This is a genomic window from Undibacterium sp. Di24W, from assembly GCF_049340325.1.
GTDB lineage: Bacteria > Pseudomonadota > Gammaproteobacteria > Burkholderiales > Burkholderiaceae_D > Undibacterium.
In genome coordinates this window covers 57,672-115,342 of sequence record NZ_JBMPOP010000005.1, presented here as the reverse complement: position 1 = coordinate 115,342, position 57,671 = coordinate 57,672, and the positions used below count along the sequence as shown (strand labels likewise).

53 protein-coding genes (2 of these 53 cut by a window edge) are annotated in these 57,671 nt (G+C 47.0%); 15 read left to right on the top strand and 38 right to left on the bottom strand.

Translation table 11 applies throughout. From position 1 onward, the window contains the following. From ACO0KZ_RS12045 to ACO0KZ_RS12035, 3 genes are all read left to right on the top strand, one after another. Nucleotides 1-767, top strand: the 3' portion of a protein-coding gene (locus ACO0KZ_RS12045) for an SDR family NAD(P)-dependent oxidoreductase (RefSeq protein WP_422995449.1). It extends 76 nt beyond the left edge of the window; the window shows 767 of its 843 coding nt (coding positions 77-843); the start codon falls outside the window, past its left edge; the stop codon is at nucleotides 765-767. A gap of 435 nt (nucleotides 768-1,202) precedes the next feature. Continuing rightward, nucleotides 1,203-1,484, top strand: a complete 282-nt coding sequence (locus ACO0KZ_RS12040; protein WP_422995447.1) for a hypothetical protein — start codon at nucleotides 1,203-1,205, stop codon at nucleotides 1,482-1,484. Between the two features lie 215 nt (nucleotides 1,485-1,699). Beyond that, nucleotides 1,700-2,323, top strand: a complete 624-nt coding sequence (locus ACO0KZ_RS12035) for a flavin reductase family protein (protein WP_422995445.1) — start codon at nucleotides 1,700-1,702, stop codon at nucleotides 2,321-2,323. A gap of 52 nt (nucleotides 2,324-2,375) precedes the next feature. On the opposite strand, the gene ACO0KZ_RS12030 is transcribed toward ACO0KZ_RS12035, so the two are convergent. The 24 genes from ACO0KZ_RS12030 to ACO0KZ_RS11915 all read right to left on the bottom strand — a co-directional run bounded on the left by ACO0KZ_RS12030 (nucleotide 2,376) and on the right by ACO0KZ_RS11915 (nucleotide 28,285). Next, nucleotides 2,376-4,505, bottom strand: a complete 2,130-nt coding sequence (locus ACO0KZ_RS12030) for a putative bifunctional diguanylate cyclase/phosphodiesterase (RefSeq protein WP_422995443.1) — start codon at nucleotides 4,503-4,505, stop codon at nucleotides 2,376-2,378. A gap of 391 nt (nucleotides 4,506-4,896) precedes the next feature. Further along, a complete protein-coding gene (locus ACO0KZ_RS12025; protein WP_422995441.1) occupies nucleotides 4,897-6,429 on the bottom strand; it encodes an adenosine deaminase in 1,533 nt (510 codons plus the stop codon). Between the two features lie 54 nt (nucleotides 6,430-6,483). Then, nucleotides 6,484-7,557 (bottom strand): S1/P1 nuclease, encoded by a 1,074-nt coding sequence (locus ACO0KZ_RS12020; RefSeq protein ID WP_422995439.1) that lies wholly within the window; start codon nucleotides 7,555-7,557, stop codon nucleotides 6,484-6,486. A gap of 18 nt (nucleotides 7,558-7,575) precedes the next feature. Continuing rightward, nucleotides 7,576-9,303 (bottom strand): bifunctional metallophosphatase/5'-nucleotidase, encoded by a 1,728-nt coding sequence (locus tag ACO0KZ_RS12015; RefSeq protein ID WP_422995437.1) that lies wholly within the window; start codon nucleotides 9,301-9,303, stop codon nucleotides 7,576-7,578. Nucleotides 9,304-9,486: 183 nt separating this feature from the next. After that, the gene (locus ACO0KZ_RS12010) at nucleotides 9,487-12,906 is read right to left on the bottom strand and encodes a carboxypeptidase regulatory-like domain-containing protein (protein WP_422995435.1); all 3,420 of its coding nucleotides are present in this window, start codon (nucleotides 12,904-12,906) and stop codon (nucleotides 9,487-9,489) included. A gap of 179 nt (nucleotides 12,907-13,085) precedes the next feature. Then, on the bottom strand, nucleotides 13,086-13,928 hold the full coding sequence (locus ACO0KZ_RS12005; RefSeq protein ID WP_422995433.1) for an isopenicillin N synthase family dioxygenase: 843 nt from the start codon (nucleotides 13,926-13,928) through the stop codon (nucleotides 13,086-13,088). Between the two features lie 48 nt (nucleotides 13,929-13,976). Next, nucleotides 13,977-14,972, bottom strand: a complete 996-nt coding sequence (locus ACO0KZ_RS12000; protein ID WP_422995431.1) for a nucleoside hydrolase — start codon at nucleotides 14,970-14,972, stop codon at nucleotides 13,977-13,979. A 97-nt stretch (nucleotides 14,973-15,069) separates the two neighbouring features. Beyond that, complete coding sequence (locus ACO0KZ_RS11995) at nucleotides 15,070-16,038, bottom strand: ABC transporter permease (RefSeq protein ID WP_422995429.1); 969 nt, start codon at nucleotides 16,036-16,038, stop codon at nucleotides 15,070-15,072. Continuing rightward, on the bottom strand, nucleotides 16,031-17,137 hold the full coding sequence (locus ACO0KZ_RS11990) for an ABC transporter permease (protein WP_422995427.1): 1,107 nt from the start codon (nucleotides 17,135-17,137) through the stop codon (nucleotides 16,031-16,033). The genes ACO0KZ_RS11995 and ACO0KZ_RS11990 overlap by 8 nt, the downstream gene beginning before the upstream one ends. After that, nucleotides 17,134-18,654 (bottom strand): ABC transporter ATP-binding protein, encoded by a 1,521-nt coding sequence (locus ACO0KZ_RS11985; protein ID WP_422995425.1) that lies wholly within the window; start codon nucleotides 18,652-18,654, stop codon nucleotides 17,134-17,136. The genes ACO0KZ_RS11990 and ACO0KZ_RS11985 overlap by 4 nt, the downstream gene beginning before the upstream one ends. A 134-nt stretch (nucleotides 18,655-18,788) precedes the next feature. Next, complete coding sequence (locus ACO0KZ_RS11980; protein ID WP_422995423.1) at nucleotides 18,789-19,784, bottom strand: BMP family lipoprotein; 996 nt, start codon at nucleotides 19,782-19,784, stop codon at nucleotides 18,789-18,791. Nucleotides 19,785-19,901: 117 nt separating this feature from the next. After that, a complete protein-coding gene (rbsK, locus tag ACO0KZ_RS11975; protein ID WP_422995421.1) occupies nucleotides 19,902-20,822 on the bottom strand; it encodes a ribokinase in 921 nt (306 codons plus the stop codon). A gap of 61 nt (nucleotides 20,823-20,883) precedes the next feature. Next, a complete protein-coding gene (locus tag ACO0KZ_RS11970; RefSeq protein ID WP_422995419.1) occupies nucleotides 20,884-21,504 on the bottom strand; it encodes a uridine kinase family protein in 621 nt (206 codons plus the stop codon). A 789-nt stretch (nucleotides 21,505-22,293) separates the two neighbouring features. Further along, nucleotides 22,294-22,494: a response regulator gene (locus ACO0KZ_RS11965; RefSeq protein ID WP_422996037.1), complete on the bottom strand. Its 201-nt coding sequence runs from the start codon at nucleotides 22,492-22,494 to the stop codon at nucleotides 22,294-22,296. A gap of 232 nt (nucleotides 22,495-22,726) precedes the next feature. After that, nucleotides 22,727-23,191 carry a pyridoxamine 5'-phosphate oxidase family protein gene (locus tag ACO0KZ_RS11960; RefSeq protein WP_422996035.1) on the bottom strand — a complete coding sequence of 155 codons (465 nt, stop codon included), beginning with the start codon at nucleotides 23,189-23,191 and terminating at the stop codon, nucleotides 22,727-22,729. 6 nt (nucleotides 23,192-23,197) lie between these two features. After that, nucleotides 23,198-23,338, bottom strand: coding sequence for a hypothetical protein (locus ACO0KZ_RS11955; protein WP_422995417.1), 141 nt, complete (start codon nucleotides 23,336-23,338; stop codon nucleotides 23,198-23,200). Between the two features lie 92 nt (nucleotides 23,339-23,430). After that, on the bottom strand, nucleotides 23,431-23,784 hold the full coding sequence (locus ACO0KZ_RS11950) for a CZB domain-containing protein (RefSeq protein WP_422995415.1): 354 nt from the start codon (nucleotides 23,782-23,784) through the stop codon (nucleotides 23,431-23,433). Between the two features lie 97 nt (nucleotides 23,785-23,881). Further along, entirely contained in the window at nucleotides 23,882-24,427 is a 546-nt protein-coding gene (locus tag ACO0KZ_RS11945) for a carboxymuconolactone decarboxylase family protein (protein ID WP_422995413.1), read from the bottom strand. A gap of 468 nt (nucleotides 24,428-24,895) precedes the next feature. Then, the gene (locus tag ACO0KZ_RS11940) at nucleotides 24,896-25,480 is read right to left on the bottom strand and encodes a class I SAM-dependent methyltransferase (protein WP_422995411.1); all 585 of its coding nucleotides are present in this window, start codon (nucleotides 25,478-25,480) and stop codon (nucleotides 24,896-24,898) included. 46 nt (nucleotides 25,481-25,526) lie between these two features. Further along, a complete protein-coding gene (locus tag ACO0KZ_RS11935; protein ID WP_422995409.1) occupies nucleotides 25,527-25,856 on the bottom strand; it encodes a hypothetical protein in 330 nt (109 codons plus the stop codon). Between the two features lie 140 nt (nucleotides 25,857-25,996). Further along, nucleotides 25,997-26,434: a hypothetical protein gene (locus tag ACO0KZ_RS11930; RefSeq protein WP_422995407.1), complete on the bottom strand. Its 438-nt coding sequence runs from the start codon at nucleotides 26,432-26,434 to the stop codon at nucleotides 25,997-25,999. A 231-nt stretch (nucleotides 26,435-26,665) separates the two neighbouring features. Beyond that, nucleotides 26,666-27,043, bottom strand: a complete 378-nt coding sequence (locus ACO0KZ_RS11925; RefSeq protein ID WP_422995405.1) for a DUF4288 domain-containing protein — start codon at nucleotides 27,041-27,043, stop codon at nucleotides 26,666-26,668. Between the two features lie 177 nt (nucleotides 27,044-27,220). Then, nucleotides 27,221-27,823, bottom strand: coding sequence for a hypothetical protein (locus tag ACO0KZ_RS11920; RefSeq protein WP_422995403.1), 603 nt, complete (start codon nucleotides 27,821-27,823; stop codon nucleotides 27,221-27,223). A gap of 30 nt (nucleotides 27,824-27,853) precedes the next feature. Beyond that, nucleotides 27,854-28,285, bottom strand: a complete 432-nt coding sequence (locus tag ACO0KZ_RS11915; RefSeq protein WP_422995401.1) for a PilZ domain-containing protein — start codon at nucleotides 28,283-28,285, stop codon at nucleotides 27,854-27,856. A 967-nt stretch (nucleotides 28,286-29,252) separates the two neighbouring features. Here ACO0KZ_RS11915 and ACO0KZ_RS11910 point away from each other — a divergent pair. Next, nucleotides 29,253-32,039 (top strand): TonB-dependent receptor plug domain-containing protein, encoded by a 2,787-nt coding sequence (locus ACO0KZ_RS11910; protein WP_422995399.1) that lies wholly within the window; start codon nucleotides 29,253-29,255, stop codon nucleotides 32,037-32,039. Nucleotides 32,040-32,153: 114 nt separating this feature from the next. After that, nucleotides 32,154-33,092, top strand: coding sequence for a citrulline utilization hydrolase CtlX (gene ctlX, locus ACO0KZ_RS11905; protein WP_422995397.1), 939 nt, complete (start codon nucleotides 32,154-32,156; stop codon nucleotides 33,090-33,092). Here the strand turns inward: ctlX and ACO0KZ_RS11900 are convergent. The 11 genes from ACO0KZ_RS11900 to ACO0KZ_RS11850 form a co-directional block, all read right to left on the bottom strand. Then, complete coding sequence (locus tag ACO0KZ_RS11900) at nucleotides 33,089-33,997, bottom strand: MurR/RpiR family transcriptional regulator (protein WP_422995393.1); 909 nt, start codon at nucleotides 33,995-33,997, stop codon at nucleotides 33,089-33,091. The two genes, ctlX and ACO0KZ_RS11900, sit on opposite strands and share 4 nt — an antisense overlap. 143 nt (nucleotides 33,998-34,140) lie before the next feature. After that, nucleotides 34,141-36,165: a cyanophycinase gene (locus ACO0KZ_RS11895; RefSeq protein WP_422995391.1), complete on the bottom strand. Its 2,025-nt coding sequence runs from the start codon at nucleotides 36,163-36,165 to the stop codon at nucleotides 34,141-34,143. 28 nt (nucleotides 36,166-36,193) lie between these two features. Beyond that, complete coding sequence (locus ACO0KZ_RS11890) at nucleotides 36,194-37,141, bottom strand: isoaspartyl peptidase/L-asparaginase family protein (RefSeq protein ID WP_422995389.1); 948 nt, start codon at nucleotides 37,139-37,141, stop codon at nucleotides 36,194-36,196. A 59-nt stretch (nucleotides 37,142-37,200) separates the two neighbouring features. Further along, a complete protein-coding gene (gene nhaC / locus ACO0KZ_RS11885; RefSeq protein ID WP_422995387.1) occupies nucleotides 37,201-38,661 on the bottom strand; it encodes a Na+/H+ antiporter NhaC in 1,461 nt (486 codons plus the stop codon). Between the two features lie 446 nt (nucleotides 38,662-39,107). Then, nucleotides 39,108-39,317: a hypothetical protein gene (locus ACO0KZ_RS11880; RefSeq protein ID WP_422995385.1), complete on the bottom strand. Its 210-nt coding sequence runs from the start codon at nucleotides 39,315-39,317 to the stop codon at nucleotides 39,108-39,110. Nucleotides 39,318-39,437: 120 nt separating this feature from the next. Further along, nucleotides 39,438-40,040, bottom strand: a complete 603-nt coding sequence (locus ACO0KZ_RS11875) for a hypothetical protein (protein WP_422995383.1) — start codon at nucleotides 40,038-40,040, stop codon at nucleotides 39,438-39,440. Between the two features lie 64 nt (nucleotides 40,041-40,104). After that, a complete protein-coding gene (locus ACO0KZ_RS11870; RefSeq protein WP_422995381.1) occupies nucleotides 40,105-40,590 on the bottom strand; it encodes a hypothetical protein in 486 nt (161 codons plus the stop codon). Between the two features lie 664 nt (nucleotides 40,591-41,254). Further along, nucleotides 41,255-41,932 carry a peroxiredoxin-like family protein gene (locus ACO0KZ_RS11865; protein WP_422995379.1) on the bottom strand — a complete coding sequence of 226 codons (678 nt, stop codon included), beginning with the start codon at nucleotides 41,930-41,932 and terminating at the stop codon, nucleotides 41,255-41,257. 41 nt (nucleotides 41,933-41,973) lie between these two features. Beyond that, nucleotides 41,974-42,912 carry a DMT family transporter gene (locus ACO0KZ_RS11860; protein ID WP_422995377.1) on the bottom strand — a complete coding sequence of 313 codons (939 nt, stop codon included), beginning with the start codon at nucleotides 42,910-42,912 and terminating at the stop codon, nucleotides 41,974-41,976. A 47-nt stretch (nucleotides 42,913-42,959) separates the two neighbouring features. Then, a complete protein-coding gene (locus tag ACO0KZ_RS11855; RefSeq protein WP_422995375.1) occupies nucleotides 42,960-43,496 on the bottom strand; it encodes a carboxymuconolactone decarboxylase family protein in 537 nt (178 codons plus the stop codon). Between the two features lie 53 nt (nucleotides 43,497-43,549). Then, nucleotides 43,550-44,299: an SDR family NAD(P)-dependent oxidoreductase gene (locus ACO0KZ_RS11850; protein WP_422995373.1), complete on the bottom strand. Its 750-nt coding sequence runs from the start codon at nucleotides 44,297-44,299 to the stop codon at nucleotides 43,550-43,552. Nucleotides 44,300-44,416: 117 nt separating this feature from the next. Between ACO0KZ_RS11850 and ACO0KZ_RS11845 the strand changes: the two genes are divergently transcribed. From ACO0KZ_RS11845 to ACO0KZ_RS11830, 4 genes are all read left to right on the top strand, one after another. Further along, on the top strand, nucleotides 44,417-45,343 hold the full coding sequence (locus ACO0KZ_RS11845) for a LysR substrate-binding domain-containing protein (RefSeq protein WP_422995371.1): 927 nt from the start codon (nucleotides 44,417-44,419) through the stop codon (nucleotides 45,341-45,343). Between the two features lie 75 nt (nucleotides 45,344-45,418). Continuing rightward, nucleotides 45,419-45,970, top strand: coding sequence for a chlorite dismutase family protein (locus ACO0KZ_RS11840; RefSeq protein WP_422995369.1), 552 nt, complete (start codon nucleotides 45,419-45,421; stop codon nucleotides 45,968-45,970). A 632-nt stretch (nucleotides 45,971-46,602) separates the two neighbouring features. Beyond that, entirely contained in the window at nucleotides 46,603-47,007 is a 405-nt protein-coding gene (locus tag ACO0KZ_RS11835; RefSeq protein ID WP_422995367.1) for a thioredoxin family protein, read from the top strand. Between the two features lie 4 nt (nucleotides 47,008-47,011). Further along, entirely contained in the window at nucleotides 47,012-47,716 is a 705-nt protein-coding gene (locus ACO0KZ_RS11830) for a cytochrome c biogenesis CcdA family protein (RefSeq protein WP_422995365.1), read from the top strand. Nucleotides 47,717-47,801: 85 nt separating this feature from the next. Here ACO0KZ_RS11830 and ACO0KZ_RS11825 read toward each other — a convergent pair whose 3' ends face one another. Then, nucleotides 47,802-48,632, bottom strand: a complete 831-nt coding sequence (locus ACO0KZ_RS11825; protein ID WP_422995363.1) for a cupin domain-containing protein — start codon at nucleotides 48,630-48,632, stop codon at nucleotides 47,802-47,804. 112 nt (nucleotides 48,633-48,744) lie between these two features. On the opposite strand from ACO0KZ_RS11825, the gene ACO0KZ_RS11820 reads away from it, so the two are divergent. The 3 genes from ACO0KZ_RS11820 to ACO0KZ_RS11810 all read left to right on the top strand — a co-directional run bounded on the left by ACO0KZ_RS11820 (nucleotide 48,745) and on the right by ACO0KZ_RS11810 (nucleotide 50,493). After that, nucleotides 48,745-49,290, top strand: coding sequence for a carboxymuconolactone decarboxylase family protein (locus ACO0KZ_RS11820; RefSeq protein ID WP_422995361.1), 546 nt, complete (start codon nucleotides 48,745-48,747; stop codon nucleotides 49,288-49,290). 51 nt (nucleotides 49,291-49,341) lie between these two features. Continuing rightward, complete coding sequence (locus ACO0KZ_RS11815) at nucleotides 49,342-49,803, top strand: YHS domain-containing (seleno)protein (protein WP_422995360.1); 462 nt, start codon at nucleotides 49,342-49,344, stop codon at nucleotides 49,801-49,803. Nucleotides 49,804-49,881: 78 nt separating this feature from the next. Next, nucleotides 49,882-50,493, top strand: coding sequence for a uracil-DNA glycosylase family protein (locus ACO0KZ_RS11810; protein ID WP_422995359.1), 612 nt, complete (start codon nucleotides 49,882-49,884; stop codon nucleotides 50,491-50,493). Nucleotides 50,494-51,216: 723 nt separating this feature from the next. On the opposite strand, the gene glmS is transcribed toward ACO0KZ_RS11810, so the two are convergent. Further along, on the bottom strand, nucleotides 51,217-53,046 hold the full coding sequence (gene glmS, locus ACO0KZ_RS11805) for a glutamine--fructose-6-phosphate transaminase (isomerizing) (RefSeq protein WP_422996033.1): 1,830 nt from the start codon (nucleotides 53,044-53,046) through the stop codon (nucleotides 51,217-51,219). A 202-nt stretch (nucleotides 53,047-53,248) separates the two neighbouring features. Between glmS and ACO0KZ_RS11800 the strand changes: the two genes are divergently transcribed. Next, nucleotides 53,249-53,719, top strand: a complete 471-nt coding sequence (locus ACO0KZ_RS11800) for an Lrp/AsnC family transcriptional regulator (protein ID WP_422995358.1) — start codon at nucleotides 53,249-53,251, stop codon at nucleotides 53,717-53,719. A 915-nt stretch (nucleotides 53,720-54,634) separates the two neighbouring features. On the opposite strand, the gene glmU is transcribed toward ACO0KZ_RS11800, so the two are convergent. Continuing rightward, complete coding sequence (gene glmU, locus ACO0KZ_RS11795; RefSeq protein WP_422995357.1) at nucleotides 54,635-56,002, bottom strand: bifunctional UDP-N-acetylglucosamine diphosphorylase/glucosamine-1-phosphate N-acetyltransferase GlmU; 1,368 nt, start codon at nucleotides 56,000-56,002, stop codon at nucleotides 54,635-54,637. Nucleotides 56,003-56,115: 113 nt separating this feature from the next. Here glmU and ACO0KZ_RS11790 point away from each other — a divergent pair, with 113 nt between their 5' ends. Together ACO0KZ_RS11790 and ACO0KZ_RS11785 are read left to right on the top strand one after the other, a co-directional pair. Further along, a complete protein-coding gene (locus ACO0KZ_RS11790; RefSeq protein WP_422995356.1) occupies nucleotides 56,116-56,796 on the top strand; it encodes a DUF4272 domain-containing protein in 681 nt (226 codons plus the stop codon). 169 nt (nucleotides 56,797-56,965) lie between these two features. Next, nucleotides 56,966-57,671: the 5' portion of a dipeptidase gene (locus tag ACO0KZ_RS11785; RefSeq protein WP_422995355.1), read on the top strand. Its footprint extends 632 nt past the window's final position; only the first 706 of its 1,338 coding nucleotides appear in the window; it begins with the start codon at nucleotides 56,966-56,968; the stop codon falls past the right edge of the window.

Here is a 57,671-nt window from a genome sequence, read left to right as displayed (position 1 = left end):
CCGCAGCAGAAGGAATGAAGCTGGTCCTGGCCGACATCAGTGCCGAGGTGTTGGACCAAACCGTGACGGAACTTCACGACGCTGGTTGTGAGGTGATAGGCGTCGTTACCGATGTCGCTCAAGAAAGTGCAATTCTGGCCTTGGCGGAGCGTGCATTTACCCAGTTTGGCAATGTGCATTTATTGGTAAATAACGCCGGCGTCGCCTTTACCAAATCCGCCTGGGAGACAACTGCCAAAGACTGGGAATGGATTATGGGGATCAACCTATATGGTGTGACCCACGCGCTGCGTGCTTTCATACCGCGCATGCTGGCAAATGGCGAGGAAGCTCACATCGTCAACACCGCGTCAATGGCAGGTCTGGTATCAGAACCGGCGTTGGCTGCTTACAACGTGAGCAAATTTGGCGTGGTGACATTAAGCGAAGGCTTGTATCACGACTTGACTTTACGCAAATCAAAAATCGGCGTCTCTGTGCTCTGTCCAAGCTGGGTGAAGACCCGAATTATCGATGCAGAACGCCATCGTGATGCGGAAGATCGCAGCAAGCCAGAGCAACTAGAAAAAGTCAGCCTGAAAACGGGTGCGGCGATAAGCAAAGCAGTCGAAGCTGGCATCGCACCAAAGCAGGTGGCAGATGCCGTCATGGCGGCGATTAAAAACAACACTTTTTATATTTTGACGCACCCTGAATCAAAAGCTGCAGTGCATATTCGTACCGAGGATATTTTGCAAGGGCGGCCACCTAGTCTGCTGCCGATCTAGGCCATTCTGCAAGAAGTTAGCCAATAAACGCGGATCTTAGCGAGCTTGATCCGTGGTTTTTTGCACATATCAAAATCATGTGACAATTTTTCACAATTGATATTTCCGAAAACTTCTAGAATAGTGTATATGTAATCACTATTATCTAATCCAGATAAAGATGGCTAGATAAGGTGATTGCAGATCTGAAAACAAATTACCCGTTATCGGATCAACCAAAATTAATAATTTACCTTGCATTATTAGCGTTACTTGAATACATTGAAGTAAGAACAATCACAAGTCGTAAATTCACAATGAGTGCTTTAGGGCGCTTTGTATATTGTCCTCAAGTGTAATGTACAGTCATAGATTCAAGCTTAGATTCAAGTTTTAAATCTGATCAAAAATCAACATTTTTTGTTTAACCCATTTAAATAGGATAAAACATATTCCATGGCTAACATCCTCGACATCCCAAGCTCAGAAGAGTTTCAATACGACCCTAATACGCTGCTTGATACCCTGATCAAAACCTTGGGTATTAAGAACGATGCGGCGCTGTCTCGTGCGTTAGAAGTAGCACCGCCAGTGATTAGCAAAATCCGTCACAAAATCTTGCCGGTCGGTCCCTCATTGCTGATACGTATGCATGAAGAATCTGGCATTAGCATTAAAGAGATCCGCAGTTTAATGGGTGATCGCCGATCCAAATTCCGCATGCCGGATCAAATATAAGAGATTTAGGATCACCCTCTTCAAAAAAAGCGTCAGATTAAAATTTAATCTGACGCTTTTTTTAACTTGGGTTCTAATCAAGTCTGCGTGAATTCCTAATATTCAGAGATGTGGCGTGGCACATCACGGCGCCACAGCATAACCGCGATCTAGCCTGATACAATTTATCGTTTCGGACAAGCCACATAACGATAATTCTCTCGCTAAGATCCCCAATGACACAAAACACAAACTACTTTTACGAACCACGTGCTGGGCATGGCCTGCCTCATGATCCATTCAATGCCATCATAGGACCGCGCCCCATCGGCTGGATTTCCAGCCAAAGCGCAGAGGGTTTGATCAATCTTGCCCCCTATAGCTTCTTCAATGCGTTTAATTACACACCACCCATCATTGGCTTTGCCAGTTTAGGGGCTAAAGACAGCTTACGAAACATTCAGGAAACGGGCGAGTTTGTTTGGAATCTGGTGACCAGACCACTTGCACAGGCGATGAATCAAACTAGCGCCACAGTCGCAGCAGACATCAATGAATTCAAGTTGGCTGGCTTACACGCTGCGCCGTCACGCCTCATCAAGGTACCACGGGTACTAGAAAGCCCTGTCAGCTTTGAATGCAAACTGACTCAGATCATTCAACTGCAACAAGCCGATGGCGGAAAATTGGCATCCTGGTTAGTCCTCGGTGAAGTGATCGGCGTCCACATCGCACAGAACTCGCTCACAGATGGCGTCTACGACACGGCGGCGGCTCAGCACGTCTTACGGGGCGGCGGTGCAGCGGATTATTTCATGATCGATGCGACGCAAAAATTTTGCATGCAGCGTCCTGCTTGAGCTGTGCCTGAAATCAAGATGGGTCTCGACCAGAAAAAAGCAAGCGCAAGCACTACAGCAGATTGAGTATGGGAGCTGACTCGCTATCAGAGGTAAACAACGCTGCTGACTCATGTAAAGACAATTCAAGAAACCGCGGTACAGCATCTACCGTCAATGGTTTAGCAAACAAATACCCTTGCAATAAGTGGCAACCCAGTCTTTGTAATTGCTGGCATTGCTCTTCCGTCTCCACACCTTCCGCGACCACTTCCAAACCCAGATTCTGGGCTAAACCGATTGCGGTAGCGCAGATTTCCCAACCTTTGCCGCCTTTGCCCATATCCCAAACAAAGCCACGATCCAGTTTGAATGCTTGCACGGGTAAGACACGTAGATACGCCAACGACGAATAGCCTGTACCAAAGTCATCAATTGATAACCGCACGCCTAGCTGGCGCAAAGCGCCCAAGCGTTCTATCGAGCGCTCAGGATCTTGCATTAATACCGATTCGGTAATTTCCAGTTCGATATCACTTCCCGATAACTGATAGCGTTGCAAGGAGGCGGATACGGTTTCTTCTAAATCAGAGACCAATAGCTGTTGTGCCGAGAGGTTAATCGCCACTCTAAGTTCAGCGAACCCCATGGATCGCCAGTGTGCCAACTGTTCGCAGGCTTGATCAATCACCCAGGCACCAATGTTGGCAATAATCCCCATGGTTTCTGCTAACTGAATGAAACGATCAGGCATGACCAAACCATAGACAGGATGCTGCCAACGAATCAATGCCTCCAGACACACTGTCTTGCCATTCGATGCCAACACCTGAGGTTGATAGCAGAGAAAAAATTGTTTCTTGTCCAGCGCCTCTTTTAAGGCGCTTTCAAAATCAATTCTTTGCTGGATATTCTCTTTTAGAGAGGGATGAAAAAATCTTAGCTTACCCGTGCCGCAACTCTTTGCATCATGCAACGCCAGCTCCGCTGCTGCCAAAATATCTTCATCAGCCCCCAGATTATCGGGGAACACCGCAACCCCGGTATTAGACGTAATACTCAGCAAACTATCTTCAATATAAAACGGCGACGCCAAAGCACCTGAGACTTTTTCATACACCAGTGTTACGCAACGCTCGGTCTTTAATCCAGTTGCACCGACCACAAACCGACCGCTTCCAAGTCGTGCAATCAGGTCACTGTCCCTGACACTGTCTTTTATTCGTTGTGACACTTCGACCAATAGCTGATCCCCTGCTTTATAGCCACGAGTACCGTTAATAATGCTCAACTGATCAACATCAAAAATAAAAACACCTAATTTAGATTGATTTGTACGATTTAATTCAAGCATGGCCTGCAAGCCAATTAGCGCACCAGCACGATTCGGCAATCCGGTCAGCACATCATTGTTTAAGACATGTTCTATCCTCTGATTGGCGATTTTTCTACCTTCTATCTCGTGCTGCAATTCACTGTAAAGCTCAAGTTCTTCTATCCTTCGGTTAGACACATCCTTACCGACCAGCGCAGAAAATGAAAACGCTAAAATTAAGAAACTAAACCCACCGAGGTAGGGTATTTTCAGCACTCCGCTATCAGACAAGCTAGCTAAAACACCTGCCACCAGCAACAAAGATAAAGCCAGACGGATCAAGCGACTGGTCGACTTTTCTCCCAATCGTGTAATTTTGAACGAGAAGAACATCGTGTAAATGATCAAGCCTAATGCTAACAATCGTGTGATTCGGAATGCCAAGCTTGGCTCACCAGATAGCACCCAAATTTGCTCGCCCCAAGGCAGTACCGTCAACGCATCCGGATATATTTGCACGAAACGAAAGCCAAACGGACTTAGGTAGTTATCCAAAAGTACTATGCTTGATAGAGCGCCCACCACATAGGAGGCGCGGAAAGAGCTAGGCTTGAGCTCCAAGCAAGCAACCAGATACCAGATGAGTGGAATCAATAAGACAGAAAAGAAATTGACCCACTTATGGGCGGACAAGGCAGCTTGCAAGCTGGTTGCAGAATATTGGGCACCACATGCCAGTTGAAATAGCGCGAAAAATAAGCACAGTGCAGAAAACGCCCAACAAGCTTTGCCATAAGCACTACTACGTGCTGTGACAGCCGCCTGAAACGAGCCTAAGGCAAACACTCCCACGGATATAAAATACAGTGTTGCGACGGGAGCGTTCATTTTTTCCTTATACTTTGTTAATCAAAATTACCCAAAAACTCGTGCAAGCTCCAGTCTCAGTAGGCAATATAAAAAGCATAAGACGCGCAACGCGGCACTAAGTGGTATACGACCAGTCGAAGCTCAATGATATAGTCTAAAGCCCTTAAAAAAGATGCTTTAAAGCATTTAATTATACGTCTATACTTAATTGATAACAACTTGCGCTAGTCTATAAGATTGACCACAGCAAACCTAGATAAGTTCAAAGGCCGATAGACATAAAAAAAACCACTCACATTCGAATGCACGAATGGAGTGGTCTTATTGATTAGTTTTTGTTGAATACTACTTGTTGCCCCATCTTTTTGTTAGGTTGAGCAAACTTAAGTCATCCTGCTAGTCACCGTGTTTAAAACTTCGATTTCGCAGACAGCGCCAATTTAGCAGCAGCCGCTTCAAATTTAACAAAGCGCTGATCCAATTGACGTAATTGAATCACTTTATCAGACGGACTCAAAAAGGAATAGCGGATGCTGTTGTACACCGTCTTCTTTAGTGTGTCGTAGGATGGCGTATAGCGGCTGGCAAACAAGAAATATTCACGACTTAAGTTACTACGAGACACACCTGCGTCGTCACTACTAATCACAATAGGTGTCTCATGACGTAAATACATAGCAACCGGATGTGCTTGCTGTTTCAAGCCCAAAATAAAATCATTACTAGTCAGATTGATTTCGACTGCGACATTACGCTTTTTGAGTTCGGCTAGTAATTGATCTGGATTCGTCTCATGCATAATATCAACACCATGACCAATACGTTCCGCACCTGCGATCTGTATCGCGCTGCGCATATGGTGTTGTAGATGCTCAGGTGGCACGATGCCAAGTACCAGCTCACCTGCATGTAAAGACAAACGCACTTTGGGGAAACGTTGCTTTAAAAAAGCAAACATCTGCATGTGCAAATTATAATCACGCACCGCCACCAAGGCGTGTTCAGCACCGACGATGTTTACACCAACGATGAGCGGATTGTTTTGACTAGCTGCAAAAGCGGCAAATAGGCTTGAGAAAACTTTAGAGGGCGCACTATTGCGCGACACATAAGTCTGAATCCGCAAAGTAAAGTCGGCATCATCTATGCCTGCGGCATCATTAATAGTCTCTTGTACATAGTCGGCAATCTTCTTTTGCGCGCCAGCATCTTGCGCTAAGAAATCTGCCAATTTACCAAAGGCTTCAAGCATCTCTGCTTTACTGCTATTCGCTTGCAAAGCATCGATCTTGGCAGAAAATTCTGGGTGGTCGGTAATCGGCGCACTCTTAAGCATCGTCTCCAAATATTGCTGGTTCTCTGCTTTAGCTTGCTGCTTCAAGATAGTCAAACCTTGATTCGTCGAATACTTTGAAATAGGCGAAAAGTAGCCGAAAGTATTAAAGAAATGTTGATCCGGCGCGACTTGTGGATGGACATGATTATCAAAATCCACAACGGACCAAGTTGAAATCAACTCGCGATAGAAGGCATTGTCTTTGCGGATAGCATCGGCCATGAGACAAGTTTTGTTCGTTTCTGTGATGTAGGCTTTGCGTGTTTCGATACGAAATTTTTCTTGCTTGTTGGCCAGATCACTTTCGCGATAAACACAGAATCCTTGCTGGCCTATCCAGTCCAAGTAGGTTTCCGCATACACCGAACCCGTATAGTGATGATGAATATCGCCGCCCTTAGGCAGCATCGTCATCAGCATGTTCAATTCCGCCAAGCGCACTTGTGCACCCGGTGTACCCGCAATCAACTGCGCGTAATATTGACGCGTGCTTTGCAGATTTTGTTTGGTCTTAGCATCATCTTTTGCATCATCTTTTGCATAGGCAGTCGCCATCGGCAGCGCGAAGGCGCTAATACAAAATGCTGCAATAATTTTCTTCATCATTTGCTTTTCCCTATTCTGGTTTTGAGCTGAATCCTGAGCTGAATCCCGAACAAATCAAGGCCAAATTTTCTGTAGTAATGCCGCTAGACGATAGCCAGCGACTTTGAGCTGTTTCTGTGTAATTTCGGTGCTGCTGTCTATGTAGTTAGCTGGCAAGCTGGTATACCATGAAGAAAATTCCACACCACGACGGCTGGTGATTTTAATCCGTTCTGTCGCCACGATATCGGCGTAAGCAATTTTTGCATAGCCCAAACCTTCATTCGCCCATTGTTCTGGCCAGGTAATTGGATCGCCATTGTTGGCTGCAGCAACAGCAGAATTCGCCATCAATTTTTCGGTCAGTTCCTGCACTGAACGCGCGCCCAGATTACGCATCACATTTTCTACGACGGTGACGTCCCAGTATAAATGCAAAGGTTTGCCAACACGTTTTGGTTTTTCCGCATCGGCCATTGCGCTCTCTGCTTTAGCCGCCGCCTGTTCGCGTTTGTAGGCTTCCTGATCACGCATAGTCCAGGTTTTGATATCTTCTAACAACAGATTATTGCCACCTTGCAGATCAAAAATAGTCACTCCGTCGACCTGTTGTTTGCTCAGTGGCGTAACGAATTGATTCTCGCTATTGATATACGCTGCACCTACATGCAAAGGCTGATGAATATCGCCGACCAAATGAGCGATCATCAACAGCGCCTGACGTGGTGAAAATCGATGAGGATTAGTAGTCTCATTATCATTCCCTTGTAACACCGCGATCGCTTGTTTCAAGGTTTGGACGATATCGTGATCTGTGGTACCCACACCGCCTGCCACATAGGTTTTATTTTGTACTGGCGTGTTGGTGTAATGGTAGGCCGCGTGTGCTGGATTTTGAATCCCGAATGCCACCATTTCTGAAGTTTGCGGGCCGCAAAATGTACCCTTAGCACAATCAGCCCAAATTGAAATCGATTGTAAGCTTTCACCTGGCTGCAATAAGGCTTGCACTTTTGCACCCGCATTGGTGCCCTTTAACAAACGATCAGCAATTGCACCAACAGTTTTATGACCTTCGTCGCCCGAGGCCATGACATTGACTGAAGCAAGTGCGCCGCATAATACAAGGAGTAATTTAATTTTTTTCATTTTATTTGGCTTTCAAATTCAATTAATTCGTTTAACCCGACCAGCAGCGCTCTCACTACCAACAGGAGAACCAGCCTGATCGCGTGCTTTGACGTAGGCCAAGAACACATCAAGATCCTTTATGCCAGTATCGACTTTATTCGTGCCTTGCGCAAATATCGGCAAACGATCACCACCGCCAGCAATAAAATTGTTCGCAGCGATGCGATATTCTTTGTTGTCAACAAGCGCCACACCGTTCAATTTCACACTCTCAGCCAAGACTCGTTGTCCCTGAGGACGCTTTCTGTCCCATACATACGTAAATCCTTCGGACACTTGCAAGACGTTTCTACCGTCTACGGACTCATCATCAAGCCACACTTGCTGCTCCAGTAAAGTTCGGATTTGTGCGCCGGTCAAGGTCATCGACACCAAGGTATTTCCAAATGGAAGTACAGTGGATATCTGTCCATAATTGCTGACACGATTACTGACCGTTTCCAGATTCGCGCGTATCCCTTTATTGTTCATAAACACGATCTGCACGCCTAAACTTTTTACGGCTTCAAGCTGTGCATCAGCGACAACATTACCTAGAGGTGATTCACCTGCTTCATTGAGTTTCCGGCTCAATACGGGTACAGCCAGACGGGCAACAGGCTGAGTAATAATCGCATGACTGCCTTCTCTGGCCTTAGTCATTAGCGCGCTCAATTCCTCAGGCACAGGTGCAGTGGGCATTTCCATCACGATGTTACGCGCTTCGATGTTGGTCACTTGATGGCTTTTACCGTCTAGTGTTAATGCGATACGTGTCAACAAATGTCCATAGTTCTGCGCCTGCGTCACCGTTCTGTCACCCACTTTACAAATAAATCCTGTATGGCTATGCCCACTGACGATCAACTTAATCGCGGGATCGAGGCGATTCACAATGTCGACAATCGGCCCTTTCAATTGTGAGCAGGCTGGTTGATCGAAGGCTTCCGTCGTAGTACCGCCTTCATGGATTAGAACGACAAACGCCTTCACGCCTTGTTCCTTCAAGGCAGGGATGCTGCGATTGATCGCTTCTGCTTCATCGATAAAATGCACACCCTTTACGTTTTCGCTAGCGACCATCATCGGCGTTTCACGCAAGACAGCACCGATAAAGCCTATCTTCACGCCCTTCACTTGCTCAATATGATAAGCAGGAAACATGGGCTTATTGCTGGCCGTATCAATCACATTCGCGGCGATATAGGAAAATTTCGCGCCGGTAAATTCGCCATTAAATTTGCAGGCTTTCTCCGGACGTGGTGAATCACAGCCGCCGTTGATCTGACGCTTCAATTCTTGCAAACCACCATCGAACTCGTGGTTACCCAATGCACTAACACGCAAGCCCATTTGACTCAAAGCATCTATGGTTGGTTCATCAGCAAACAGTGATGATATGCCCGGGCTAGCGCCAATTAAGTCACCACCGCCAACGAACAACAGATCTTTATCTTCTTTACGCCAGGCTTGCAAATTAGCACCCAGCACTTCTATACCGCCACCGAGCACCGTCTGCGCAGTCGGCTCTTTGGCGCGAGTAAAGCTAAATTTTTCTTTGTCGATGTGGCCGTGAAAATCGTTGATTGCCACTATATTCACGACGATAGGCTGCACCTGTGGCGTGGCACATGCTAGCAGGCCACAAGTAAGCGTTAGGCTAAGGACGGTTCGAGCAAACGGGAACCAGGTGTAATTCGGTAATTGCATAGTTTTGCGTATCACAGACGCTCTTTATTCATTGGTTGGTGGTAAAAATCTGCCAAGAAATTGGCAGACTTAAAGCGTCTATCATCATATCACCACCGATGATGGCGCTACTATATCCAGTTAGGAAGCTTAAATCATTGCTCCCAATAAAAAACGGTCGGTGTTACCACCAACCGTTTTTTTTGAGTTCATCAGTGATTAGAACTCATAACGCAAAGTAGCTTGGATGGCCCACTGAGATTCGCCTTTGACTTGACGAGTGTCGTAGCCTTCCACCGATGGACGGACGTTATAAATATACTTACCATTTGGATCTAAACCGGCAAAATCGACAAAACTACGAGCTTGTCCACCACCACTTTGGAAACCAATTTCGTTAATGCGACCCCATTTTTTATTTAACAAATTACCGAAGTTAAACAAATCTAAAATCAAGACCGCTTTGTTTTGCTTGTAGAGTCCAGGCAGCTCTTGTGTGAAACGCATATCGATACTATTGGTCCATGGAGCAAAACTAGCATTACGCTTCACCACGCCACCAGCAGCGCCTAACAATTCTTGATTATCTTTCACAACATCCCAGAAACGGGTTTCATTGGTTTTATCCGTCGCTGTATCACCACGGAACACCACGTCACCCGAACCAAAAGCTCTTGGAATATACATTAAGTCATTGCCAAAAACACCGTCACCATTCATATCATTATTGACTGTCCAGCTGTATGGCTTACCGCTACGACCTTCATAAAATACGCCGAAGGTACTCTTCAGATTATCAAACAAGGCTTTTTGGAAAGTCATACTGAGATTGATACGATCTTTCACCAAGTAAGCCGAGTTCGAAGCGACTTTCTCATTTGGATTTAGAATCGAACGTGCTGCCCAGTTAGAGTTAGAAACGGATGACGTCAAACCGTTCACTTCAGTCGCCTCAGTGTAGGTATAAGCAGCATTCCAACCAAAACCGCTTGAAATAGGCTTAGACAAAGACAAAGTCACTAAATTACCGCCACCTTTCTTTGTTTTTGCCGCCATCAAGACATTGTTGTAATTAGGATTACTCAAGGCCTTGGCACGGAAACCAGTACAATTACCAGTAGTTACTGTACCGCCTATTGCAGTCCAACAAGCTGGGTTATAGCCCTGCGGCGTGTAAAACAATTGACGACCATCGGTACCCGTCTGAGTTGGCGTACCCAAGTTTAAGTTTTCGTAGTAAATACCTTGCTTGTTGGTAGTGTTTAAATACTCTGCACCGAACACCAAGCCAAACCATGGTAATTGATGATCAAATGCTAAATTACCCTTCCATACCGCTGGTTGCCCCAAACCTGGTTGCAAGAAATCGACGTTGGCAGCAGGAGTTGAACCTGGGAAGTTAGTTGGTTGCTTGGTTGGATCCATGCTAAACGTACCGTCGACAGTTGGACATGCCGCGAAACCGGATGTGCCACAACCTATCACTCTCGTTGCCACACCTGTATTAGAGAATGGATTGGCTAACCAGACATTGGCGGCCGCGCCTTGGAATAAGCCCAGACCACCGCGCACTTGCGTCAAGCGTGCGCTTTCGAGTGAGTAGTTAAAACCAAAACGTGGCTGAAACAAATTTTGACCATCAATAGTTTGCGTATTATCCAAACCGAATCCGCCAGACTGACGAACATTCGTCGCTGCAACGCCAGCCACCATAGGCGCTGCTGCCGCGACATTCCTTAATGGTCGCTCACTAATTGCTGGCGCATCTAAACGCACGCCATACATGATCGACAGATTACGATTAACCTTCCAAGTATCTTGAACGAATGCACCTGCATTCTTCAAGGTAAATGTCGCAATCGCATTACTTAAAGAACCACCGTCAACTGGCACTTGAACCAGATAACTATTTGGTCGACCACGGCTAAAGTTTTCTAGCACGGCTGCCTCAACTTGGGCTGCGGTAGCAGTACTGCAGTTGATCGCGCCAAAACTGTAGTAAGTCGTGGAGGTAATATTGGTGCAATTGAAGTTGTACGTGCCGTTAACATTCTGCAAAAACGCGTTATAGACTTTATTGCTACTGTAGTCGCCACCAAACTTCACTTCATGGTCGCCGATATTCCAGTTAGCACCGAAATATAAATCGGCGGTTTTGGTACGCAAGACGTTATTTTGGCGGCTAGCTTCTGTACCAAAACTCAAAGTTCGAGTGCCTGAGCTAATCGTACTTGGGGAACCCGCTGGTAAAGCACCTGAAAAACTCAGACCAATGGATGGCAAAGTCGCGTTGTTTTTAGGGATGCTATCAGTATCGCGTGAAGACACTTTGAATTCAGTTGAAAAGTTTGGAGTCCAGTCAGAGAACACTTGCGCGACCATCGACTCAACATTCTTATTTTGACTCCACCAATAAGAACTCAAAGACAAACCGTTTGTGGAGAATCCTGCAAATGTTGGTTCTTTCTGCTCAGTTTTTGAATAGCGGAAATTGGCACGGTGATCATCATTGATATTCCAGTCTATCTTGATCAACTTATCTTTCACCACCAGTTCGGTACCTTCAGGAATATCGGAAGTACCAATATCTGCACCGTATTTACTTTTCGCTATACTCTGTGCGCTAGAAATGGCAGATGGTGTAATGCCAACATTAGTTTGTGCACTACCGATTGGGCCAAAGGATGGCGCTGTGCGAGTACTATTTAATTGCTCAAGACTAGCGAAGAAAAATAATTTGTCTTGAATGATAGGGCCACCAAAGGTAAGTCCTTTGGTTTGTTCCTTAAATTTTGGCGCATCAATGTAAGTATCGTTAGATGCGTTATAACGCTGACCCACTAACTTGGAGTCACGGAAAACGTAGTAAACACTACCTTTAAAATTATTCGTGCCCGATTTGGTGACCGCATTGATATTGGCACCGGTATAGCCCTTTTGTGTCACGTCATAGTTAGAGACGTTAATTTGCACGGATTGAACTGCATCAATTGAAATCGGCTGTTTTGCAGTCGGCAAACCATTGCCTTCTAAACCAAACGTATCACTGATACTAACGCCATCGATAGTGATCGAGTTGTAGCGTGAGTTTTGACCACCGGCTGAAATTTCACCACGCTCTTTATCGGTTTGTGAAATACGTGCATCAGTACGCGCATAATCAGCCAAGTTACGCTGAATCGAGCCTAAAGCAGCCAATTCGCGCGCGCCGATATTCGTGCCTGTACCCATCGTACCTTTATTAAACTTTTCGGAATTACCGCTACTTGCATTAATTTGCACGACTTGTACCGCACTACCGATAACAGCATCGATATTCGAGGTTTCAGCCAATTGGATGAACACATTTTCACGCTTTTCGGTGATCCCATCTTGTGTAATTGTGATGGTGTAAGGACCGCCAACACGCAGACCGCGTGTCAAGTAACGCCCTTGAGCATCCGTCACCGTATTACTAACTGAACCAGACTCAGTATGGACAATCGTCACTTTCGCACCAACCACTGGCTTACCGATATTGCTAGTCACTACACCACCAATACCGGAGGTCGTGTTTTGCGCCATTGCAGGTACGGAAGATAGTGCGACAGCCAGACTAAAGGCAAGTTTCGTCAAGCGAAACTTTTGTTGCTTGTTCATAGGTAGTACTCCCAAGGAAAATAAACAGTTTTAATATAAAAAATTTTGTCGCAAGTATCGATATTTTTGCGAAAAGCCTTGCATTTGAACGCAGTTTTATTTCAAGACTATGACAGTCGGATTTTTTTTTAGAGGAAACTTTCGAATACGATCAGAATGTGGTTTTCCACGCATAAAGTTTAAACTTTAGAATGCAATTCTCGTAAGCGTTCAGTTAAATACGAACCGGCGGTATGGCGTTCTGATAAGACCACATCAGGACGTGGATGCAAAAACAACGGCAAGGAAACGCGCGACTTTTTTGCCTCTGCGCCAGTTGGATTTAGCACGCGGTGAATAGTCGATGGGTAGTAGCCAGCAGATGCTTCTTGCAACATGTCACCAATATTAACGATCAACATACCAAAGTCACACGGCACATCATGCCATTGTCCATCCTTGCCTACCACTTGCAAACCCGCCGCGGTGGCCGCTGGCAAGATAGTCAATAGATTAATATCGCCATGCGCCGCCGCACGCACCGCCCCAGGCTCTTCATCACCCTGCAGTGGCGGGTAGTGCAGCACGCGTAATAAAGTTTGTTCACTACCGGTGATCATTTGCGACAAAGGCATGGAATACTTCGCTTTGACATCGGCTGGCGTATAGGTTTCAACCCATTGCAGCAAGGTCGCAGCGAGTGTCGCCCCCTCAGCGTAATATTGGCGCGCAGCGTCCGAGACTTCGGTCGGATAACGTCCCCAAGGGTAAATGTGATAAAACTCTTTCAGATCACGCTTGGTATTTCCCTTCGCAGTCTCAGAGACCGCGGGCGAAAAATAACCATCATATTTTTGCGGATCAAAAGCGTAATTGTGTTTCGCTTCGCTCTGAAAAAACTGATACCACTCGGCATACACTGTGTTTAATAATTGTTGCGATAAAGGGTGATTGGTGAGCACACCAAAGCCCGTATTATGCAAACTTTCTGCAAAATCTTTGGCCGCTGTTGGGCTGGTAAAATCGACAGGTGTAATTAACATCGCGAACTCCTTGTACTCTCTAAAACCGCATTAATACAAAACCGAAAATCACAATACCAGTGGCGCACGCAACCAGTTCACTTCCAACGTGCCTTCAATCAGCGCGAGGCATTGCGCCGTATCGACTTGCAAGCACACACGAGTCTCGGGACGACTAAGTTCCCAACCGGGTTGGGCATAAGTCAAAGTGCCACCCAGTCTATCCATCATGGTTTGTCCATTGCCCATGCCGTCGAGTTGCACACGCACTCGACCATCTTGGGTCTGGAACAGCTCTGGCGCGACTAGATAGACAAAAGCGAGAATGTCATGACCGTAACAAGCGTGGCCTAATTCAGGACGCGCCTTGAGGTGGAAATCGCAGTAAAAATTCACTGCATGCTGCAAGGTAGTCATCGCCAAATGCTGCTGATGATGCTGCGCCAATTGAGCAAAATAACTGGACGGCATGACCACACGATGAGTGACATCCAAACCCACCATGGTCAAATTCCAACCCGCCGTAAACACCAAGTCAGCCGAGTGTGGATCATTCCAAACATTCGCCTCTGCCACTGGCGAAACATTCCCTGGCTCGACCACAGTACCAGCCATCAAAATCACTTGTTTAATCAACTTAGGCAACTGTGGTTCTAGCTTTAATGCCAAACCTAAATTAATAAAAGGACCCACCGCCACGATCGTGATTTCACCTGGAAATTGACGAGCCATGTTAACGATGAATTCGGCAGCAGATGCCGCTTCAGGTTTTCCGGAAACTGCAACGCGTGAAGGCAAATTGCCCAAACCATCATCGCCGTGTATAAAGCCTGGCGGCTTACCTGGCGCTTTCATTAAAGGCAATGCACCGCCCTCCGCCACGGGAATTTCATAACCCGCGATACGCGTCAAATACAGTGCATTCGCAGTCGCTTGCGGCACCGTAACGTTACCGAACGTGGTCGTGATACCGACAATATCGATCTCAGAATGGGCCAGCGCGAAGTACAAAGCCATCGCGTCATCAACGCCTGGGTCAGTATCGAAAATTACTTTATGTGACATAGTGGTCTCGCTGAATTAATTTCGCTGAATTGATTTCGCAGATTTATTCTCGTTAACAGATCTCTATATGGAAATCTCATTATTGGAAACTTCGTCGCTAACGCGACTTTACAAACGGTACGCCCAGCGCTTTCGGCCCTACCGACTTCGCCATCACGCCAGCCAACACGACAACCGTTACCACGAATGGCAACATCTGGATCAAGGAACCAGGAATTTGACCAACGACAGGGAAAGCCACGCCTTCCATCTGGATTTGCAAAGCGGCAAAGAAGCCAAACATCAAACAACCCAAAGCCGTTTGTAATGGTCGCCAATTACCAAACACCATCGCAGTCAATGCCAGGAAACCGTTACCGGCAGACATATCACGCAAGAAGAATCCACTCTGTACGATCGCTAAATAGGCACCAGAAAACGAGCATAAAACGCCTCCAAATAGCAGTGCCAAATAGCGAGTTTGCGCAACATTAATACCCGCCGCATCGGCAGCATGCGGGTTCTCCCCTACGGCACGCAGACGTAAACCAAAACGGCTGTGATAGATGAACCAATGCAAAAAAGGAATCAAGGCAAAAGCCAGATACACCAAGACGGTATGACCACCTAAGAATTTGCCGAGCAACCAATTCAACGCAGGTATGGTGGACCACCAATCTGCAAAAGGAAAATTCCATACCGGGAAGCGCGCTGCACCCAAATCAGGACTACGGCCGCCGAGCTGAAAAAAGTATTGCGCCAAGACGAAAGTTAAACCGGACATCGCAATATTAATCGCAATCCCAAACACCAATTGATTCCCTTTTTGGTTGATCGCCACATAGCCTTGCAAGAGCGCTATGCAGCAAGACACCAAAATGCCTGCCGCCACACCAAGGTAAGGATTTTGAGTGGCAAAAGTGCATGCAGCCGCGACGAAAGCCGATGCCAGCATTTTGCCCTCCAGCGCCAGATCGATGATGCCGCTACGCTCGGCAAATACACCCGCAAATGCCGCAAACAATAAGACGGGCGCACTGCGAATAGTCGCGACTAAAATACTAGAGACATGGAAATCTTCAAACATGGCTTGCTCCCTTAGCCTTCAATGTGCGTGACAAGTTCAGTACACGTGACAAAGCAGGTGCATACATATTTTCCATTGCACCACAGAATAAAATTATCAAGCCTTGAATAAAAACGAAAGTCTCAGGCGGGATATTGGATTTCTCCAAAGACAAATCAGAACCCCCTTGTATCAAGATACCGAACAACAATGCCGACATAAAAATACCGATAGGATGCTGACGCCCCATCAACGCCACGGCAATGCCGATAAAACCTGCACCGCTAGTGAAATTCAAACTCAGATAATGCATAGAACCAGCCAGCATATTCATCGCGGCGACACCCGCAAATGCGCCAGACACCAGCATCGTAACAATGATGACCGTCGAAATAGAAATACCTGCATACAGCGCCGCGTGTGAGCTCTTACCCGCGGCACGCAATGCATATCCCCAGCGCGTGCGCCAGACCAATACGCCATAAGCAACTAAACACAACAGAGCGACGATGAACGTCAGATTCAAAGGAGTATCGCCAAATCCCGGTATCCAAGAGTTCAGCCGTGGCAACCAACCCGCTTCCGCGAACACGCGACTGGCTGGATTTTGTTCACCCGCAGGGATCATGTAGGTAATAATGATAAAGTTCATCAACGATGCGGCGATAAAATTAAACATGATGGTGGTGACCACTACATGACTGCCGCGTTTAGCTTGCAGATAACCGGGTAAGAAAGCCCAGGCAGCACCAAACAAAGCCGCAGCGCTTAATGCCAGTGGTATTAATATCCATGCTGGTAAGCTAGCATCGAATTGCAGCATCACCAAAGTTAATCCTAAGCCACCCAAATACATCTGGCCATCACTACCGATATTAAACAAACCCGCCTGCATCGCGATCGACACTGACAAACCAGTAAAGATAAACGTCGTCGCGTAAAATAAGGTGTAGCCAAAGCCTTCAATATTGCCCAAAGAACTTTTAAGCAAAATACCTAAGGCTTCGAGAGGGCTTTCGCCGAGTAAGTAAATCACGCCCGCAGCGACCAGCATCGCGGAAAGTAAATTGAACAAAGGCAGCGCGATATTGGTCGCCCAGCGAGGTAATTCTGAATTCATTTATGCAATCCACCCATCAATAAACCGATGCGCGTAGTGTCGTAATCAGCGATATTCAACTCGCCTGTAATACGTCCACCTGACATCACTAAAACACGATCAGCCAGTGCGCGGATTTCTTCCAACTCGGCTGAAACTAAGAGGATAGCCACACCTGAATCGCGCAAGGCGAGCAATTCAGTATGGATGCGTTGTATGGTGCCGATATCGACACCGCGAGTCGGTTGCCCGACCAACATCAATTTAGGTTGTGCAGCAATTTCCCGTGCCAAGACAATTTTTTGCTGATTGCCACCAGACAGTTGTGACAACCGCAGATGTGAGTCCAAAGGGCGCACTTCAAACTGACGCAACAGAGCATCACTGGCAGCGACGCATTTTTTCTTATCCAGATAAATCTGCTCGGTCTGCTGCCCAAGCAGAATGTTTTCCCATACAGAGAAATCCTTAATTACGCCATCGCGCAAGCGATCTTCTGGCACATGTGACACACCCAATTTTCGTAGCTTCGCAGCCAGCGTCGTATCTTTCTTGTGATAGTTGGGCTGATAGCCATTGATATGCACGGAGCCAGCAATTTTATCGCCGTTCACATTGCGCATGCCCGCCAGTATTTCCAATAACTCCGATTGACCATTCCCAGAGACACCTGCAATCGCAACGATTTCTCCGGATCTTACGGAAAAATTCAAACTGCTCAACAAATGCACGCCCAGCGCGTTCTGCAAACACAAATCTTCAACTTGCAGTACGGCGTCACCCTGTGCCAATGGCTTACGTGGCAACTCAGTAGCAACGCTGCGCCCCACCATTTTGTACGCAAGGTCTTCTTGATTGGTATTCGCTGTCTGTAATGCAGCGACCACAGCGCCTGCACGCATCACCGTCACTTCATCGGTAATCGCCAAAATTTCAGCGAGTTTGTGGGTGATCAGGATGATGGTTTTACCCTGCTGTTTAAACAGGCGTAGGATCACAAACAAGGCTTCAGTTTCTTGAGGCGTCAAGACCGCTGTCGGCTCGTCCAGAATCAAAATATTTGCATCGCGATATAGCTGTTTTAGAATCTCTACGCGCTGTTGCTCGCCAACTGACAGTGTATTGATACGTGCATCAAGTTTAATCGCAAGGCCATAATCCTCACATAATTTGACCAACTCTGCGGCGATTTTGCTACGGTGCGAACGCAGACGAAATCCACCTTCCATACCCAGCATAATATTGTCCAACACCGTCATATCTTCGACCAACATGAAGTGTTGATGCACCATGCCTATGCCGAGTTGTATGGCCCCATGACTATTGCGTATGCTTTGCACCGTGCCGTTGATCAGAATGTCACCGGCGTCTGCCTGATAATAACCATACAGGATACTCATCAGCGTCGATTTGCCTGCGCCGTTTTCACCAATAATGCCGTGTATCGTCCCTTGCTCAATCGAGAAGCTGACGGCGTCGTTCGCTAGTACTTGACCGAAACGCTTTGATATTTGGCGAAATTCTACTGCTGTGGACATGTTGTCAAATAGGGTTTGAGCTTCCCCGCCCATCATTTGTCTTAAACGAGCATAGGAGAAGTAGAGTCACAGGAAATGCTTCAGAATAAAAAAACCACAGCCCTGTTTGCAACAGGTGCTGTGGCCTTATTTTTTTACAATGGGCAACGACTGGCTTCGCGGTAATCGATGACTTTCACTTTACCGTTCAAGATATCTTGCTTTGCGGCGTTCACGCGCTTTTCAATTTCCGGCGTAATCAGGCTGCGATTATCTTTATCTAAAGCCCAATCCACACCACCTTCTTTCAGACCCAGATTAGAGACACCGGCTTTCCACGTACCGTTTTTTACTTGCATAAAACTGTCGTAGATCGCGTTATCAACACGTTTCACCATAGAGGTCAGCATTACGCCAGGGAACAAATAGTTTTGATTAGAGTCAACACCAATTGCCATCTTGCCTTTTTCTTTAACTGCTTGCAGTGCGCCCATGCCACTTCCACCCGCCGCTGCAAAAATCACATCAACGCCACGCTCCATCTGTGCGCGCGCCAACTCACCGCCTTTGGCCGGGTCATTCCAAGCAGTTGCGGTTGTCCCGACAATATTTTGTGCCACATCTACTTTAGCGTCGACCGACTTTGCACCTTGCGTATAACCGCAAACAAATGCACGAATCAAGGGAATATCAATACCACCTATGAAGCCCAATTTTTTGGATTTAGACGCCAAAGCCGCTGCCACGCCGACTAAATAGGAACCTTCCTGTTCTTTAAACAAGATAGAGCTGACATTCGCGCCAGAGGCTGAGCCATCCACCAACACGAATTTTGTTTTAGGGAATTCTTTTGCCACGGTCTGAACTTGCTGTGCATGGGTAAAACCAATCGCGGCAATCAGATCTACACCTTTGCGAGCCAGGCTACGTAACACCTGTTCGCCCTGCGCATTACTCATCACTTGCGCATCTATATACGAAATTTTTGTATCTTTTTTAAAGCGCTCTGCGCCCTCATAGGCTGACTGATTAAACGAACGGTCAAACTTACCACCGGCGTCATACACCAAAGCGAACTTAGGCTGGTCGGCGAATGCCGCTGCTGACATAGAAAGTAAAACACTGAAAAGTAGTGATGAACGCAGTTTCATATTTGCTCGACTCCCAAAATACCTTGATTAGCTTGATTAGCTCGATTCGCCAGCTTTACTTTGTTAGCAAATCTGACGGTTGTAGGCGACTTAATTAACCCGAAATTATAAAGGCAATCACTGTTTCTGTAACTGCCGCTCAACTGCTTCCCGATACGGTATTGACGTTTGTGCACCAAGTTGTGTCACTGCCAATGCTGCCGCACTTTGCGCAAACATACACGCAGCGCGTAAGTCCCTACCTTCGGCAATAGCGACTGCAAAACTCCCCACAAAGGTATCACCTGCAGCAGTGGTATCAACCACCTCGACCTTAAAGGCCGGTAAAAAATAAGCACCATCGGGAGCGGCAACCCACATGCCAGAGGCACCTAAAGTAAGTAACACAACCCGAGCACCGCGCTCGCGTAATAGTGCCGCTGCCGACTCAGCGCTAGCAACATCAGTGACGGGCAAGCCGCTCAATAGAGCTGCTTCTGTCTCATTCACTACCAGGTAGTCGACCTGTGCCAACACCGCATCACTCAAGCTTTGCGCGGGAGCCGGATTCAATACCACTTTAACCTTTGCCCGCTGCGCACAATCAATCGCATGCAGTACGGTGGTGAGTGGCGTTTCGAGCTGGCATAATAACAGCTTAGCTTTAGCAATAGTGTTACTAGCGTTGTCAATATCTGCCAAGCTCATTAGAGCATTTGCTCCATTTGTTAATACAATACAGTTTTCACCCGCATCATCCAACAAAATACCAGCAACGCCGGTCGCACTTTCAGGCACCACGCGCACATGCTGCAACTGGATACCGTCTTGTGCCAGCGCCTGCAAACAGCTCTTGCCGTTCAAATCGTCGCCGACATTTGCCACGAAATCCACATCAGCGCCCATGCGCGCTGCCGCAACCGCCTGATTCGCACCTTTACCACCATGCACCTGATGAAAACTATGTCCCATCAGCGTCTCACCTGGCGTCGGCATACGCGGTGTCTTGAAAACCATGTCCATATTGATACTACCAACAACGGCGATCTGCGGTTTCATAGCGTCCTTGTTCAAACCAATTTTGTTTTGCAGTTTAAAGTGAGGTGGTACAGAAATAGGACTAAGAAGCCACTATTTTCGATTTCAAAAACACACTCAACATGTCTAAACCTTTATCGAAACCATGATTATTTGGAATCACCAGATCGGCATTACTGCGGTGTGGCAAAATGTATTTTTCGAAAGCGGGCTGGTGGTGCTTACTCAAGCGGTAGATAACATCATCCTGATCGTAACCACGTTCTACCGCATCACGTTGCACGCGGCGATAGCGACGATGATGCTCCTCTGCATCGATAAAAACTTTCAGATCGATGATGTCATACAAAGCTGGGTTATGTAGTGCGTAAATACCCTCCAGCAAAACAATAGGTGCTGCTGGAATATGAAAAATCTTGGGCTCGACGTCTGCATTATTAAACGTGTATTCCGTAATTTTTAAACTTTCGCCATCACGTAAACGCAACACGTCTTGGTAAAACTTCTCCAGATCAAGAGAAGATGGAATATCAAAGTTCTCAATCTTATTTTCATCTTGAGATTGCTGATCGATAGACTTGTAATAATTATCTTGAGACAGCAAGGCAACACTACCTTCGGGCATGGAGGCTAATAAGGAGTTGATAAAAGTTGTTTTACCACTTCCGCTACCTCCGGTAATACCGACGAGATATGGTTTCATTATTTGTTTACCTATCTAAAAAAATAAAAATCAACTAAGTCTGGATAAGGCTTAGTTGATTATGACGAAAAAAATGAGCTGATCGCTACCAATTTTTTTCTAGTTGCTATGGACTCTAAATAAGACAATAAGTTGACACTAAGTAGGCACTAATGTGTCACCAATACATCTCTAATACCTAAGCATTATCGCTGCATTTTTAATCACCGACAAAATTACCTGCAATGACGCGAGCAATAATCATCGCGGCCAACGCTACAAGAGGTATTTTTCCAACAAACCTACCAACTAAGACCCAATAGCTCACAAAATCTACCTGCAATCGCTGGTTTAAATGACCCCAAAATTAATTTTACTATTGCACTCAAGCAAAATTCAGAGCTAAAGAGCACTAAATTCAAAAATAACCAAGAGTAGCAGTGCGCATTTGAATCAAGGGGCGGAAGTATAGCCGCATTCGGCTTATTTCGGAAAGAGGAAAACCACTCTCCCTGCTCGTCAACTAAAGTGTCTAAAAACTCAGGGTAGGTCCACAGCGCCGACTTTCATCTCATTACGAATAATACTCAAGGCCTCTTTAAATGAAAACTTGTCAATCGCGATTGTCAAATGCTTCGATTCTTTTGGAAAAAGACTCGCGACGCAGACCTGTATTTGAATATAGAACTTAACGGCATCCAGATTTTCCTGCTCAAGCAAACAAAAAAAACTGCGCATCTGCACTTCAGCATCGCGATACACATTTTTATCAGCCAGCCAGTAGCGCGCTGCTTTGAGTTCTAAATGCGCTCATACTGAGACGAGTAACAATGCCGGCCAGACAGGTTTGGTGATGTAGCCAACCGCACCTAGCGACAAACAATATCCGTCATTTTTTTCGGCGGCCATTGACGTGACAAAAATAACAGTAATTTTTCTCGTGCCAGCATGTTGCCACAATATCGTCACAACCTGAGAGCCATTCATTTCAGACATCATCATGTCGAGCAAAAACAAATTAGACTGGGGGGGGAAGGATTTGCAATTTCAAGCACAGGCGCGCCAGATTTAACGACACGTACTTGACAGTAAGGACGCGTAGATAACCTATAGCATGCAGAATTTTTTGGTGTCATCGACCGCCAATACAGTCTGTCAGGTTCCCTACTCCGATAGAGCCGTTATCCATGATCCTGCGGAAGCGCTGAATTTTGAGGGTGAAAATGTTAATAGACCCTTGGTCCTATCTTTGCTGGAGGCGCTCTATTTCGGCTTTGAGTTGCCTGATCTGTTCATCCTTAGCGTCTAGAGCCTGTTTCACACGCTCAGCATCAAAGCGCACAGGAATATGCTGAGGGCAATTCGCATCCCAAGCATGAACCTGAATGAGAATAACTTGTTCTGGCTGTGCTCGATAATGCGCAGGCATGAGTTTCGCAGTTAGTATGGGATCATCAGTGACGAGCTTCGCTTCACCCCAAATTTTGATGCGTTGTCGGTGCGCATAGTCCATTAAAAACAAATGTACTTTGGAATTTTCACTCAAATTACCTTGCGAGATAAATTGTTTATTACCAGCGAAATCTACGAACGCCAGCGTATGCTCATCGAGCACACGCAAGAATCCCGCTGGCCCACCGCGATGTTGTATGTATGGCTGACCGTCCGCATTCGCCGTCGCCATATAAAAACTGGTCTGCTGAGCGATAAATCTTTACAATTCTTCTGTAATGAGTGACTCCCAAGAACCGCCTTGCTCCATACGTGCGTAGGCCTGACGCGATCCTTTGTGATTCTGTAAGGCTTTCACCGCAGGCGTAAAAGCGATATCACTGGTGTACGCGATTTTTTTCATTTTACGATACCCCTTTGTATGATCCTATTCACGGCTCATCCCATCCAAAACATCTGTGTTAATCAGTGTTAACTGAATAGACAGAAGCAAACTCAAATCCCCGCTTCTTTACGTAAGCGCAAAAAAGAAACACTCAAGGCACTCGAAGCCTGTGCATACTCTGTTCCGGCATTAAGCATACGCTCGGCGAGATCGAATTGTTGGGCATTGACGGCTTTCGCTATTTTAGACACCTCGCGATGAAACACCACATGCTTATGTACACAATCGCTGTGGGTAGCTAAACGTCCGAAACTATTTTTTCCTGGACCATGCAACCACTGCCCCAGTTCACAACAATCATCACGCGACAAAGTCACCAAATCGAGTTGTTCGTGTTTGACAATGGCAGTGCGGAGTTTGGTTTTCCACTGTGCATGGGTTTCTACAGCGTTATCGAGATTCATAAAAGCTCCTGGACAAAATTAAATGAACTTCAAACAGGCCGCCATTGACTGGCGACCTGATTTTCGCATATGCATACGGCGAGTCGACTAATAGGAATTAAGCCGCTTTGGCGTGTACCGCCGGAAAATCAATATCCGTCAACGCGACGTTATTGATGTAATTGGTCAGTACATTGACCGCCACGTTGGCAACGATCTCAATGATCGCAGCATCATCAAAACCAGCCGCACGCAAAGTGGCAAGCTCCACATCATTTACGCGGCCACGTGACTGAGCAACGCGCAGAGCAAACTGTAGTGCAGCTTCGGTACGTGCATCTTCTGACCGTGCTGCGCGCGCTGCATCGATTTCGCCTGCGCTAATTTTGGCGACATTACGTCCCAGATAATCATGCGCCGAGAGGCAGTAATCACAAGCGTTATACTCAGCAATCGTCAAAGCAATGCGCTCACGCAATTGCACACTCAAACTGCCTTTAGCCAAGGCGCCATTAAGTGACAGGTAGCCTTCCAATGCGGCGGGGCTATTTCCTACCAGTTTCATCAGGTTAGGTACGATACCCAATTGTTTTTGTACAGCAGCAAGTAAAGGTTTCGACGCTTCGACGGCATTATCAACGGTAGGGATAGCGAGACGGGACATGATGATTTCCTTCTGAGGTAAATGATTTAGGATTCTGGTCTTCGCTGCTTGTTCAGCGAATGGATACACTATATTTACTTTGTTCGAGATAGAGAATCACTGCCAAAACCAATTAACTATTTCATTTACTGGAATAATGTCCGTAAATTTCAACCAATTAGCGCTTTTTTCGCCGTCGCCGAAAACCAGAGTTTTTCCGGTCAGTGTACAAATCGGCTATGTCCAAGCCTGCAGTGACACGAACCGTCAGTGAATTCGAACCGGCGCATTTACCAATTCATATGGTATATCGTGAGGGACGGCGCGCGCCACATAGAGTGTGCTCATTTTTAGATTTAGCCGTAGAGCGCTCGCAGCAAAACGACGCACTCAATTGAGCCTTACTACGAATAAAAACCCGCCGGGAATAAAGGCAGGAAAGATGAATGCAATACGCTGTGACAATCGATGCCTTAAATCCTATTCGCATCAAGCGATACGCTGAGCCTCATAATAATGATTGGCACCACTGTCGGTATAAGTTGCGATCAAACTTAATCCAGCAGAATGAAAATTTTTTTCGTAAGCTGTTCGCCCCAAAGCGTGCGATGGGATTCCCGTGATCAGGTCGACCCACTGACATGACTGAAGCGGCGCAGTAAACAAAAAGCGCCCACCCGGCGACAGCACTTGCGCAACACGATGGATCAATGCGGCTTGATCAGTTTCGCTCAACAAAAACATCAGCCCTACTGCGACCACAGCGTCAAAATTCCGCCCAAAGAAATCGCTGTCCTGCACCTTGGCGCATTGCACTGGCACATCCGGAAAACGACGCTGAAATTCGGCAACTAAACTTGGTGAACTTTCAATCGCCCACAATCGCATACCCGCTTCGTGCAGTACGCGGGTGATCGGATAACCACCGCCGCAAGCAAGCTCCAGAACTTGAGCATCTTTACCGAGCGTATGACACCATTGCGCAACAACGTCAGCACCAATATTGGATTGGTCACGCGCGCGTAAAAACGCTTTAGCATGGTGATCGTAAGCGCTCGCTGAATCTATGGACATTTTTAGTGTTAGTTTTTAAGAATATTTGGAAATATTTAGTACGTAACTAAAAGGGTACATGCTTCAGCCATCGAAAGCCGATCAACCCAAGCAATGCACCAACAAACGCAAACAACGCATACAGTTCGCATGAACCGCTTGCGATAGCTGCGACAATCACACACGCCACCGAACCAACACCTATCCGATGCCAAACACCGACCAAAGGGCGGCGCTCGTCGTCCACAAGGTACAGGTAAAACATAGTGAGCACAACGACAAAGATTCCAGCGAGTGGACGAACAGGTGCTGGATCGCACCAAGGTCCAGGCAGGAAATGGAAGGCAGTAAATATAGCGCCCAAAACCGTGGCGAGAGCGAGTTCAAACCAACGCATGTGCCTACGAACGCAGAGCTAACCGGCGCTGTGCAGCTTTATCGCGCAGCATCCAGCGACCGAAGGGAGCGAGGTTGAACGCCGGGTTAGGCACAAGGTTCACCGAGCATAAAATGCTCAAACCACCAAAGACGAAAAAATCAACTTCTGCGCCAGCGAAAGAGCGAAGCAAGCAGAAAAACGATGCCGGTAATTGCGGCGCCCATTGTACTGGCCGTGTGGTCATCATATCGAATCAGCTTGGGATTGTTCGAGACGTAGGTAACGGAAACGTCCTGTCCACTGATCATTCTTTCGACGATCGACTGTGGGACGTTGGAGGAAACCTCAATGCGCTCGTTATTTGCCGTCACGAAATACGTTGAAATACCCTTGCTCTTGTATTCCTTGGAAGTGTTGTCGAAGAACGGGCTCTCCTTTTTTCGCTTGTACACCTTGGTTTTTTCGATGTAGCTGTCTATTGGCGCCAGCTGCGCTTTCACACCGTACAACCGAAATGCTTTGTTTTCGACATAGCATCCCCAGGATAGGGCGAACATGCCGATGGCAGCCAACAAACAAAAAATACGGATCAACATGAATCATTCCCTTAAATTGATGATGTGCCCGGCAATCTGAACGCTGCAAGAGCAGTAGCGACCGACCCAAGCAACACAGGCGCCAATGGCTGATTTACTTCGGAATGTTGCACGCTCATTGCGGGAGACGCTTAACGTCGAGTTGAAATGCGCACGCGCAGATCAGCAAAATTTAAAAAGGCGCATATTCGCGAGTCGTTTTCGAATGACATGTTTAACGTCAGTCTGCTACTATTTTTGAAACTCATCTTTTGTCCGCGCACGTCGACGAATATTACTTAACTTTCGCGGAGCATGTTTCGCCCACATAATTTCTGCTCCATCAGTAAGCTCTTCGTAAATTGGAAGAAGATCTGTGATACCTTCAAAAACCCATTGAACGTCTATACCGTCTGGTCCGCCTTTATACGGCTGATTTTCCTTCACGGCCACGTTCACGGCCTTTTCGTAAGCTTCGTCCATGCTCGCGGCCTTGACCAAGATTGTATTTTCCCAGGTGACGAATCGCTTCTCAGGATCTTCGTTCCCTTCTTCCTCAAGCTCTATGAATCTGATCAGGTACGATGCAACATACCATCCATGGGGCGCAATGTTCTTCGAATGTGCCATGACGTTCAACTTGTTTTAAAGTGAAAAAACCGACGTTAACATAGCAATAAAAATTAAGCAACAAAGTTCCAAATCTCTTGAAAGGCTTATCTAGCCTAGCTGAAATTTGTTATACCGCCTCATTACTCGGTATAACAGAGTCGAGAAAAGAGGCGTGCGACTAGTTTTTTATCTACCTCAGCGCACCTCAACACTCTCCACTCGAATTAATTCACAAGCACCCGCACCCGTATCCTCGCGCGTCAGCGAAGACTGCCAGCGCCAGCCGTCGGGCGCACTGACTGCGACTAGTTTTCCGCGCAATCTGATCACCTGCCCGGACCTCACTTCTTTCAATGTTTTTTCGATCTGCGCATTCGCCGGAATCATATGCATATTGGCGCTATGACTAGCGATCTCTGAGGGTGGGCGCGGGGGTTGATTTTCCCAGCGATAAAAGTAGAAGCGATTGCGCTGAGAAATACTCAAAGAGGACAAGACCTCAGAATCAGACATCGATCCCCAGCCCAAGGCTAAATCCACCGGAGACAGATCTGCCTCGCGCCCGCTGGAATACAGTTCCTTAGACAAGACTCGCGCCTCAATATCGAAGTCTGCTAAAGCCTTGATCGTGTAATTATCTTTCTGCCAGATCTCACCACGATCAAGCATGTGTTGCACAGGGTCGCGCTGAACCAAAACACCATTCGAATGGTATATCGGTTTCTGTGCGCGTTGTTGATATTGATACCAACCACCAATAAGGATTACTGCAACGAAGAACCAACGCCATGAGAACATATTTATCCTAGTTGAGAAGAGAACTTCTTATCATACCAAAGTAGGATTAACGACGGACGTTTCTCTCAAAATACATCGCATAAACTTATCGCCGTCATCGCTGTTATGCGCTATCAACATGGCGATTTCTTCATCTGAGTATGAGCTAAAAGTAAATCCACACTTAGTGTACGTACTACCAATATCATCGCTCCACACCAAGTCAATCGTACCTGGTGGCAAACGAGCCGCGTCGCCACCTATCTGATTAATTAATAACATCTCAAATCGCTGTCCTTTGACTGGCTCTACTTTTTGCATGAGAATTTGAAGGCCACCTTCGCTCACGTCGATTAACACGCCCGCAATACCGCTAGGATTCGCTTCTGGCTTGAATACCCAGACCGGCAAAAAGTCTTTTTCTTTCTGCACTAAGAAGAACTGGGTACGTTCAAATTTTCGGTTTTCAACTTCATTGTTCATTATTTTTCCTCACTTAAATTTTATTTTTTCGACCAAGCATTTACAAGTAAGCTGATCGCAGCAATTGTGCTGACGAAGCACGATATTCAACATTTGTGACGAGCTAATTACTTTAGGGAAGTGCGTCTGCAATCAGACCTGCGCGTCACTTGAAATTGATATCTCGTAGTTCGAGCTCCCAAGACCCTAGATAAATGGCGGGTATCAATATTCCCTCTCCCGCTTGCGGGAGAGGGTTAGGGTGAGGGTAGTTGGGCAAAAGCACCGTATTTGACTGTCACAAAACAGGACAAAATTCTGAATGTTTGTACCTTGAAAAAGGTCATCCCCTTCCCGTCTACCGCAAGCGCCGAGTTGAAAATGCAGGGGCGAGGATGGGGGAGTATCAGATTAGATTAACGATATTTAGAAATCTAAACAACGCCATTTCTGCACTGGTTTGTCACATGAAACGGCAGTACAGTTTCTGAACTCCCCTCACCCTACCCTCTCCCGCTTGCGGGAGAGGGAATATATACGTCCCCACAATTATTCGTTTGCTTCCGAGTAAGTCATGAAATTCAAGAGCGTTTTTTCTCTTTGTTACGGCGCGCCGAACAGTAGCCCTATTTGAATCGAATACTGAGCTAATTTTTACATAGCGAACAAAGACATAAAAACCACAAAAATATCGTCACCCTGAACATTCTGAAAAAAACTATTCAAAAATATGAATATATGAAATAATTGATTCACTAAAAAATCCTGACTCGCATTTCGCAAAATCAGGATCGGATTTGAGTCAAGCGGGTTTCAGCAGCAAGAAAAAACGATTCCCTCAAGTTGCGATGAAAAAATTCTGGCCTAGTCGTCAGAGGGGATCTTTTTGCCCAAAATTTTTGAAGCGGAATAGAAGAACAAGGTACTCGCTTAGCTTGTCATGCTTTAGCGAGTTGATGTGATTTCAATAAAACAGGAGATAAGAGCAATGAAAAAGCAAAACGATTTACAAAGCATGGCTATGCGCCCAATGACAAAATCAGTGCGTGTCGCTTTCGGGCTAGTGACACTCATGAGTTACGCATTGCCAGCGTTCGCGCAAACAAGTACACCACCAGAAGAAGTCAATAAGACACAAAGAGTGGAAGTGACTGGGACATCGATTAAGCGCCTTGCGCTCGAGACTTCCTTGCCGGTACAAACCATTACCCGCGAAGCCATAGAAAGATCAGGTACCACTACGGCGGAACAGTTGTTGGCGCAGATTTCTGCCAACGTTGGCAGCATAGAAGAGAAATCACAAAACACGGACACGCAAAAGAACAGTGGCTTCTCAGGTGCGAACTTGAGAGGTTTAGGCGTATCGTCTACTTTGGTGCTACTGAATGGTCGCCGCATGGCGAACTATGCGTTTGGCGGTCAAGGCGTGGATCTGAGTTCTATCCCTATGGCAGCATTAGAACGTGTGGAAATTTTGAAAGATGGTGCGTCCGCAACTTATGGTGCTGATGCGGTCGGAGGTGTCATCAATTTCATCACGCGTAAAGATTATCAAGGTGCGCAAATCTCAGCGCGAGCAGGTGGCTACGAAGACGGTGGCGGCAATCGCAAACAAGTGAGTGCGTCCGCTGGCTTTGGGAATATTGAGAGTGACCGTTTTAACGTGTTTGGCTCAGTCCAACTCCAAAAGACGGCACAACTGCGTGCAGTACAAAGAGAATGGTCAAAGACGGCATTGCATCCCGAGCTCGGCACGAGTGGACCGTCCACCACAAGTTGGCCCGCTAACCTTTTCCCTACCACCTCGGCGAGTCCAGTCTATGGTAGTGCCACAACGAATAATGGCAAATGTACGCCGCCCTACAGCGTGCTGTTTGATGGTTTCTGCCAATTTGACTATCAGGCTACTGCCGATTTGATTCCAGAATCGACTAAGCTCAATTCTTTTGCGCGGGCTGTTTTCGCGATCACGCCGAAACATCGATTATTCGCTGAAGCCGCTTATTCTAAGAACGAAGCCTACTATCGAATTTCTCCTGCTACTTTTACCTCCTATCGTTTGACCGCAAACGGTCCTCGGATTGCTTTGTTCTATCCTAAAGATGGACCATTTTTTCCAAAAACCTATGTCGATGCAAAGACAGGCATAGTCACACAAACCCCTACGGATAAGAATGTCTTTGTCTCGGTTCGCCTCTTACCACTTGGCCAACGGGAACGAGTTCAGGACACATCACAAGAACGCTTCGTGATTGGCTCAGAAGGTGAAATTGCTGGGTGGGATTACAGCCTGGCATGGAATCATTCTGTGTCGAATACGACCGAACAATACAACAACGGTTTCGTCTACGGTAGCAAACTCGGTCCTTTGATTACCTCGGGTGTGGTGAACTTGTGGGGAGAGAACACGCCAGAAGTGATGAAAATGATGGAAGACACACAGGCGAAAAAAGTAGCGGGACGTACAGGTCGTGCGACCTCAGATAGCGTTGGCGGTAGCGCGTCTAAGGAGTTATTTCAACTGCCAGCTGGACAAGTCGCCGTTGCCGTCGGCTTTGAATTGCGTCGCGAGAAATTATCCGATACGCAATCTGCGGAAGCCAAGTCCGGCTTGCTCAATAATATCACCTCGTCACCAGACACTGCGACCTCGCGTGAAGTGAAGGCCTTGTATTCTGAGGTGCATGTTCCTATCACTAAGACTCTTGAAGCGGACTTAGCCGTTCGTTATGACTCCTACGACAGTGGCAATATTGGTAGTAGCACCAATCCGAAGTTGTCGATTCGCTGGCAGCCAGCGAAAGAGGTTGTCGTACGCGCCTCCGCTGGTACTGGTTTCCGCGCACCTTCTTTAGCAGACGTGAGTGCGTCACCGAGCAATGCATCGACCTCGAACTTTTATACCGATCCACAACGCTGTGTGAACAATGTGGGTCCAGGTTGTAAGCCAGGGCCTATCCCTATTTTGTTAGGTGGTAATCCCTTCCTTAAACCAGAAACGTCTAAGCAATTTTCGCTTGGCACCGTAGTCGCACCAGGCTATGGTATTACTGTCTCAGTAGACTACTGGAATATCAAGAAAGACGATGTCATTTCTGCTTTGAGCGAAACCTTAATTGCGTCCAACTTTGCCTACCTGAACAAATACATCACACGTTTTCCGACTGATCCGGCCTTTCCAAATTTACCAGGTTTGATCGAAAACATACTATTGCCTATGGACAACCAGGGTAAACGTAACGTCGCTGGTTTCGATCTCGGCGTTAGCCATCGATTAAGTTTGGACGACTATGGCCAATTGCGAACGAGCTTGAGTGGTACCTATTTAACCAAGACAGAGGAGCAGTTGGTTAAGAATGGTCCGATGATGAATAACCTCGGTATTTACGCCAATCTTTATCCAACGCCGAGATGGAAGCATCAAGTATCAATCGACTGGAACATCGCGAAATGGAATCTGGGCTGGACGAACAAATTCCAGTCGCGTTACCAAGATGCTTTGGCTTACATCATCACGCCAATGCCAGGTGCTGCCATTGTTAAACCCGTTGGTACGCCTAGCTACGCAGCAAAAAATGTGAACTCATACAGCACTTATGATTTGTTCCTTGGCTATACAGGTTTCGACAAGCTGCGCTTGAATGTAGGTGTGATTAACTTGTTTAATAAAGCGCCCAACGTATCGAATCAAACCGGCTATTTCCGTGGCTTTGACCAGAGTGTTGATGCGACTGGACGTTATGTCTATGCCAGTATGACCTACGCTATCAAGTAACAATTCAACACGCCCACATTACGTGATAAAAAAGAGGAGAACGCCTGCTCGCGTTCTCTTTTTTTGTTGTAGAGTTGATGTAGGGATTTTAATTTTTTATAGAAAGGTACTCGCATGAAATCGATACAGGCGCCAAATGCTGTGGTGATGATACGTCCCCATCATTTTTGTCCTAATCCACAAACTGCCGCAGACAATAGTTTTCAGAGTGTTGATCAAACACGATCGGCACAAGAAATAGCAATCCGTGCCAGAGATGAAGTCACTGCGGCCGCAAACATGTTGGAAGCAGCTGGCGTGAAGGTGCATGTATTTGACGACTTTAGTGAAAACGAAACGCCCGATTCGGTCTTTCCGAATAACTGGTTTTCAACACATGCTGGTGGCCATATCGCCTTGTATCCGATGTACTCACCCAATCGTCGCCGCGAACGTCGTTCCGATGTGATTGACATGCTGAAGTCTCAGTATCGTGTACAAGATGTGATTGACTATTCTGGCCTCGAATATGATGGACTATTCTTGGAAGGTACTGGCGCAATGGTACTCGATCATATTGATCGCGTCGCCTATACGGCACGTTCTAATCGTGCCAATCCGGTCGCACTGGAACGATTTTGCACGCATTTTAATTTTGAGCCTATGGCGTTTCATTCCACCGATATGCATGGCCGCCCTGTGTACCACACCAATGTCATCATGTGTATCGCCACCGAGTTTGCCTTAGTCGCATTGGACATGATTCCCGATGCATTGCGCCGTGATGAAATGGTGCATCGTTTGCAGCAAACAGGCAGAGAAGTGATTGCACTGACGGAAGCGCAAATCAATGAATTCGCAGGCAATGCCTTGGAACTCAATACCAAAGCACCGGAGCACTCCACAAGGATCTTGGCGATGTCGGCTAGAGCCGCGGCTAGCCTACTTCCCGAACAAAGAGCAATTATCGAAAAATCCGCACAGATACTTCCAATCGCGATACCGACTATCGAATTAGCGGGCGGCTCAGTGCGATGTATGCTCGCTGGCATACATCTTTCGCCACGCAACTAGATCGTCGTACCCAATTGGAAGGAAACAGATTCTGTCAATTCTGCCGCCATCGACACGGCGGCAGGGTTGCGTCGCATGACTTCAGCGACCAGACCTTCACATAATAATTGCAAAGCGACATAACTAGAAGGCAGAACCGGATGCGCGGCTGAAACAAATAGTCGCAAATCGGCTTCGTTGGCTAAGGGTGCAGCATGAGAATCAACGATGGCAATGACGGAGGCCCCGCGATCACGAGCGAATTTGGCGAGGTGGACAGTATCGCGAGAATAGCGAGGTAGGCTCATCGCCACCAACACATCGCCCTTACCTATCGTACTCATGCGGCTCGCACTTTGTTCTGTACCACCACTCACGCTTAAGGCCGACACAGAATGACTGAAAGGCGTCAATGCGTCCGCGAACCAGCCACAGACATGGCTAGTTAAACCAAATCCTAAAACGTAGATGCGACCTTTCGTGGACAGCAATTTGGCAGCCTCGATAATGTCGGCAGCACTATTTTCGTGATTTAATTTTTCTAAATTCGCTTTGCCCATTTCGACATATTGCGCGGTTGAGCCTAGTATATTCTTCCCTTTCTCATCGCGCAATTTTTCGATAGGGTCGATGGTTGCTCGCATGACCAAGGCGAGTTGCGATTTCAGATCCGCAAAGCCAGCATAGCCGGCGGCACGCGCCATGCGATTAACACTTGCTGGTGAGCTACCGCATGCCTGTGCAACGTCTTCTATGCTTAATGTTGCTGCTTGTGCTGTGTGGCGCAACATCCATTGCGCAACCACGGTGAGTGCTGGAGATGCATCACGTGCACCTTCGCGAATGCGATCAAATGGGTGTGTTGCATTGTCCTTAACAGGGCTTGATGTTGATTTTGTTTTGCTGGATTTTTTTTGAATCGACATGGTCGATACGCTTTCTGTTGAGTGTGTGCAAATAGGGGGCGACGCAGAGGCATATTGTGCCGTTTTACGGGGTCTGATGCAAGCTGGTGGGCGTGTCCAAACTCACGCTATTTCCAAGTAGTTTCGTTTAGCGTTCTAATTACTCATCGAAGTGTATTATCGATCACAACGCCATTGCTTGGGTAAGGCGCGATGTCTAGCCTTAATCGAGCGTAACTTAGATTTCCTTCTGTATTGATGCGCAATTCGCTGTCACTAGTGCGTCGTATTGTCAGTGCAAATTCAGATGCATCAGAATTTTGTTCGCGCCCTGTAGAACCAATACCTTTATCAGCACCGTCCTCGCCCATCTTCTGAATCAGCTTTAGAAAACGAAAGCTCCCAGAGTCTTGAATGCGTTCTGCCGTAATGGCTTGTTTCATCATGGGTTGACTACTTTTTTTGCTATCGCTTGACAGTTGGACCTGTAAATCACCAGCTTGAGTCATGGTGAGACTATCGCCTTGATTCAGATAATGAATCATGATGTTTTCAATCTTGAACGCGGCCAGCTTTTCAGATTGAAGTTTTGCCTGCCGTGCATCTACCACAAATACACCGCCGGCACCCACCACACGCATATGATGCGATCCATCTGCAGCGCTAGCGTGCACGACCAAGGCTGTATTTTCATCGACACCAAAACCATAATCGACACCGCTATCGGCCACTAGTCGCACTAGCCTTGCTTCACGAGCACGTTGCGAAAAATGCGAATCTAGTACGCCGAATCGGAAGAAACCTAGACCGCCATTTTTGGCAAAGCTACCTTTAGCACCAGGCGCTTCTGGCTCAGGCCCATCAATTTGTCCATATCCATGGCGTAACACTTTTACGCTATCACCACCGCCTATCATAGGGACAGGGCGACCTCGCCATTGACCACCTGATTGCACCGCATCGCCAGCACTGCTGCCAGCCACGACTAAGCGACCTTCAGCATATTGCTTGCGCAGTAGTCGAAGTTGTTCCGAGACGCCATCGCTTGATGACACGCTATACATAGCCTGTTTAGTGATGAAGCTTTCCAGATGGCGCGTCTGGTTGCCACCTGTGAAGAAGATACCATCGAGCTTCATCAACTCTTGATTTAAGGCACTTGCATTATTTTTACAAAACGCGATTTGTTGTGCGGCTAAGTCAGGATACAGAAGATCCATGTGGGAATAGTCACGCAAGGAACCACGGTTAGCATAGTCCGCATAAAAGATCGGGGCAAACTCGCAAAGTTGTTGATCAATAGCTTGTCGCAAACCTCCTTCGATTGGTAACCAAACGACGTCCGCACCTAAAGATTTGAATGCGTAATAACTGATATCTCGATCATTGAATGGATTTTCTGCTGAGGCTGTGACAATGCCGATTTTAGGCTTACTACCGGGTTGTTTTTGATCAGCTTTGCGCTGGGTCGCTTCCAGAAAGGTTTGATAGATGGCACTGCTACTGCGATCGCTTAAAAATTTCACGCTACGAGCTTGGAGCAGACGTGGTTGAGTTGCTGTCTCTAGAGGCTCTACCAAACTGTGACGTAAGGCTGAGTGCGCCAAGGTAGAGAGTTCATTTTTTAGCTGAATCGCGGGCGATATATCCTGTGACGCCAGTAGATCCACCAGCGCTTTCCAGCTCATGCCAGATAAGGCCGTTTCGGGTTTGGCTTCCCGAACTTGGATCAGTTTTGCAATGACTTTGTCTTTGATCTGCTTTGCCATCAATTGTTCAGACAATGCGCGTATCTTTTCTATACTACTGGCGTCGATACGATAGCTAAATGCGGGATGTGTGATAGCTGGCTCAAATGAAACGTCACTCGCTTTCAATCCAGTAAATGCGATGTCTTCTCGAAGAATTTTCGACCACCCTTGCAGACAATAACGGCTGTTCGCTTCTTGCATAAACTCTTTGGAACCCATGCTAGAGCAACTGCGCATGCCGCCACCAATGATCACATTGCTGACATCGCCATAGTTAGTCTGCGTCACATTTTGATTACTCGATAGGACTACGTGTTTTGATTCTTGATTCGTACTGCAAGCACTAAGCGACAGCACACAAAGAGTGAAACTACCAATCGCACTAGAGCGTTCGAACTGACGGTTGAGGTATTTGTTTAAAAAATTAGAACCAAACATGTGCAGCCTTTTTTTGTCTAGCGAGGAATTAATCGGAAAAAATTCGCGTCTCGATCTCGCCATCCTCGGTTACCCAGCCTCGGTACATCCCGCGAGAATTAAAGGGCATGGCAATACTGCCATCGTGTCCAACCGTAATGCAGCCACCCTCACCACCAATTGCGCTCAGATTTTCAAACACAGTGGCGTTAGCCGCTTCCGATAAACTTTGTTTTCCATACACCATGCGAGCGTGAATATCGTGACCTACGCAAGCGCGGATAAAGTGTTCACCAGTGCCCGTCGCCGACACCGCACAACTGGCATCGTTAGCATAGACGCCAGCACCGATTAAAGGCGTGTCACCAATTCGACCAGGACGTTTATTCGTCATGCCACCTGTTGAAGTAGCTGCAGCTAAATGCCCGTGCTGATCGAGCGCTACCGCGCCTACCGTACCAAATTTCTTTTCATTGTCTGTTTTGCTTATCCCTGCTGTCGCGACCGAATGATCTAGAGCGACTTGACTCGGATCGTTCGCACGTAAGGTTTGTAGCTGATGTAAGCGATGCAAAGTCGAAAAATAACTATTACTCACTTGTGGCAAACCCGCTTCAAGCGCGAATTGATCTGCGCCTTCGCCACACAGAAGTACATAACGGCTATCCTTTAACATTGCGTGCGCAGCAAGAACCGGATTCTTAATATGGCGAGCACCTGCGACTGCACCCGCGCTCAGATCGCTGCCATCCATGACACCGGCATCCAGCTCATGAGATTCATCAGCAGTAAATACCGCACCATGACCAGCATTAAATAAAGGATGATTTTCGAGTACTTCGACCGCTGCTACCACAGCATCAATCGCTGTACCGCCTGCTTTCAAAATCGACTGTCCCACTTCGAGTGCTTGTCGTAGTCCTTGGTGATACGGTTGTTCATCACCACTTGTTTGTATTACGCCAGCGCCACCGTGTATGGCTAAAGTGTAAGTCATTATCTGCCTCTGTAAATAAAAGTTCGTTCGGAAAAGTGTGTGGAATCTCACTAATCCTTTTAGTCGTCTATCTTTCGAATAGCGATACCGGTAAATCCGTAGATCACCGCCAAGATGAAGCAGCCATAGCAAAGGAATGCGTAGGGTGCATAGTCGATCACGGAGACGCCTAATTGTGTGGACATGTAGATGCCCGCCATAGACCACGGGATGATAGGCACAACGACGGTTCCGGCATCCTCTACGGTTCGACTCAGATTGACCGCATGTAATCCCGCCTTGCGATAAGCGGAGCCGAACATCTCTGCAGGAATAATCAGGCTGAGGTAAGAAGCGCCAGTTGTGAAAGCAATGATGATGCAAGAGACTACCGTTGATAGTATCAATGGTCCCCGATTTAAGCTGACCCTGTTCGTGATCGCTCGCAGTATGGTTTCTAGCATGCCTGCTTTGGAGGCGATTCCCGCAAAACCAAAAGCGCAGAATACGATCAACATCGTATTCATCATCGACATCATGCCACCGCGTGTCAGGAGTCGATTAATGTCTGCGGGAATGTCTTGTAAGGTCAAACCAACTTGAGCTATTTTTGCTTCAATCATACGTAAGTCAAATCCGTTGACCAAGGCATTGACGCCATCATTGAATGCAAACCCTTGTACGAACAAACCAATCAGGAAGGCAACCGCAGCGGAAAACAACATCACAGGAACGGTTGGCATTTTTCGTATGGAACCAAATATCACGATCAACGCGGGTATCAGCAAAACGAAACTCATCGCGCCGAATTGGTAGATGTGTTCGAGTGCATTCAGATTCTCTTGCACCTTGGCGGGTGTGACATACACAGCGCTTTGCGAGACGCGCCCCATCACGCTATACAGCACGATGGAGAGGAAAAAGATAGGCAAGGTCGTGTACAGCAAATGTCGAATATGCTCATAGAGATTCGCCCCGGTGACTAAAGATGCCAAGTTGGTCGAATCTGACAATGGCGACATTTTGTCACCAAAGTAAGCACCAGCAACAATCGCTCCCGCGGTCATCGGCAACGGCGCACCGAGATTGAAAGCAATGCCAATTAAGGCGACGCCTATGGTACCGACAGAGCCCCAAGAAGTACCGGTGACGGTCGAAACGATGGCCGCAATCACAAAGGAAGAAACAACGATGTAGTCTGGATGAATGACTTTGATGCCGTAGTAGATCATCATCGGAATCGTCCCCGAAAACATCCACGCGCCGATCAAAGCACCGACCGAGGTCAAGATCAAAGAAGCCGGCATAGAAGTCGCCAATTTATCGACGATCCCCGCTTCCATGTCTTTCCAGCTCAGCCCATGCGCCAGCGCAATGCAGCCGGTTATGGCGGCACTGAGCAGTAATAGTACCGACACGTTAAGGTGATAGACTCCTGCACCAATTCCGAGCAAGAGAATGATGATCGCAAAGGGCGCAGCACTCCAAAAAAAAGAGATGGGCTGTTTGACTGGTATATCACCCGGTTCGTTGGTTTGCATGCGAGATCTCCTTTTGTGAAATTCATTCGATCAAAACTTCGATCATTTTTATGAACGAATTATTTCACACAAGACGATTTTTGAACAGGAATTTTTAAAAGTGATTTTTGTGATGCATTTGTTTTGTGTGAATTGGCTAGCATACGCAAGTAATTAGCTTTTTAGTTTCGAGAAAGTGACGGCTATTTTTACAAGGAAAGCGCTCCGCGCTGTTCACCTCTATGTCGAGTTAGCAAGCATAGATTCCCTTTCATAGCTGTCACTTGATCACTGCAACATCCTGAAAACCTCCGAATTGGGCTTGCACAAAAAAATCAAATGCAGCTTGTGACTGTACAAAGTGAAGCCCAACATGGACATTCACTTTAACTTTTCGGATCTATACTGAAGACGGCATTGGTACGAACACGCGTTCGCTATTCGTACCTAGGTTCTTGATGAGAGATCTATCGACTGAGGCGCGTCTTTTTAAATATGAATAAACCAGCAACCGAGATCATAAGAAAAGTGGCACCACTCAGCGCGATGTGATGATCTTGAGCAAACTGCAGCAAAACAGGTGCTGCCGCATTACCTAATTTTGATATAGCCACAAATATACACAACACAATTGCGATGGCAGTGAACGTGATTAACATACGCAAAACTTTACTCATAAGGACTCCATTTTTCTAAGCGCCTGATTTGACTTATAGCCTTGAGCAACCTGTGCTGAGCGCCTTTATCACTTAGCGCACGGCGGCCGCAGCTTGCAAGCTTGAGCGGCGACATCGGAGTCAACATTTCCGAAACTTACTTTGGCGTACGATATCGTATTTTGTTGCATAGGGACCTTCCCCTTCTGTATCGGCAACATAGATATTAATCTCATGCACGGTAATGGTGGCGACAGAACACCAACTAACTTTTTCAGTCACTACAAGACTCTGAGTGCCAATATTCTTTCCATCTTCGATTAGGAAAAAATTTGCGAGCTGAGAAAATTCCTGGAGGCGAGATTGGTTCTTAGTGGAAGTACGAGTTGGAGCGCGATCGATAGGATAAAAAGTGACACTATAATCGGCCATAGGGTCAAATGCTTTAACGATCTTTCCTGTTAGGGTTATCCGCCCCTTATAGAGGTAATTTCCCATATCAAAGCGTTCTGCCGGCAATGACTTGGCTGATTTTAATGCAATCGATTTTCCATCTTTAATATCGGTCATGTTGCATACAGCAGCGAGAGAAAATCCAGTGGGTGTCGGCACGGAAAGGCTCCGAACTTTTTCATTGCAGAAGCAGGAATCACCATCAAGGCCATATCTGGCTGCACATGAATCAGCCGAGCTTGCGATAGATGGCATTAAGAGCCCAAGAACGACAATTTGAAATAAACGCAATCTGTTGACTCCTAACGCTGAGTTCACCTACGCCAAAGGCGTAAGCGTGCAACGACAAGTTAAATTATTTATCCGCATAAAGTTTCACGGCCTCTTCCACTCGGTGTTTGTATTCTCGCATTCCGATCGCCATGTCTTGATATTCGGATTTAAACGCATACTTTTCCGGAGGGACGTGGTCGAACATCTTTTCGTCTATCGAGAACGGATGACTCATTCTGTAGTTGGCTATTCGTCGGATGTAATCACGATTAGCATCCGGATCGATCAGCAGGTATCCATTTTTAAATGCCGGATACCACCACGATTGCTGTTGCAAAGAATAGGACGCCAGCGCCTGATTGACATCGGTTTCCAAAAGCAGGCGAATCGGTTTGTAATTTTCTGCATCCATCGCCTTGAGATTTGACGCTGCTAATACCCCCTTTGGCGTTGAATCCAGTAAAAGCCCCGCACCAAGCCCATTCCAGAATCCATATACAGTTCCAGCCGCAAAGCCGAGCGCAAGCAGCAGGACTGAAAATACAAGGGTCTTCGCAACTCTAATCATACATTTAACTTGTTTTAAAGTGAAAAAAACGACGTTAACACATCCTTAAATTTTCATCAACAAAGTTCCAAACCTCTCAAAAGCCGCGCCATGCCTTGCTGTTTTTTGTTATACCTGCCTCAAAACAGATATAACAGAGGGAATCATAACCGCCGATTCAACCACAAATTCCGTATGTATTCCCGTGAAATATAGTCGCAAACTGCCATCTAATATCCATGATGGCTTTAAGACACTTGCAAATTACGAACATATCGCAAAGTCGTAAACAGCAATGTCATGGGGAAATTCGTTTTTCAATAAACGTATATTAAATTCGTAAAAAAACACGCATTCTTGCGAATGTTTCTGAGAAACTGAAAAGAGTCAGTCACGACTGGATTGAAAAAACTCAAGGACCAAAAGGAGATTGCCCGCTCTTCAAATATTAAGCGAACACGCCCGTTTTAATTGATGTGTATGTTTTCCGGCATTGCTGCCGTTTCCTTCTCTGGCGCTATTTCGCCGACATTGCTTTAATACGGCGGCCGACACCTCCTGCTAGTTGCGCCGCCTAACCTAACGTAACACCTAGTCAGGAATGAAGATAGTGAATTCTGCTGAGGTTGGCAGCAAAATTGTCGATGATTTTATCTCGACAAATTAGCACAAAAAAACTGGTCTATCAATCTGGCAAAGCACTTGACACCAGTAACCGAACCAGGCTGATTACCTCTGCGGGTTCTGCACGAATGCGGTAATCGGCCTCCACGTGAGCGAATTGAATGGTGCCCGATTGGTCAATGACGAAAGTCGCGGGGATCGGCAGTACCCATTGACCATTGCCATTGAGCTCAGGGAGGTTATTTCCAACAGAACCATACAACTCCACCAGTTCTGGTGGCAGCGTGAATTCAATGCCAAAACCCCTTGCTGCTTCCATTGCGGAATCACTCAGAACAGAAAACTCAAGTTCATTTTTTTCTGCCGTGCTCATCGAATTATCCGGCGTTTGGGGCGAGATTGCCACCAATGTTGCACCGAGCTTTCTCAGTTCGGCGATGTGCTTTTGCCAGGCGCGCAGCTCCAGATTGCAATATGGGCACCATGCTCCCCGATAGAATATAGCAACCAGCGGGCCGCTTTTCCATAAGTTTTCAAGATTGATCAATTCGCCTTTCGCGTTGGGTAGTGTCGCATTAGGCGCGCTATCGCAAACTCTTTTTGCACTTAATTCAATGCCAGTTTCTTTGAGTTTGGTCGTTGCGCCTTCCATCATTGCGAGGCGTTCTGGCGCGACACGATTTGCGAAACCTGCTTTATAGGCTGCGAGTTCAGTTGAGAGAAATGTCTCGATTTGCATATTGAATTCCTGATAGTTGAAAGAAGTAAAAATTGCCAGAACTAGCTCTTACGAACGCCAGTGACTGCAAAGAGGAGCCCTGCGATGACGATGATCAATCCTAAGATTTCAAAGCTGCCTGGCTTGTGCCCTAGGATGGGCCACGCAATGAGCGCCGCGATACCCGGTGCCAGTGCAGGGAATACAGCCGCACGTGTTGGTCCAAGGATGGATACCATCTTGGCGTAGGTGAAAAGCGTACCGGTTCCGGCAATGACACCCTGGATCAACGCTTCGGTCCAGAATACCTCACTGCTTGCTTCGAACAGACCTTGTGCCCCTGTTGCCCACAAGTAAACGGGGACATAAGTGACAAGTGCTGAAAACGCGATGACTGATGTGGCAAGCAAAGGATCAAGGCTATGCTTTCTAAGAAGAACACCAAAGTATGCCCACAAGGTTCCGGCTGCGATGAACATCGCATCTCCCATCAACGTCTGATTTGTAAAGCTTGCTTGATCGATTCCCGACACCAACACCAGACCAAATACCACAACAGCAATGCCCGAAGCCTTTCTATGCGTAATTCGATCTCGCAGTACTAAAGCGCCAATCAACATTCCCATCACGCTCATCGCAGCAAAGGGAAATACTGCGGCATGACTAGACGGTGTGAACTGAAGCGCGCCAAACATAAGCAAGCCAAATGGCGTTCCAGCCAACATTGACACTGCAAGCCAGACACGCCATTTTTTGGACAAAACAGTGCGTTGTTTGATCAAGGCGGTCAATAGCACAGGCAATAGGGCAAGTCCTGCAATTCCAAAGCGCAGTGCTGTCAAATCGGGCGACGAGAGCCCTCGTGCAATTCCCCATCTGGCATAAACCGTGTAGAGCGCGCCAATACTGGCCGCCAACAACCCGACAGCAAATCCTGTTGCAAGTCTTGCCGCTTCACCCGTTTGTGATACGGCTGAAGCTGTGAGTGTTGTGTTGTTCATGCTGCGCTCCAATAATAGGTCGATGGTTCGATGGTTCGATGGTTCGTTTAGGCGAGCTCGGGGGCGGCAGGAAAATCCACAGGAACTTGGGTTGTCGAGTGCAAATAATTGCTCACGGTTTTGTCGCCGATGATGACGATGGCGTCGACCAGGTTTTCTTTCGTCCAACCAGCGGCAAAGAATTCGAGGACTAGAGTTTGATCGACGTGGCCACGGCTTTCAGTGATTCCTTTTGCCAGGCGTGCAAGTGCGTCAAATTTGGTGTCGAAACTGGCGCGACCACGACGGATTTCGAGTATTTGTTCGTCTGTGAAACCTGCCATTTTGCTGAGCATGGTGTGTGCGGCCAAACAGTAACGGCATTCATTGACCTGGCTTACGACGAGATTGACGACCTCGCGCGCTTTGCCAGATACGCTACTTTTGGCATTCTGAAAAGTCATATAGCTTGCCAAGGCGGTTTCGGAATGGGCAAATGTGGCATAGAGATTGGGCACCATGCCGATCGCACTTTTGAGGTTATCAAAAATAGCTTGATTGGTGGCAGATACTTCTTCGCGGGTTGGTACATTGATGATAGTCATGATGATTTCCTGGTGGGTAGTGAAAATGCTAGAGTGAAATTTAGAAGTCTGGTTTATTGAATGGTGAAGCCACCGTCAACTGCGATCGATTGGCCAGTAAGGTAAGTGGCTTTGGATGACGCCACGAAGAGGATCGCCTCAGCAATTTCATCGACAGTTGCGGCACGCTTTAATGGAATGCCTGACAAGAATCCGTTTTTCTGGCTTTCATCCCGACCGACAAACCGTTCGAGCATGTCGGTCTGGACCGGTCCTGGCGCAATTGCGTTGACACGAACGCCAAACGCGGCGCCTTCCAATGCGGCACTTTTGGTTAGGCCTTCCACTGCATGTTTGCTTGCAACATAGACCGATGCACCTGCCACGCCGACCTTTCCGGCAATGGAAGAGAGGTTGACGATAGAGCCGTGTCCCTGCGCTTGCATTGCGCGCATCTGGTGTTTCATAGACAGCAGCGTACCGAGAACATTGGTCGAAAATGTCGCATGTACGTTTTCTGCCGTTTGTCCGGTGATTGGACCTAATTCACCTTCGGTGCCTGCATTGTTCACGGCGATGTCTAGTTGACCAAAAAGGCTGACTGCCTTTTCGATAAGGTTGCTGACATCGACTTCGTTAACGACATCCGCTTTGACGAATTCTGCGTTTGCGCCAAGTGTTCGTAGTTCGACTGCGAGAGATTGACCCGCCTCTTCATGCCGGCCGCTGACGACCACATTGGCACCTTGTTTCGCAAAAGCGATGGCAGTGGCTCGGCCGATGCCGGTAAGCGCACCGGTAATTAGTACTGTAGGTTGTTTCATATTGATTCCTTGTCGAGTTTGGTTGTTAAGAGCATGAACTATGACTCATTTCGAAAAGTTGATATAGACTGTGTTTGGTCATATCAATTAGTCGGCAATGGAATAAATGGAGACGTCATGGATAAGCTTTCGGCAATGAAAACTTTTGTGCGTGTAGTTGAAGCAGGCAGCTTTACGGCGGTAGCAGACGAAATGCGGGCGACTCAAAGCGCGATCAGTAAGCAGGTGGCTGCTCTGGAAAAAGAATTGGGCACCAAGCTGTTAATCAGAACAACGCGATCGCTCTCGTTATCAGAAGAGGGCACCCGCTATTTCGAGCAGGCACGCAGGCTTGTGGGAGAGATCAACGAGGCTGAATCCGATTTGCGCCAAGGCGAAGGTCAGCTAAGTGGCTGGTTACGAGTAGCCGCCTCGGTAGGATTTGGCCGCCTTAAACTTATGCCTTTAGTGAATTCATTCATGAATGCTCACCCGGGTGTAAAAATCGACTTGCGACTCAATGACGGATTTATCGATTTGGTTGAGCAAGGAATGGATGTCTCGGTACGTATCGGCGAGTTGCCTGACAGTGGGTTGATCGCTCGCCGCATAGGCACTTCTCAACGTATGCTATTGGCGCATCGTGATTACTTAAAGACCTTGCCAAAAGGGCTCAATGTACCAATGAATCCGGAAGACTTATCCAGCCACAATTGCATTGTCTATACCGAACTGGCCACACGTAATATGTGGACTTTCGAAGCGGTCGCTGGAGCCTCTGAGCCTACTGGCACTCGCAAGACACTTCGCGTTGGGGGACGTCTGCAAACGAATAGTAGTGAGGTGATCCGTTATGCAGTTAGCACCGGGATGGGCATTGGCTATTCGCCGACATGGCTTTTCGAGTCTGAGTTGGCGAATGGCGAGGTGATACGTGTTATGCCTGGTTGGCAATCTCCGCCAGCGCCGATCCATATGGTGAGTCCACCTGAACGTAAGCACTCGGCAAAGGTTAAAGCGTTTGTCGAGCACGTTGCCTCTGCATTGACAACGAATTGCAATTGACGTTTTATCGTTTCGTTAATATGATGAAGCCACGATCCCGTCGCCTCCGCACTGGTCATACAAGGAGAACACTCGATGAAAAATTTTTATTCATTTGTCGGAAGTGATGTCGGCCAGTGGAATGTCACCAGCCAAAATACTATTACAGGATCACCACTTGAATCGGTGCCGAGGATTGAAGTCATCAACTCGCCACCGAATGAATTGACCGAACAAGGTGTTTGGGCATTGCAGGGTTTTACCAGCAATGTCCGTTACGCAAATCGAAATGAAATTGTAAAACTTCAGGCCGCACAGGAAGGCTTAAACCGAAAAGAATCAGTGTGTGCCGCGCTTATTCCTATCAAAAAAAATGCGCAATGGTGGGCCATGCCTCAGGACGAACGACGATCCATTTTTGAAGAGCAATCGCATCACACCGAAATTGGCCTAGGCTATCTTCCCGAAATCGCCCGGCAATTACACCATTCGCGTGATCTTGGTGAACCATTTGATTTTATAACCTGGTTTGAATTTGCCCCGGAACATACAGAACTATTCAATCAATTACTTGCGCAATTGCGAGCGACAAAAGAATGGCAATTTGTTGATCGTGAAATTGATATTCGTCTGGAGAAAAAGGCGTAATCAATCACATTTGTAATCCCCAAACGCACGCCGAGTTTTGTAAAACATCGGTCATATTGCGAACTGCCAAAGTTGCTGCCAATTTAGTCGGCACTTACTCTTCAGCGACATTGACGACCTCGAGTAAGGTATTGGGCAGGATGGCTCGGTATCTTGCTTTGTTACTGCGATACGTAGGACGTCAATCAATGCATCCTCAAAATGCCGGTCAAGCACATTTACTCGCCCCGGTTTTTCATCAAAATCCTCATAAAAAGCAGGCCAAGTAAGGCATAAGCTTGTTCGAAAGTGTTCTTGATAGGGCAATCAGTTCCCCCTGCACGATTGGTGTCGGAATAACTATCAAAGTTGTACTTTGTCGCAGGCTTAAGCCCAAGCTTACCCTCCAATATGTCTTTTATTCGATGTATCGGAGAATTTTTTTATGAGTATTTCATTTCTCCACTAAGACACCGATCAAATCAAAAATGTGTTGGGTGCAAATTTGTCATTTATAAATAAACTTGAGCTCACTGTAAGGATTCATGAAATGGCTCGACCAATCGGGAATGCGCACAGTCGCTCCCAATTAAGAACATGATTGGATGACAAAGTTGCATCGATTTATTCCCTTACTATTGAATGAGACTGATATGACCCATTTCCTCAAAAAAATCCTTTCCGCATTCGCGCTTTTCTTCGTTTTTTCCAATGCCTATGCTCTAGACAAAGAGCCGTTCACGCAAGCGCGTTTTGATGCATTGCAAGCCTCAGGTGCTGTTGTGTTGATTGATATCTATGCGCCTTGGTGTCCAACTTGCAAGCAACAGCAAAAAGTATTTGAACAATTCCGCGCTGCTAATCCTGATAAAAAATTCATCATATTAGAAGTCGACTATGACAAGAGTAAAGACGTCGTGCGTCAATTCCGTGCGCCACGTCAGTCCACCTTGTTACTGTATCGCGGCAACAAGCAACACTGGTTCGCGGTTGCTGAAACGCGTGTTGAAGTGATTTCTGCCGAGATCATCAAAGCCATCGACTATAACTACAACTAATTTTATGCCACTCGAATTTGCTTCCATCACCATCGCCCTTGTAGCCGGTGTACTTAGTATCTTATCGCCTTGTGTTTGGCCTTTGGTGCCGATCGTGATGACCTCCGCCAGTGGTCAAAGTCGCTTAGGGCCAATTTATTTGGCGTTTGGTTTGAGTTTGTCCTTCGCCATCGCGGGTGCTTTCTTATCCTTTATCTTGCTCAATTTGGGCTTAAACCCGGATGCCTTCCGTTCCGTCGCGGCCGTACTTATGGTTTTGGTGGGCTTGATCTTGGTAGTCAAACCTTTAGCCGATTGGATCAATCAGCAGATGTCCATGCTCAGTAGTCGCTTTGATATTGGCAATGGCTCAAATAGTCTTGGACAGTTTGGCGTCGGTTTGCTGCTAGGCTTAGTATGGTTGCCTTGCGTTGGTCCGACCTTGGGCGCGGCAATTGCTGTCGCGTCGATAGGCCAAGACATGGGTATGGCATTCTTAGTGATGTTCGCCTTTGGTATCGGCACGGCCTCTGCTTTACTGCTGGCTGCGTTTGTTTCAGGGCAGGTGCTGAAGCGAGTTCGCCCAGGCTTATTCAGCCGTGTGGCGAGTGCCAAAATGGTGTTGGGCTATCTACTCATTGTGCTCGGTGGCATGATACTTGTGGGTTTAGATAAGACTCTAGAGATTTACGCTAATCAAATCTTGCCTGATTGGGCGATTTCTCTTTGATGTTTGCAATAGTGACGACCTCTAGTAGGGCATAGGATAGTATCTTTTCCTTACTACGAGCGTCGTTTTTAATTAACTTGACTGACTACTCCACCAACCTATTGCGCCACGTAGTCGGGGATTCGCCGATTACAATCTTAAACGCGCGCAAAAATCCTGCCTGGCTTGCATAGCCCACCCTTTCGGCCACCAGTTTCAATGGCACACCTTCTCGTATCATTGCCTGTGCCAGCATGATGCGCCAGCGTGTGAGGTAATTTCCTGGAGTATCTCCGACTTCATTTTTAAACGTGACCGCAAAACTGCTGCGTGACATCCCCGCCAGATTGGCTAGCGTATCGATTGACCATTCGGTTGCCGGGTTTGCATGGATTGCCGTCAATGCTTTGCTCAGTTGCGGATGCAGCAAACTACGGAACAAGCCAGGCTCGGCATCTTGCCTTGATAGTGCAATACGCAGCACGTCAATTAACACCACCTCAAAAAGACGATCAAGCACATTTTGTCGCCCTGGTTTTTGATCGAAGGCCTCACTAAAAAGTAGACCAAGTAAGGCATCGGCTCCTTTGAAAGCGCTTAATGGACATTCAAACCGCGCCGGCAGTGCAAATGAGATCGGATTGAATGCCTTATGTTCGAAGTGCATCGAGGCGCAAACCAGATCAGCACCACTGTTCGGGTCTGTCTGAAAACTATGATTGAGCGGGCGCGAATAAAAAATTAACGTGGGTTCATTCAATGTCGTTGCATACCCCGTTGTGTCATGAAGTTTTACGCTGCCGGCACGGAGTAAATGCAAAAAACCAGTGCCATATTCAGCGCCAAAGTTGGCGTCGCCGCAGAGGTTTCCGGCGTAGAACAAGCGTGCTTCTGCTTTGAAATGCGCAAGCAGCGGTGTGAGCGGGTCAGAAGTCATTTTGGACGATTCGCATGCAAATGAAGATTTTTGTTTAACAATCGAACTTGAGTATAACTTATTCTTTGCCTTGTCGTTCACCTTCGAACGATCACTTAAAAAGGAAATCATCATGACTTATATCGCCACTCTCGATTTGAACAATGCAGACGCAGCTACCGCCGCCACATTAAATGCTGTAAAAGCAAAAATTGGCATGATCCCCAATCTTTTCGCCACCTTGGCAAAATCTCCGACGGCATTAAATAGCTTGCTTGGGATGAATGAAACAATCGCAAACGGTGCCTTATCTGCAAGCGAGCGCGAAATTATTGCATTGGCCACATCGCAAGCAAACAGCTGCCACTACTGTGTGAGCGCGCATACCTTACTCGGTAAAAATGCCGGCTTGAATGCGCAACAAATGTTGAGTGCACGCGCTGGCAATGGTAGTGAAACGCGCGCTGGTGCCATAGCAGGTTTTACTAAAGCACTGGTTGAACAGCGTGGTCACGTCGATCCGGCAACACTTGATCAATTCAAAAACGCGGGTCTGTCTGAGGCGGATATATTGGAAATCATTGTCAACGTTGTCGCCACAACTTTGACTAATTACACCAACAACGTGGCACGTACCGACATCGACTTCCCTGTCGTTGCGTTGCAATTAGCAGCGTAATTTATTGCGTCACCAAATTCTTTTTTATACATTTACGATTGGAAAAAAACCATGACCATCATTAAAAAATCAATTTTTGCATTGACCGCATTGTTAGCCTTTGCATCAGCGGCTCCAAGTTTTGCGGATACCAACACCGATAACATTATTGGTGCGGGCGGTTACGATTTGACGTCTTATCATACGCAGGAAAAACCGCAGCGCGGTAATGGGCATCATGTCGCGGTTGTCGACGGCGTCACATATCAATTTGCCACTGACGACAACAAGAAAACGTTTGAGGCAACACCCGCAAAATTTCTTCCGCAGTTTGGTGGCTATTGCGCTTTTGGTGTCTCAGTCAGCAAAAAATTTGTTGCCGATCCTGAGCAGTTCGATATTGTTGATGGCAAACTGTATTTGAATCTGGATTCCAAAACGCGTTCGATCTGGTTGCAAAACGTTTCAGGACGTATCGCTGATGCGAATCAAAATTGGAAAAAAATAGCATCTAAAAAACCGCAAGAGCTGTAATCTTATGCGAGCCGCCCCGTTTGGGCGGCTGTCTTCCTGCAAAAATTTCGCTCAATATGTCCACAAAATATGCCTTCAATGAGTAAGCCAGCTTCCGCCAAGACTATCCCAATCACGTTCGCGCGAATGGTGGATGAAGTTCGCGCATGCACCTTGTGTTCAGCGCATTTACCGCTTGGGCCGCGGCCAATTTTTCAATTAAATCCTGCAGCGACAATACTCATTGCCGGCCAGGCACCGGGAAAAAAAGCGCATGAAAGCGGCATTCCGTTTAACGACCCTAGCGGTGACCGCTTGCGCAACTGGATGGGTATCGACCGCGACACTTTTTATGATGACCAACGTATCGCAATCCTGCCGATGGGTCTGTGTTTCCCCGGCACGGCGGCGGGCGGTGATTTGCCACCTCGCCCGGAGTGCGCAGCGCAGTGGCGCCAGAGGCTGCTCGACAGTTTGCCCAACATACGTCTGACGCTGGTGATCGGTAGCTACGCGATGCATTGGCACGCGCAAGCTAGTAAAAATCTAAGCGTTACAGACATCGTCAAAGAATGGCAAACGCATTGGCCAGCGATGTTGCCGCTACCGCATCCAAGCCCGCGCAATCAGCGTTGGTTGCGCAATAACCCGTGGTTTGAGCATGAGGTTATTCCTGTCCTTCGCGGTGGTGTTGCACAACTCATTGATTGAAGAACTTGTAGGTTCGATTTCTTTTTAGTCGGCTACCCATGATCTGATAAAAAGCTGTGAAAAAACATCGAAGTAAAGCAGCCATGCAATTTCTCCAAAGAGCCTAAAAATATGCGCTCGTTCCAAAAATGCGAATGTCAACTATCGCCCCAAACCAGCCTGCCAGGATTCCGATAAACAGCCACTCAACCGCGTTTTACTTTATGAAGAAGTTTTCGATTGAAATGAGTGGCTACCTTAAGAAGCCAAAGTAGGGCTGGTTTAATGTACAAACAGATGGCAGGTTTACGGTGCAAATCGGTGGTTTATTTGATGCAATTAAACACATGTCCGATGGGTGCTTTAGATGAGCTCGAGTGGGTCGGTCATTTTTAGCATACTGGTTCAATTTCGCGCTGGCATCAACAGCTCGTGCCCGAATCAGTTTTAAGTTAACACCACGATGTTTGGCAAGCTCTCGTTAAGTAAGACCCGAGAGAGAGATAGAGAGAGCACATTTTTTAACGGTCTCCTGTAGCGTTAATTTTCCTGTGCTCTTCCAATAGTTAGGTTAACAAAACCGCCACACCATAAAGTTATTTTTTAGTTTACGACTGTAATTTAGGGTTTACGACTTTAATAAACAGTTTACAACTATGTTACGCGGGAATATTTTTCGAACTTTATTGTTAAGTTTCGAACTTTATTCCGACGAAACATAAGTGATTTTATGAGCATCCAAACTTATTCCACAGTCACGCTCTTGGCTAGGTTCCTAGGTTTGTCCACATCCGTCCCCCGCGCCAACGCCGTGTGATACGCCAGCAACTGCAAAGGCACCGTATGCAAAATCGGAGATAGCATACCGTAGTGTTCAGGTAGACGAATCACATGCACACCTTCGCTTGGGGTGATGCGAGAATCGGCGTCGGCGAAGACGTAGAGTTCACCGCCACGGGCGCGGACTTCTTGCATATTCGATTTGAGTTTTTCGATCAGCGTGTCGTTTGGCGCGACCGTAACTACTGGCATGTCTTTGGTGACTAGCGCTAATGGACCATGTTTGAGTTCGCCTGCTGGATACGCTTCAGCGTGGATATAAGAAATCTCTTTGAGTTTTAATGCGCCTTCGAGTGCGATTGGGTAGTGCAGACCGCGGCCTAGGAATAAGGCATTTTCTTTGCGTGCGAATTCGTCTGCCCAAGCGATGATTTGTGGTTCAAGTGCGAGGACTGCGGTGATCGCGACTGGTAAGTGTCGTAGCGCTTTGATGTGCTCTTGTTCTTGTGTGTCGCTTAAGCGGTCTTTGCTTTGCGCTAGAGTTAATGCCAACAAAAATAAGGCCGCGAGTTGTGTGGTGAATGCTTTGGTCGATGCCACGCCGACTTCAACGCCAGCGCGTGTGATGTAAGCCAACTCGCATTCGCGCACCATGGCGCTGGTCGAGACATTGCAGATCGTTAGGCTGTGCGGCATGCCGAGTTCGCGAGCGTGTTTGAGTGCGGCCAATGTGTCTGCCGTTTCGCCACTTTGTGAAATGGTGACGACTAAACTCTTAGGGTTGGGCACGCTGTCGCGATAGCGATATTCACTCGCGATCTCAACATTGACAGGAATCTTGGCGATCGATTCTATCCAATATTTCGCCGTCATCCCTGCGTAATAACTGGTGCCGCAAGCGAGGATTAAGACGTTGTCGATCTCTTTGAAAACGCGATAGGCTTTGTCGCCAAATAGCTCAGGCATGATATTGGTGAGGCCTTCTAAAGTGTCACCCAAAGCACGTGCTTGTTCAAAGATTTCCTTTTGCATGTAGTGGCGATACGGGCCGAGTTCTGCCGCACCAGTGTGCGCATGTACGGTACGCACTTCACGCTCGACTTGTCTGCCATTCACATCCGCGATCCACACGCGTTGCAATTGCAAATCGACGACGTCGCCTTCTTCTAAATAAATAATTTGATCGGTAGTACCTGCCAAAGCCATCGCATCGGAGGCCAAGAAATTTTCGCCTTTGCCGACACCTACAATTAATGGAGAACCTTGACGCGCACCAACCACGCGATGTGGTTCGTCGCGGCAGAACACTGCGATCGCATACGCACCGGTTAAACGCTTGACGGCTTGTTGTACGGTTTCAAACAAATCGCCGCTGTATAAGTGATCGACTAGATGGGCAATGACTTCAGTGTCGGTTTGGCTTTCAAATACATAGCCTGCTTGCGTCAATTCGGCGCGCAGCTCTTCGTGGTTTTCGATAATGCCGTTGTGGACTAAAGCGATACGCGCGTTGTCACCGTTGCGGGAAAAGTGTGGATGCGCGTTGGCTGACGATGGTGCTCCGTGTGTTGCCCAACGGGTGTGAGCGATACCGGTAAAACCCGCTAAGCCAGTTTGCTCAACCTGCGCCTGCAATTCTGCTACGCGAGAGGTACTGCGTGAACGCTGTAATTTGCCATCGACATGTAAGGCTACGCCACAAGAGTCGTAGCCGCGGTATTCGAGACGCTTAAGACCTTCTAACAAGATAGGAGTGATATTGCGTTGTGCTACTGCGCCGACGATGCCACACATAAAGACCTCTGCTGAAAGATGAATTGCGTCTGAATTGACGTATAACAGCATGCTAGTCGAGATTAAATGAAATTTTCTTCCAAAATTATTTAATTAATGGTTAAATCATTCATCAACAAGCATCAGTGAATTTTTATTACACTTTTCAATTAAATTTGCAATATTCAGTCATAACTGCAGTTACCGTACCGAAGGAAATCCCATGATTAGCTTAGATGATTTAGATAAACGTATATTGCAGACTCTGCAAGTCGATGCCGCATTAAGCAATCAAGAGTTAGCCTTGCGCGTCCATGCATCACCACCAACTTGCCTGCGTCGCGTGTATCGCTTGAAGAAAGAAGGTGTGATTGCCAAACAAGTCGCGATTTTGTCGCCAGAAAAAGTCGGCGCAGGCTTGACCGCTATCGTTGAAATCACGCTAGACCATCAAGCGACAGAGCATCAAATCGCATTTGAACAATTGGTAGCAAAGGAAATAGCAGTACAACAATGCTATCGAGTATCGCCAGGACCTGATTTTGTGGTGATCATTCAAGTTGCCGATATGGCAGCCTACAACGCCTTGGCGCATCGCTTGTTTGCGACGCAATCGAATGTGCGGAATGTGCGCAGCTTCTTTTCAATTTCGCGCAGTAAATTCGAAACACAAGTGGTTTTACCTGAAGTCTAATTGACCATCTTTTGGTCTTTTATTGTGTTCTTGCTGATCTCGCAGGCAATCACCAAATGAAACACCATTTTCCTAAGTCGTCATCAGATGTATTTGATGATAAGAAATGCCATGGCGGTCTTTTTCGCGTTAGAAAAATTGCGCGATCGCTGACAAGAAAATAGGCTGCAGCCCCAAGCGATGAGCGCTTAATTATATTTAAGTAAAAAAAATTCAAAAATCTGTCAAAAAAGCCTTTTTCCTGTCTCACCTTCGCAACAAATCCTCAAATTACCCCTTCTTATATCAAATTATTTCTTGACGATGACAAGATATACATTTTATGAATGGTAGACATTACAAATCAAAATTGTATTTATATTTATTGTATTGATATGATTCTACCTGTCGCAGCAATGCAAGCCAAAAGCAAACAAAGTAGCGACAAACAATGAAATTAACTTATCTTTTTAAAGGAAATATTATGTTGAACGCATTCGTAGAAATCCAACTAGTAGTAACGATGGTCGCTGTTGTTGCTGCATTCTCGGCTTACTTCTTCGATTCTTCTACAAACTAATTTTGTAGGTTTATTGATCGCAGTAAGTAGCAGTGAAGTTTATAAGTTTGATAGCAGTCATGAAATTAATGTGCAGTAGTCAGATTCATAAATACAAGCAGTAAATCAGCAACAAATCAGAAGTCAAAACCAGCACATCGTTAAATCGCTGGTAAATCTTGTAGCTAAGACGACTCTCATTGAGATGCAACAGATGTCTCGCTTAAAGCAAATTTGAGCACTATGAAAGCAGTCTGACTAGGGGGATATTCTTCCCCCTGGCTAGTGGCAAGAATCAAAATCCATTATCCCCAGCAAACTACCCACAAAGTAAATCCGCGAGTGAAGCGCCTGCGCATCAACCCGTATACTTTTCTTTATTTTTTGATTTTGACTGGTCGCTGCCAGCTTTCCACCGTAATTTGTTTGGCGCGCGATACCGTTAATTTACCTTCAGGCGCATCCTTAGATAAGGTGGTTCCTGCAGCTAGCGTCGCTCCTTTGCCAACACGTACTGGGGCGATTAATTGACTATCACTGCCGATGAAAGCATCGTCTTCAATCACGGTACGGAATTTATTCACGCCGTCGTAATTACACGTAATCGTGCCAGCGCCAACATTGACGCGGCTGCCAATCGTTGCGTCACCCAAATAGGTCAAATGATTCGCCTTGCTATGAGCGGCGATCTGGCTGTTTTTGACTTCGACGAAATTACCAATATGCACGTCTTCTGCCAATTCTGTACCGGGACGCAGCCTAGCGTAGGGCCCGATCTGACCTTTTTCACCGACTATGGCATCTTCGATATGACAGAAGGGTTTGACATCGGAGCTCGCGCCTATTTTGGCGTTTTTGATCACGCAATGTGCACCAATCTTAACGCCATCCGCCAATTCAACTTGCCCTTCAAATACACAACCGACATCAATCGTAACGTCACGACCACAGATCAAACTGCCGCGTACATCAATGCGCGCTGGGTCGAGCAAAGTCACGCCCTGCTCTAACAAATTCAAAGCGATATTTTTTTGATGTACGCGCTCTAATTCAGCCAATTGGACTTTGCTATTCACACCCATGGTTTCCCAGATCGCATCCGGTTGTGCCGACGTTACCGCGACGCCATCTGCCACAGCACTGGCAACGATGTCGGTCAAATAGTATTCACCTTGCGCGTTTTGGTTAGAGAGTTGCCCCAACCATTTTTTCAATGCAGCTGTCGGCGCGACCATGATGCCAGTATTGATTTCCGTCACGGCACGCTCTGCCTCACTCGCATCTTTTTGTTCAACAATACGGCGGATCTTTCCCTCTTCGCGAATGATGCGCCCCAAACCCGTTGGGTCAGCCATGTGCGCGGTTAGAATTGCCAACTTGTCCGCACCCGCCGCCGCAACTAGTCGCTGCAGACTCGTATTGCGTGTCAAAGGCACATCACCATACAAAATCAAAGTGGGCACGGCGTCATCCAGATGCGGTATCGCCTGTGCCACAGCATGACCCGTACCCAATTGCGGCTCTTGCTTCGCGAAAGCGATATCGTCTGCCGCTACCGCGCTTGGCACCTGTTCGCCACCATGACCATAAATAACACAAATCTTCGCAGCATTATTGCCATGCAATTGACGTGCCGTCGCAATAACGTGCTGCAGCATTGCTTTACCAGCAATGGGATGCAACACTTTAGGGAGATTCGATTGCATGCGTTTGCCCATGCCGGCTGCAAGAATAACGACGTTCATAGATTTTGTATAAGGTGAAAACTAGAAGGCGCAAGTCTAACATGCCGATCCGCCTTGGAGCATCGCCGCTGCAGTGTCATAATCCTGCATTCACTAGAAATTGATAGGCATCCATGACGCCAGAACTCAGAAAAGAAGCTTCCGAACTGCAACTCCATAAACGCGGCATACGGATCAATGTGCAACTACATGTGATTGAGGCCGATGAAGAAGTTACACTGCGCAGCAAACAGGAAGTTGAAGCTAGGCTATGGGCACTGTGGGCGGTCTCTCAAGCTGCATTGAGCGACCGCCCCAATCAAACTCGCGCAATCTACGAATATCTGCGTCAACATGACTTGCTCAAAGCCTTATCAGCACAAGAGACTGCGTTTCTCACACAAGTTAGCGTCAATACGGAAAACCATCAGCCATTCTTTGATCGTCTGCACGCTTTTCATTTTCTAGCCTGGTGCGCAGGCTTGCTCGACAAAATTGACCTTAGCAGCAAACCCATCAAAAGCGAAACGATATTGCAATACTTTCCCGCAATCAGTGCTTCAGGCGCAATGACAGCAACAGCAATCCCCCTGACAGACAAAATCAAGTTACGTCGCAAAGACGTCATTATGGATTGGTCTGACTTACTATATCGCTTGCATTGGGCTGTACGCCACGCGCAATTGAATGACAAGCCTAGCCCGGGTAATGTGGATAGCACCATGGTCAAAGAATGGCATCAGACAGTCAATTGGATGTGCTGTTACGACGATGAGCAAGACTGGGATAAAGTCAGCACAGAGACCACTGCATAAGGCAGAAAATTGAGGGAACCTTCGCACTGAAGGCTGGTCTATCGCTCTGGATCAAGATATCCCCGACCTGTTTGCTCTTGTTTTTTCAGTTGCGAATGGGGACGGTGTAAAAAAAATAGTTAATTAGCTTAAATAAGCCCGGATCACTACAACATCAAAAAGGAACACTATGAGACTAAGCCTGCGCCACAAACTCCCTATCGCTGTACTCGTCGGTGCGCTATTCGCCAGCGTGCCTATGACAGCGATTAGCTACGCGACACCAGCGAATACCAAAGCTTCCAGCGAAGAAGCATTGATCACTAAAGCGAAAGCGATACACAAACGTGTACTCACACTCGATACGCATAATGATATCGATATTAACAATTTCGGTTTTTCACGTAATTACTCACAAGATTTAGAGAATCAAGTCACCCTGCCGAAGATGATCGCTGGTGGTTTGGACGCATCCTTTTTTATCGTCTACACCGGACAATCCACTGAAGCGGATGCCTTTGAACCCGCTGGCTATAAACGTGCCTACGACAGCGCCGTCAATATGTTTGAAGGCATACATCGCATGACGACGGTGCTCGCTCCAAGTCAAATTGAATTTGCACACAGTGTTGCCGACGTCAAACGGATTCATGCCAAAGGCAAAAAAATCGCTTTAATCGGCGTAGAAAACGCCTATCCATTAGGTGACGAAAAAGTCGCCTTGAAACGCGTTAAACAATTCTACGAACGCGGTGCACGCTACATGTCACTGGCACATCAAGGTCATAGCCAATTATCCGATTCGAATACCGGCGAAGCCATAGGTTGGAAATGGAATGGTTTATCGCCGCTCGGAAAGCAGGTCATCAGTGAAATGAACAAGTGGGGCATCATGG

What these genes read in the sequence shown, in the direction of transcription:
- ACO0KZ_RS12040 (WP_422995447.1), top strand. Translation starts at nt 1,203, where the DNA reads ATGGCTAACATCCTCGACATCCCAAGCTCAGAAGAGTTTCAATACGAC.
- ACO0KZ_RS12035 (WP_422995445.1), top strand. Translation starts at nt 1,700, where the DNA reads ATGACACAAAACACAAACTACTTTTACGAACCACGTGCTGGGCATGGC.
- ACO0KZ_RS12030 (WP_422995443.1), bottom strand. Translation starts at nt 4,505, where the DNA reads ATGAACGCTCCCGTCGCAACACTGTATTTTATATCCGTGGGAGTGTTT.
- ACO0KZ_RS12025 (WP_422995441.1), bottom strand. Translation starts at nt 6,429, where the DNA reads ATGATGAAGAAAATTATTGCAGCATTTTGTATTAGCGCCTTCGCGCTG.
- ACO0KZ_RS12020 (WP_422995439.1), bottom strand. Translation starts at nt 7,557, where the DNA reads ATGAAAAAAATTAAATTACTCCTTGTATTATGCGGCGCACTTGCTTCA.
- ACO0KZ_RS12010 (WP_422995435.1), bottom strand. Translation starts at nt 12,906, where the DNA reads ATGAACAAGCAACAAAAGTTTCGCTTGACGAAACTTGCCTTTAGTCTG.
- ACO0KZ_RS12005 (WP_422995433.1), bottom strand. Translation starts at nt 13,928, where the DNA reads ATGTTAATTACACCTGTCGATTTTACCAGCCCAACAGCGGCCAAAGAT.
- ACO0KZ_RS12000 (WP_422995431.1), bottom strand. Translation starts at nt 14,972, where the DNA reads ATGTCACATAAAGTAATTTTCGATACTGACCCAGGCGTTGATGACGCG.
- ACO0KZ_RS11995 (WP_422995429.1), bottom strand. Translation starts at nt 16,038, where the DNA reads ATGTTTGAAGATTTCCATGTCTCTAGTATTTTAGTCGCGACTATTCGC.
- ACO0KZ_RS11990 (WP_422995427.1), bottom strand. Translation starts at nt 17,137, where the DNA reads ATGAATTCAGAATTACCTCGCTGGGCGACCAATATCGCGCTGCCTTTG.
- ACO0KZ_RS11985 (WP_422995425.1), bottom strand. Translation starts at nt 18,654, where the DNA reads ATGTCCACAGCAGTAGAATTTCGCCAAATATCAAAGCGTTTCGGTCAA.
- ACO0KZ_RS11980 (WP_422995423.1), bottom strand. Translation starts at nt 19,784, where the DNA reads ATGAAACTGCGTTCATCACTACTTTTCAGTGTTTTACTTTCTATGTCA.
- rbsK (WP_422995421.1), bottom strand. Translation starts at nt 20,822, where the DNA reads ATGAAACCGCAGATCGCCGTTGTTGGTAGTATCAATATGGACATGGTT.
- ACO0KZ_RS11970 (WP_422995419.1), bottom strand. Translation starts at nt 21,504, where the DNA reads ATGAAACCATATCTCGTCGGTATTACCGGAGGTAGCGGAAGTGGTAAA.
- ACO0KZ_RS11955 (WP_422995417.1), bottom strand. Translation starts at nt 23,338, where the DNA reads ATGAAAAAAATCGCGTACACCAGTGATATCGCTTTTACGCCTGCGGTG.
- ACO0KZ_RS11950 (WP_422995415.1), bottom strand. Translation starts at nt 23,784, where the DNA reads ATGAATCTCGATAACGCTGTAGAAACCCATGCACAGTGGAAAACCAAA.
- ACO0KZ_RS11945 (WP_422995413.1), bottom strand. Translation starts at nt 24,427, where the DNA reads ATGTCCCGTCTCGCTATCCCTACCGTTGATAATGCCGTCGAAGCGTCG.
- ACO0KZ_RS11940 (WP_422995411.1), bottom strand. Translation starts at nt 25,480, where the DNA reads ATGTCCATAGATTCAGCGAGCGCTTACGATCACCATGCTAAAGCGTTT.
- ACO0KZ_RS11935 (WP_422995409.1), bottom strand. Translation starts at nt 25,856, where the DNA reads ATGCGTTGGTTTGAACTCGCTCTCGCCACGGTTTTGGGCGCTATATTT.
- ACO0KZ_RS11930 (WP_422995407.1), bottom strand. Translation starts at nt 26,434, where the DNA reads ATGTTGATCCGTATTTTTTGTTTGTTGGCTGCCATCGGCATGTTCGCC.
- ACO0KZ_RS11925 (WP_422995405.1), bottom strand. Translation starts at nt 27,043, where the DNA reads ATGGCACATTCGAAGAACATTGCGCCCCATGGATGGTATGTTGCATCG.
- ACO0KZ_RS11920 (WP_422995403.1), bottom strand. Translation starts at nt 27,823, where the DNA reads ATGTTCTCATGGCGTTGGTTCTTCGTTGCAGTAATCCTTATTGGTGGT.
- ACO0KZ_RS11915 (WP_422995401.1), bottom strand. Translation starts at nt 28,285, where the DNA reads ATGAACAATGAAGTTGAAAACCGAAAATTTGAACGTACCCAGTTCTTC.
- ACO0KZ_RS11910 (WP_422995399.1), top strand. Translation starts at nt 29,253, where the DNA reads ATGAAAAAGCAAAACGATTTACAAAGCATGGCTATGCGCCCAATGACA.
- ctlX (WP_422995397.1), top strand. Translation starts at nt 32,154, where the DNA reads ATGAAATCGATACAGGCGCCAAATGCTGTGGTGATGATACGTCCCCAT.
- ACO0KZ_RS11900 (WP_422995393.1), bottom strand. Translation starts at nt 33,997, where the DNA reads ATGTCGATTCAAAAAAAATCCAGCAAAACAAAATCAACATCAAGCCCT.
- ACO0KZ_RS11895 (WP_422995391.1), bottom strand. Translation starts at nt 36,165, where the DNA reads ATGTTTGGTTCTAATTTTTTAAACAAATACCTCAACCGTCAGTTCGAA.
- ACO0KZ_RS11890 (WP_422995389.1), bottom strand. Translation starts at nt 37,141, where the DNA reads ATGACTTACACTTTAGCCATACACGGTGGCGCTGGCGTAATACAAACA.
- nhaC (WP_422995387.1), bottom strand. Translation starts at nt 38,661, where the DNA reads ATGCAAACCAACGAACCGGGTGATATACCAGTCAAACAGCCCATCTCT.
- ACO0KZ_RS11880 (WP_422995385.1), bottom strand. Translation starts at nt 39,317, where the DNA reads ATGAGTAAAGTTTTGCGTATGTTAATCACGTTCACTGCCATCGCAATT.
- ACO0KZ_RS11870 (WP_422995381.1), bottom strand. Translation starts at nt 40,590, where the DNA reads ATGATTAGAGTTGCGAAGACCCTTGTATTTTCAGTCCTGCTGCTTGCG.
- ACO0KZ_RS11865 (WP_422995379.1), bottom strand. Translation starts at nt 41,932, where the DNA reads ATGCAAATCGAGACATTTCTCTCAACTGAACTCGCAGCCTATAAAGCA.
- ACO0KZ_RS11860 (WP_422995377.1), bottom strand. Translation starts at nt 42,912, where the DNA reads ATGAACAACACAACACTCACAGCTTCAGCCGTATCACAAACGGGTGAA.
- ACO0KZ_RS11855 (WP_422995375.1), bottom strand. Translation starts at nt 43,496, where the DNA reads ATGACTATCATCAATGTACCAACCCGCGAAGAAGTATCTGCCACCAAT.
- ACO0KZ_RS11850 (WP_422995373.1), bottom strand. Translation starts at nt 44,299, where the DNA reads ATGAAACAACCTACAGTACTAATTACCGGTGCGCTTACCGGCATCGGC.
- ACO0KZ_RS11845 (WP_422995371.1), top strand. Translation starts at nt 44,417, where the DNA reads ATGGATAAGCTTTCGGCAATGAAAACTTTTGTGCGTGTAGTTGAAGCA.
- ACO0KZ_RS11840 (WP_422995369.1), top strand. Translation starts at nt 45,419, where the DNA reads ATGAAAAATTTTTATTCATTTGTCGGAAGTGATGTCGGCCAGTGGAAT.
- ACO0KZ_RS11835 (WP_422995367.1), top strand. Translation starts at nt 46,603, where the DNA reads ATGACCCATTTCCTCAAAAAAATCCTTTCCGCATTCGCGCTTTTCTTC.
- ACO0KZ_RS11830 (WP_422995365.1), top strand. Translation starts at nt 47,012, where the DNA reads ATGCCACTCGAATTTGCTTCCATCACCATCGCCCTTGTAGCCGGTGTA.
- ACO0KZ_RS11825 (WP_422995363.1), bottom strand. Translation starts at nt 48,632, where the DNA reads ATGACTTCTGACCCGCTCACACCGCTGCTTGCGCATTTCAAAGCAGAA.
- ACO0KZ_RS11820 (WP_422995361.1), top strand. Translation starts at nt 48,745, where the DNA reads ATGACTTATATCGCCACTCTCGATTTGAACAATGCAGACGCAGCTACC.
- ACO0KZ_RS11815 (WP_422995360.1), top strand. Translation starts at nt 49,342, where the DNA reads ATGACCATCATTAAAAAATCAATTTTTGCATTGACCGCATTGTTAGCC.
- ACO0KZ_RS11810 (WP_422995359.1), top strand. Translation starts at nt 49,882, where the DNA reads ATGAGTAAGCCAGCTTCCGCCAAGACTATCCCAATCACGTTCGCGCGA.
- glmS (WP_422996033.1), bottom strand. Translation starts at nt 53,046, where the DNA reads ATGTGTGGCATCGTCGGCGCAGTAGCACAACGCAATATCACTCCTATC.
- ACO0KZ_RS11800 (WP_422995358.1), top strand. Translation starts at nt 53,249, where the DNA reads ATGATTAGCTTAGATGATTTAGATAAACGTATATTGCAGACTCTGCAA.
- glmU (WP_422995357.1), bottom strand. Translation starts at nt 56,002, where the DNA reads ATGAACGTCGTTATTCTTGCAGCCGGCATGGGCAAACGCATGCAATCG.
- ACO0KZ_RS11790 (WP_422995356.1), top strand. Translation starts at nt 56,116, where the DNA reads ATGACGCCAGAACTCAGAAAAGAAGCTTCCGAACTGCAACTCCATAAA.